Origin of the sequence: Dechloromonas sp. HYN0024, assembly GCF_003441615.1 — a bacterium.
Lineage (GTDB): Bacteria > Pseudomonadota > Gammaproteobacteria > Burkholderiales > Rhodocyclaceae > Azonexus.
The window spans coordinates 57672-113925 of the sequence record NZ_CP031842.1 but is presented as its reverse complement, the minus strand read 5'-3'; the positions used below and the strand labels follow the sequence as shown (position 1 = coordinate 113925).

Here is a 56254-nt window from a genome sequence, read left to right as displayed (position 1 = left end):
TCAATACTATGACAATTATTCCGCCCGAGTTTCATTTAACGGCGGCCCCGCTACCCGCCCCCAAAACTCGCCCTTTCCTTTCTTTCCCCCTCTTTTTCGGGCCTGCCGGCAACAAAAAAGGGAGGCCGCAGCCTCCCTTTCTGTTCTTCAGGCGAGATCGCCCTTAGGCTTTCTTCTGGGCATCCAGTCGGAACTTGACGTAGGCGCCTGGCGCATCTTCGATGACCTTGAGCGTACCGTCTTCCGGCTTGCGGGCCTTGACCTTGGCATCGCCACCGGGCAGGCTGGTTACCCACTCATTCCAGTGTGTCCACCACGAACCGGCGTTCTGCGTCGCGCCGGCCAGGAAGTCTTCCGGGCTTTCCGGCAGGTTGCCGTCGGTCGCGTCATTGGTCCAGAAGCCATACTTGTTGGCGACTGGCGGATTGACGATGCCGGCGATGTGACCGGAACCACCGAGGACGAACTTGGTATTGCCGGACGGCAGGCGGGCACCCATGTAGGTGCTCTTCCACGGGGCAATGTGGTCTTCGATGGTGGAGATGAAGTAGCACGGGGTCTTGACCTTGCTGATATCGATCTTGACGCCGCCCAGCGTGACGCCACCTGGTTCCTTGAGCAGGTTGGCCAGGTACATGTTGCGCAGGTAGAAGCTGTGCATCGCAGCCGGCATGCGGGTCGAGTCGGAGTTCCAGTAGAGCAGGTCGAAGGGGAACGGATCCTTGCCCATCAGGTAGTTGTTCACCACGAAGGACCAGATCAGGTCGTTGGCGCGCAGCATGTTGAAGGTGCCGGCCATTTCTGAACCTTCGAGGAAGCCCTTTTCGGCCATCCGCTTTTCGAGACCTTCGACAGCGCCTTCATCAAGGAAGATGCCGAGTTCGCCCGGATCGGAGAAGTCGAGCATGGTGGTGAAGAAGGTTGCCGAATTGGCGCGCTTGTCTTTCTTGGCGGCCATGTAGGCCAGCGTGGTCATGGTCAGCGTGCCGCCCAGGCAGTAGCCGGCCAGATTGACGCTGTTTTCGCCGGTGTGGGCACAGACCTGGTTGATGGCTTCGAGCGAGCCTTCGAGCAGGTAGTTTTCGAAGGACTTGGCGGCGAGCTTCTCGTCCGGATTGATCCACGACATGATGAAGGTGGTGTGACCCTGATCGGTGGCCCACTTGACCATCGAATTCTTCTCGCGTAGGTCGAGGATGTAGTACTTGTTAATCCACGGCGGGACGATCAGGAAAGGCTTCTTGTTCTGGGTCGGCGTCGACGGGTTGTACTGGATGAGCTGGAACAATTCGTTCTGGAAGACCACCTTACCCGGCGTCGTGGCAACGTTCTTGCCCATTTCGAAGGCCGAGGTGTCAGTCATGCGGATGCGCAGCTGGCCATCGCCGGATTCGACGTCATGCAGCAGGTTGTTGAGACCCTTGATGAGGTTCTGACCGTTGCTCTTGACGGTTTCGCGGAAGACTTCCGGGTTGGTCAGGGCAAAGTTCGACGGCGACAGCGCGTCAATGTACTGGCGGGTGAAGAAGTTGACCTTCTGCTGGGTCGCTTCGTCCAGACCTTCGGTGCCGGCGACGGTATCGTGCAGGTGGCGGGCGGTGATCAGGTAGGACTGCTTGACGAAGTCGAACATGAAATGCTCTTCCCACTCTTCGTCGCGGAAACGGTTGTCACCCTTCTTCGGCGAGGCGACCGGATTGGCAGTCGGCATGCCCATCATCTTCATGCTGGTGTTCTGCCACAGCGAGAAGTAATCCCACATCATGTTCATCTGGGTCTGGGCCATCTTGTACGGATTGGCCAGCAGACGGGACGACAGGTCCATAAAGGCCTTGGCCACGCCGAGTTCATCGGCCGGGGCATTGACGCCGTCCTTGGCCTTCTTTTCCATGAACTGGGTGATCAGACGCGAGGCGCGCTGGGCGACTTCGGCGTAGGTCTTGGCCATTTCGGCCGGGTTCGGCAGGTTCATTCCCTGATTTTCATTTTGCTGCGACATCTCGAAACTCCCTCTGTCAGTGCGTGGCGGGTCAATGCTGCAACCGCGAATAGCGAATCACTCCGTCGGCATCGATGCTGCATGACAACCGACCAGCTTGCTCAAGATAGTTCAGATGGGCAATCGCTTCGCCCATCGCGAACATGGTTTGGTGCGTATCGAGCGCCCGATTGAACAACACATCGAGCAACCCGGCTGCGCTCTGCGGCGCTTGTTCACAGCTGTCTTCCAAGGCCCGCAATCTTTCTTCATGGTGTGAATGCAGTGCCTGAACCCTCGCCTGAATGCCGGTAAAGGGCAAACCGTGCGAAGGCAATACCAATGTTTCCTCCGGAATTTCACGCGCCATCTCGTCGAGCGAATCGAGAAACCAGCGCAGCGCGTCAGCCCTGGGGGTTGCCGCAAATATGCTGATATTGGTCGAAATTCTCGGCAATAGCATGTCGCCCGAAATTAACACGCCGAGTTCCGCGCAGTAAAGCGCCATATGCTCGGGCGAGTGACCGTGGCCTATCAAAATCTGCCAATTTTTCCCGTCGACCACTGCGCTGTCCCCAGCCTTCAGACGATCGTAGTATTCCGGCAGTGCGGGAACAGCCTTGCGATAACCTGACCCCCGCTTCTCGAATTTGGCCAGATGCTCACTGTCCAGCCCATGCTGGCGGAACTGTTCGACCATGAAACGGGCCCCATGCCCACCCACTTCATGCCAGACCACATGCGCCGTCAGAAATTCGCCGGTAGTCATCGACAAGGGCGCACCGGTCTTTTCCATAAGCCAGGTCGCCAGGCCCAGATGGTCGGGGTGAAAATGGGTGACGATCAGGCGGTTGACCGGGCCATCGAGCTTTTCCAGTATCTGCGTCCACATCTGACGGACAGCATCGTCCGGAAAACCGGTGTCAACGATCGTCCACCCCTTGCCATCGCGCAACAGCCACAGGTTGATGTGATCAAGCTGAAAGGGCAGCGGCATGCGCAGCCAGAAAACGCCGGGTGCCACTTCGATCAGTTCGCCGGCAGCCGGCGGCTGGGCGTGGGGAAAATGCAGGGACATGGGACAACCTTGAAAACAAGGGATGCAACTTACCATACGGCAGCGGATTGAAAAAACCCCTCGCATCTGTTTAACTTCGCCGCACACCAAGGAGACTGATTTGAGCCAGCCGGCCACCACCTTTGCCATCTCCGACCTCGCCCGCGAGTTCGGCATCACGCCGCGCACCATCCGCTTCTGGGAAGACCAGGGCATCCTGGCGCCCGAGCGCGAAGGCAGCAAGCGCGTATTCACCCGCCGCGACCGGGCACGCCTCAAGATGGCGCTGCGTGGCAAGCGCCTCGGCCTGTCGCTGGCCGAAATCAAGGATCTGATCGGCATGTACGCGTCCACCGAGGATGAAACACCCCAACTACTCGAATGCCTGCGCATCATGAACAAGCGTCGGGCCGCGCTGGAACAGCAGCGTGAAGACATCGCGGCGATGCTGACGGAAATCGCGCAATTCGAGCACCTGTGCGAACAGGAGCTGGCCCGTCGCGATGCCCAATAAAAAATATTTAAACTTTAGTTGACGTTAACGTCAACGTAAATACAATCACGTCCCATGAGCAAAATATCCGACCCCCACTTTGCCGAACGCGTCGGCGCCAGCTTTGCCCGCCAGAGCGCCATGGAACTGATCCAGGCGACGCTGCCGGTCATTGAACATGGCCGGACCGAAATCCATCTGCCGCACTGGCCGGGCGTCGAACAGCAACACGGTTTCGTGCACGGCGGCGTCGTTGGCATGATTGCCGACTCTGCGGCCGGCTATGCCGCAATGACCATGGTGGCGCCGACCGCCTCGGTCCTCACCGTCGAATACAAGATGAACCTGGTTGCCCCGGCCGATGGTGAAAAGCTGATTGCCCGCGGCAAGGTAGTGCGCCCCGGCAAAACCCTGATCATCACGCAGGCCGACGTATTTGCTGTCAAGGCTGGCGTGGAAACCTTGTGCGCCCTGATGCAGCAAACCATCATGGTGATGCACGGCAAGACTGAAAAACAATCTTAAGAACGGAGACAACATGAACATTCCCAGCCTCGATTTCGGCCTCGGCGAAGACATCAACCTGCTTCGCGATGCGGTAAAGGCATTTGCCGATGCCGAAATCGCCCCGCGCGCCGCTGAAGTGGACCGCGTTAACGAATTCCCGGCCGATTTGTGGAAGAAATTCGGCGACATGGGTCTGCTCGGCATGACCGCCGGTGAAGAGTACGGCGGCACCAACATGGGCTACCTGGCCCACATCGTGGCGCTCGAGGAGATCTCCCGCGCTTCGGCCTCGATTGGCCTGTCCTATGGCGCCCACTCGAATCTCTGCGTGAACCAGATTCGCCGCAATGGCACCGAGGCCCAGCGCCAGAAATACCTGCCCAAGCTGATTTCCGGCGACCATGTCGGCGCGCTGGCGATGTCCGAGCCGAATGCCGGCTCCGACGTCGTCTCGATGCAGCTCAAGGCCGAGAAAAAGGGTGACCGCTACGTCCTCAACGGGGCCAAGATGTGGATCACCAACGGTGGCGATGCCGACACCCTGGTGGTGTACGCCAAGACCGACCCCACGGCCGGCGCCAAGGGCATGACCGCCTTTATCGTCGAGAAGGGTTTCGCCGGGTTCTCCCACGGCACCCACCTCGACAAGCTGGGCATGCGCGGCTCCAACACCTTCCCGCTCTTCTTCGACAACTGTGAAATACCGGAAGAAAACATTCTCGGTGGCGTCGGCAACGGCACCAAGGTGCTGATGTCCGGCCTCGACTATGAACGCGCCGTGCTCTGCGGCGGCCCGCTCGGCATCATGGCTGCCTGCATGGACGTCGTCGTGCCCTTCATCCACGAGCGCAAGCAGTTCGGCCAGGCAATCGGTGAATTCCAGCTGATGCAGGGCAAGGTCGCCGACATGTATTCGACCTGGATGGCCAACCGCGCCTATGTCTATGCGCTGGGCAAGGCCTGCGACAACACTGATCACGCACGCACCCTGCGCAAGGATGCCGCCGGAGCGATTCTCTATTCGGCCGAAAAGGCGACCTGGATGGCTGGCGAGGCGATTCAGACCCTGGGTGGCGTCGGCTATACCAACGAATTTCCGGTCGGCCGTTTGTGGCGTGATGCGAAGCTCTACGAGATCGGGGCAGGCACCTCGGAAATCCGTAGAATGCTGATTGGTCGCGAACTTTTCGCCGAAACCGCATAAACAGCTCCCGCCGGCACTCCCGAGCAGGGAGCGCCGCAACTGGAGCCCACAGCATGACTGTTACCCTACGCACCCTCACCGCCAACGACACCGAAGCCCTGGAGCAGGTTCGCCAGTACTTCCGCAATTACGCGGCCTGGCTTGGTGTCGATCTGTCCTATCAGAACTTCGATCAGGAAATGGCCTCCCTGCCTGGCACCTATGTGGCGCCACAGGGCCGGTTGTTCTTTGCCGAGGTTGATGGCCGCCCGGCCGGCTGCGTCGGCGTCCGGCCGCTCACAGACAGCGATGGCGTGTGCGAAATGAAACGCCTCTACGTCGCCCCCGAAGAGCGTGGCCACGGCGTCGGCGCTGCACTCGCCCTGGCGGCGATCAAGGCAGCCAAGGAGATCGGCTTCCGCAAGCTGATGATCGACACCCTGCCCAACATGCGCATGGCCGTAAAGCTCTACCGCGAGCTGGGCTTCACCGAAGCGCCGAATTACTACCAGACGCCGCTCGAAGGCACGATGTTCCTCGCCCTCGACCTCGAGAACTGGTCGGAAGAGGAAATCCGCAGCGAAAACCTGTCGCACCTGTTTGACTTCAACCGCGCCTGGGCCGGCCAGATGCGGGAAGTTGACCCGACCTATTTCGACAAGCTATCGCAATTGCAGACCCCGGAATTTCTCTGGATCGGCTGCTCCGATTCGCGCGTTCCGGCCAACCAGATCGTCGGCCTGCTGCCGGGCGAGGTATTCGTCCATCGCAACGTCGCCAATGTCGTGGTGCACACTGACCTAAACTGCCTGTCGGTCATCCAGTACGCCGTCGATGTGTTGAAAGTGAAGCACATCATGGTCGTCGGTCACTATGGCTGCGGCGGCGTCGGTGCGGCGCTGCGCCGCGACCGGGTCGGCGTTGTCGATCTCTGGCTGCGCCATGTCCATGACGTGCACAACAAGCATCTCGCCAATGTCGACAGCCTGCCCGAGTCCTTGCGCCATGACCGCCTGTGCGAACTGAACGTGCTCGAACAGGTGGTGAACGTCTGCCACAACCCGGTCGTTCAGGATGCCTGGGCACGCGGTCAGCAACTCACCGTGCACGGCTGGATCTACGGCCTCAAGGATGGCCTGATCCACGACCTCGGCATTACCGTCGACTGCCCGCAGGATTTACCCACCCGTTACGACGCCGCATTGAAAGCGTTGGACGCCTAATCAAGAAGTTCAGGAGAAATCAGCATGAATGACCCGATCGTTATCGTTTCCGCCGCCCGCACCGCCATGGGCGCATTTCAGGGTGGCTTTGCCGGACTGACCGCCGCCAACCTCGGTGCCGTCGCCATCAAGGCCGCAGTCGAGCGTGCCGGCATCGATGCCAACCTGATCGAGGAAGTGCTCATGGGCTGCGTCCTGCAAGCCGGCCAGGGCCAGGCCCCGGCTCGCCAGGCAGCCTTGCAGGCCGGCCTGCCGCTGTCGGCTGGCTGCGCCACCATCCACAAGGTCTGTGGTTCGGCCATGAAGGCAACCATGCTCGGTCACGACGGCATCCTCGCCGGCTCCTACGGCGCGGCGGTCGTCGGCGGCATGGAATCAATGACAAACGCCCCCTACCTGCTGCCCAAGGCACGCGGCGGCTATCGTCTGGGCCACGGCCAGATGATGGACCACATGTTCATGGACGGCCTCGAAGATGCCTACTCCAAGGAAACCCGTGGTCGCCTGATGGGTACTTTCGCCGAGGAATGCGCCAGCAGCTACGGTTTCACGCGTGAAGCACAGGACGAATTCGCCATCCGCTCGACTACCCGCGCCATCGAAGCCAGCAACAACGGCAGCTTCGCCTGGGAAATCGCCCCGACCACCGTCACCGGCCGCAAGGGCGATGTCGTGATCGACAAGGATGAAGGCCCGTTTGCCGTCAATGTCGACAAGATTCCGACCCTCAAGCCGGCCTTCAAGAAGGATGGCACGGTTACCCCGGCCAACTCGTCCTCGATTTCCGACGGCGCCGCCGCCATGGTCCTGATGCGCGCTTCACAAGCCGCCAAGCTCGGCCTCCAGCCGATTGCCCGCATCGTTGGCCACACCACCCATGCAGGCGTCCCCGCCCTGTTCCCCTCGGCCCCGGTCGGCGCCATGCAGAAGCTGTTCGCCAAAACCGGGTGGACGGCCGAATCGGTTGATCTCTACGAAATCAACGAAGCTTTCGCCGTCGTCACCATGGCCTCCCTGCACGACCTCAAGCTCGACCCGGCCAAGGTCAATATCCACGGCGGCGCCTGCGCCCTCGGTCACCCAATCGGCGCCTCCGGCGCCCGCATCATCGTCACCCTGCTCGGCGCCCTCAGAAAGTACGGTCTGAAGCGCGGCGTTGCCAGCCTGTGCATCGGCGGTGGCGAAGCAACGGCCCTGGCCGTGGAAATGCTGTAATTGCCGCAAGCGGCGACTTCACTCACCTATTTCAAGCTGATTGCAGCCATGTTCATGTGGGGCGGCACCTGGATCGCCGGACGCATCATCGCGCAGGAGGTGGCGGCACCGCTCGCCGTCGCCTCCCTGCGCTTTGTGCTGGCCGGGCTGGTCGTCGCCGCCTTTGCCGTAAGCAGCGGTCGTCGCCTGCCATTGCCGGCCGGCCGACAGGAATGGGGTGTGATGGCGGCGCTGGCCTTTACCGGCGTCTTTCTCTACGGCCTGTGCTTTTTCTATGGTCTGCAGCATCTCGCGGCCGGACGCGGCGCCCTGGTTGTCGCCCTTAACCCGGTAATGGTGGCGCTGCTCGCCTGGCTGTTCGGCCAGGAAAAAATGTCGGCCACCAAAGGGCTGGGCATTGCCATCGCCATGGCCGGCTGCCTGACCGTGATTGGCAACGGCGAACCGCTCGCCCTGCTGCAAGGCAGTGTCGGCCTCGGCGAATGGCTGATTCTCGGCTGCGCCCTGAGCTGGGCGTCCTACACCTTCATCGGGCGACGCGTTTCACAAACCCTGCCCGCCCTCGCCGTGACCCTCTATGCCAGCCTGCTCGGCGCCCTTTTCCTCAGCATCGCCGCCGTTTTCCAGGGCGATATTGCACCGGCCGAATGGTCGCTGAAGGTGTGGGCCAGCATGGGCTTTCTCGCCATTTTCGGTACCGCCATGGCCTATACCTGGTTCACCAGCGCAGTGCATCAAATCGGCGTCGCCCGAGCTTCGGTTTTCATCAATCTGGTACCGGTCTTCGCCGTCCTGCAGGCTGCTGTCCTGCTCGACGAGCGCCTCGGCCTGTCGGTTCTGGCGGGTGGCCTGCTGGTCATCGCCGGCGTCTGGTTAACTAGCTATCGCAAGGAAACAACATGATTCTCACGCAAGAACAGGAAATGATCCGCGACACCATGCGCGCCTTCGCGCAGGAACGTCTCGCCCCCTTCGCCGCTGATTGGGACCGCAACCACACCTTCCCGGGCGAAGCCCTCAAGGAATTGGGCGAACTCGGTGCCCTCGGCATGGTCGTTCCCGAAGAATGGGATGGAGCCGGCATGGATTACATGAGCCTCGTCCTCACCCTCGAGGAAATTGCGGCCGGCGATGGTGCCACATCAACCATCGTTTCCGTCCAGAACTCGCTGGCCTGCGGCATCACCATGAAATACGGCACGAACGCGCAAAAGGAAGAATGGCTCAAGCCTCTGGCCCGCGGCGAAAAGCTCGGTTGCTTCTGCCTGACCGAACCACATACCGGCTCCGATGCTGCGGCCATCACCACCCGCGCCGACCGCGATGGTGACCATTTCGTGCTGAATGGCGTCAAACAGTTCATCACCACGGGCAAGCACGCCCAGATGGCCATTGTTTTTGCCGTAACCGACAAGGCCGCCGGCAAGAAGGGGATTTCCTGCTTCCTGATCCCGACGGCGACGCCGGGCTTCATTGTCGGCCGCACCGAAGACAAGATGGGCCAGCATGCCTCCGACACCGTGCAGATCATTCTGGAAAACTGCCGCGTTCCTGCTTCCGCCTTGCTCGGCCAGGAAGGTGAAGGCTACCGGATCGCCCTCTCCAACCTCGAAGCCGGCCGCATCGGCATTGCCGCCCAGAGCATCGGCATGGCCCGCGCCGCGTTTGAAGCAGCCGTGCACTACGCCAAGGAACGCATCACTTTCGGCGTACCCATCATCGATCATCAGGCAGTCAATTTCCGCCTCGCCGACATGAATACCCTGCTCGACGCCGCCCGCCTCATGGTCTGGCGCGCCGCCACGCTCAAGGATGCCGGCAAGCCCTGCCTGAAAGAAGCCTCAATGGCCAAGATGTTCGCCTCCGAAGCGGCCGAGAAGATCGCCTCGGACGCCATCCAGATTCACGGCGGCGTTGGGTACACCAGTGACTTCCCGGTCGAGCGCATCTACCGCGATGTACGCATTTGCCAGATCTACGAAGGCGCCAATGACATCCAGCGGCTGGTGATTGGACGATCGATCGCCGCCGAGTAAAGAAAACCCAGCGGTCGACCAGAACAAAAACACAAATCCGGCGACCGCAACAACGAGGAGACAAAGATGACCGATACCGGCCAAGCCCCGATCGATTTCTGGTTCGATTTTTCCAGCCCCTACGGCTATCTGCTGAGCGAGAAGATCGACGCCCTCGCCGCCCAGTACGGGCGCCGGGTCAAATGGCACCCGATCCTGCTCGGCATCATCTTCCAGGCCACCGGCTCGCGGCCGCCGGCCGACGGGGTGAGCAGCAAGGGCACCTACATGTTCCACGACTTCCACCGCTCGGCCCGATTCATGGGGATTCCCTACAATCCGCCGAGCCGCTTCCCCCTGCCGACGCAGAATGCGGCTCGCGCCTACTACTGGCTGGACGGCCAGGACTGCGCCCTGGCCCGGCAATTTGCCCAGGCCACTTATCGCGCCTTCTTTGTCGACGACCGTGATATTTCCTCACCCGATACCGTCCTCGACATTGCCGGGGCCCTCGGGGTCGATCGGGCCGCCCTTGCCGCCGCCCTGCAAAGCCCGGACATCAAGGCTCGTCTCAAGAGCGAATGCGACCAGGCACTGGCCGCCGGCGTTTTCGGATCGCCGCACGTCATCATCGATGGCGAAGCCTTCTTCGGCGCCGACCGCTTGCCGCAGATCGACCACTGGCTGAAAGCCGGCGGTTTCTGAAACCATGAAAAGAATCTGTGTCTTCTGCGGCTCAAATGCCGGCCACCACCCGGCCTACCGTGCCGAAGCGGAGAAACTCGGCCGACTGCTCGCCGCCCGCCACATTGAACTGGTCTACGGGGCCGGCAACATCGGCCTCATGGGCGCGGTTGCCGATGCCTGCCTGGAAGCCGGCGGCACGGTCATTGGCGTCATCCCGGAGGCGCTGATGGGCAAGGAGGTAGCCGGTCGCGCCGTCGATCACCGGGCGCTGACCCGCATCGAGGTGGTCGATTCGATGCACACCCGCAAGGCGCGCATGGCGGAGTTGTCGGATGGCTTCATCGCCCTCCCCGGCGGCTTCGGCACTTTCGAGGAGTTCTGCGAAATCCTGACCTGGGGCCAGCTCGGCTTCCACGGGAAGCCGATGGGCCTACTCAACGTGCGTGGCTTCTACGACCCGCTGCTTGGCCTCTTCGACCACGCTGTCGGCGAAGGCTTTTTGCGGCCGCAGAACCGCGCCATGGTGCTGACTGATACCGACATAGACAGCCTGCTGGCGCGCATGGCGAACTACCAGCCTGAGCCAGTCAGCAAGTGGCTGAAAGAAGAAAAGCAATTGTGAGGATCGAGAACTGAGCAGCTAGCAAAGCCATCTGCTCCTCGGGAACCAATAACCAGGAAGAGACATGACCCAACTCAAAACCCAGCTCAACCCGCGCTCGGCCGATTTCCAGGCCAACCTGGCGGCCATGCAGACCGTGGTGGCCGATCTTCATGAAAAAGTCGAGAAGATCGCCCTTGGCGGCCCCGAAGCGGCGCGTCAGAAGCACCTCGCCCGCGGCAAGCTGCTGCCCCGCGAGCGCGTCAATGGCCTGCTCGATCCCGGCACCCCCTTCCTCGAGATCGGACAATTCGCGGCGTATGGGATGTATGGTGGCGACGTGCCAGCCGCTTCGGTGATTGCCGGCATTGGCCGGGTCAATGGCGTCGAATGCATGGTCGTTGCCAATGATGCCACCGTGAAGGGCGGCACCTACTACCCGCTGACCGTCAAAAAGCATCTGCGGGCCCAGGAAATCGCCCTCGAAAACCGCCTCCCCTGCGTCTATCTGGTCGACTCCGGCGGTGCCTTCCTGCCCATGCAGGACGAGGTCTTTCCCGACAAGGAACATTTCGGCCGCATCTTCTTCAACCAGGCCAACCTGTCGGCCCAGGGCATTCCGCAGATCGCCGCCGTCATGGGTTCGTGCACGGCCGGCGGCGCCTACGTGCCGGCCATGTGTGACGAGTCGATCATCGTCAAGAACCAGGGCACGATCTTTTTGGGCGGCCCGCCGCTGGTCAAGGCAGCGACCGGCGAAGTGGTCTCGGCTGAAGACCTCGGCGGGGCCGACGTCCATACGCGCATTTCCGGCGTCGTCGATCATCTTGCCGAAAATGACGCACACGCCCTCGCCATCGCCCGGCGCATCGTCAAGGATCTCAACTGGAAGAAGCAGCCGCCGGTCACCCTGACCGTCCCGACCGAGCCGCTTTATGGTGCCGAAGAGTTGTACGGCGTCATCCCGACCGACAGCAAAAAGCCCTTCGACGTGCGCGAAATCATCGCCCGCATTGTCGACGGTTCCGATTTTGACGAGTTCAAGGCTCGCTACGGCACGACCCTGGTCTGCGGCTTTGCGCGGATTTACGGCTACCCGGTCGGTATCGTCGCCAACAATGGCATCCTGTTCAGCGAATCCGCCCTGAAAGGCGCCCACTTCATCGAACTCTGCGCCCAGCGTGGCATTCCGCTCGTCTTTTTGCAGAACATCACCGGCTTCATGGTCGGCCGCAAATACGAAAACGGCGGCATCGCCCGCGATGGTGCCAAGATGGTCACCGCCGTCGCCACCGCCAAGGTGCCAAAATTCACCGTCGTCATCGGCGGCAGCTTCGGTGCCGGCAACTACGGCATGTGCGGTCGCGCCTACAGCCCCCGCTTCCTCTGGATGTGGCCGAATGCCCGAATTTCCGTCATGGGCGGCGAACAGGCTGCCGGCGTACTGGCCACCGTCAAGCGCGACGGCATCGAAGCAGGCGGCAAGACCTGGAGCGCCGAAGAAGAGGCCGCCTTCAAGGCCCCGATCCGCGACCAATACGAAACCCAGGGCCACCCCTACTACGCCAGCGCCCGACTGTGGGACGACGGCATCATCGACCCGGCCGACACCCGCCGCGTTCTTGGCCTCGGCCTGTCGGCCTCGATGAATGCACCTGCCGAAGAAACGAAATTCGGCATTTTCCGGATGTAAAACGATGTATCTGCCCAAACACTTTGCGGAAAACGATATCGGCGTCATGCACGCGCTGATGCGTGCCCATCCACTGGCCACGCTCGTCACACAGGGCCCGGATGGCCTCGATGCCAACCACATTCCCTTGCATCTGGATGCCGCCAGCGGCTCGAATGGCACCCTGCGCGGCCATGTGGCCCGATCCAACCCGCTGATGGCAGATGGCGCGACCAACGCTGCCCCCAGCGGCAACCAGGGTATTCTCGTCATCTTCCAAGGCCCGGAAAGCTACATCAGCCCCTCCGGCTACGCCACCAAGGCCGAGCATGGCAAAGTCGTACCGACCTGGAATTACACCGCCGTCCATGCCTATGGCGAGCTGCGCCTGATCGACGATGCCGATTGGCTTTTGGCACAGTTGCGTACCTTGACCGCCGAGCACGAATCCGGACTGCCCCACCCATGGGCTGTCGATGATGCGCCGGCCGACTACATCAGAAAAATGCTCGGTGCCGTGGTCGGCATCGAAATCCGCATCGAGCGCCTGATCGGCAAATGGAAAGTCAGCCAGAACCAGCCCGCCGTCAATCAGGCCAGCCTGATCGCAGCACTCGATGGCCAGCCCATGGCGGACCTGATCCGCCAACGACAACAGTAATCGGAGCGAGACATGTTTACCTCTCTGGAAATCGAACTCGCCGGCCCGGTCGCCACGATCTGGATGAATCGTCCCGATCTCCACAATGCCTTTGATGAAACCCTCATTACCGAACTGACCGCCGCCTGTTTCGCCCTCGACGATGATCAGGACGTCCGCGTTGCCGTCCTCGCCGGTCGTGGCAAGAGCTTCTCGGCCGGGGCTGATCTCAACTGGATGAAACGCGCCGCCAACAATGGTATTGATGACAACCTCAACGATGCCCGCGCCCTGGCCACCATGCTGCGCACCCTGGCCGAGATGAAAAAGCCGACCATCGCCCGTGTCCAGGGAGCGGCGCTGGGCGGCGGCATGGGACTGGCAGCCGCCTGCGACATTGCCGTGGCCTCGACCAAGGCCGTGTTCGCCACCTCGGAAGTCAAGTTCGGCATTATCCCCTCGGCCATTTCACCTTACGTTCTGCGCGCCATCGGGGCCCGCCAGGCCTACCGCTACTTCCAGTCAGCCGAGCGGATCAGCGCCGAACGCGCCCAAGACATCGGCCTCGTCCATGAAACGGTGGAACCGGAGCAACTCGATGCCAAGGTGCAGGAAATCGTCAGTGCACTCCTGCAGGGCGGCCCGCTTTCGCAGGCTGCCGCCAAGGATCTGATTCGCGCCGTCAGCAACCAGCCGATCAACGACAACCTGGTCGAAGACACCGCCCACCGCATCGCCCACCTGCGCGCCACACCGGAAGCCCGCGAAGGCATTTCTGCCTTCCTCGATAAACGTCAGCCCAACTGGATTGGGGAATAAGCCATGTTCAACAAAATCCTCATTGCAAACCGCGGAGAAATTGCCTGCCGCGTCATCAAGACCGCCCGCCGCATGGGCATCCGTACCGTCGCCGTCTATTCCGAAGCCGATGCCAATGCCCGCCATGTTCGGCTGGCCGATGAAGCCGTCCTGCTCGGCCCGGCCGCCGCCCGCGAGTCCTATTTGGTGGCCGACAAGATCATCGACGCCTGCAAGCGGACCGGCGCACAAGCCGTGCATCCGGGCTATGGTTTTCTTTCCGAGAATGCTGACTTTGCCGATGCCCTGGCGGCCAGCGGGATTGCCTTCATCGGGCCGCCGGCTTCGGCGATTCGGGCGATGGGCTCGAAGTCCGAAGCCAAGAAGCTGATGGGCAAGGCGGCCGTGCCGCTGACCCCCGGCTACCACGGCGATGACCAGACGCCCGCCCTGCTCCATCAGGAAGCGGATGCCATCGGCTACCCGGTCCTGATCAAGGCAGCCGCCGGCGGTGGGGGCAAAGGCATGCGTCTGGTCGAGAAGAGTGAAGACTTTCCCGATGCGCTGGCCTCGTGCAAGCGCGAAGCCGCTTCCAGCTTCGGCAACGAGCATGTGCTGATCGAGAAATACATCACCAAGCCGCGTCACATCGAGATTCAGGTTTTTGCCGACAGTCTCGGCAATTGCGTCTACCTCTTCGAGCGCGACTGTTCAGTCCAGCGCCGCCACCAGAAGGTGCTCGAAGAAGCCCCCGCCCCCGGCATGACCACCGAGCGCCGCCGCCAGATGGGCGAGGCCGCCGTCGCGGCAGCCAAGGCCGTCGGTTACGTTGGGGCCGGCACGGTCGAGTTCATCGCCAACCAGGACGGCTCGTTCTACTTCATGGAAATGAATACCCGCCTGCAGGTCGAGCACCCGGTTACCGAAATGATCACCGGTCAGGATCTGGTCGAATGGCAGTTGCGCGTCGCCGCCGGCCAGCCACTGCCCCTCGCCCAGGAGCAGTTGCAGATTCGCGGCCACGCACTCGAAGCCCGTATCTATGCTGAAGACGCCGACCGGGGCTTCCTGCCGTCGACCGGACGCCTGGTCCGCCTCGCCCCGCCGGCCGATAGCCTCAACGTCCGCGTTGATACCGGGGTCGAGGAAGGTGACGAAATCACCCCCTACTACGACCCGATGATCGCCAAACTGATCGTCTGGGATGAGCACCGCGACGCCGCACTCGCCCGCATGCGCAAAGCGCTGGCCGACTATCAGGTGGCCGGCGTCACGACCAATATCGACTTCCTGTCCCGGCTCGTCGCCTGCCCGGCGTTTGCTGGTGCCGACCTTGATACCGGCCTGATCGAACGGCAGAAGGATTTTCTCTTCCCGGCCAGCCAGGCTGTACCGCGCGACGCCCTGCTGGTGGCTACGGTCGGCGAACTGCTGTGGGAACAACACGCCGCCAAACAGGCCGCCAAGGCGGGTGGCGACCCCTGTTCGCCCTGGCATGCCCGCGATGGCTGGCGAATGAACCTGTCGTCGGCGCGCACCATCAGCTTCCGGGATGGCGAGGCGCTGGTCGATGTTCAAGTCCGTTACGGTGACCAACAATGGGCCATCACCATCGCCAGCGAAACGACGCTGGCGCGTGGCAAGAAGCTCGACGGTGACCGTTTTGCCGTCGAACTGAATGACCGGCGCCTGATGGCCAGCGTCGTCGCCGTGGCCGATAAAAGAAGCCTTTTTCTCAATGGAAGCACGTACTCACTCCTGCGCGATGACCCGTTGCACCGCGTTGATGCCGGCGATAGTCACGGCGGCGGCCTGACCGCCCCGATGCCCGGCAAGGTCGTCGCACTGCTCGCCCAACCCGGCCAGAAGGTCGACAAGGGCACACCGCTGCTCATCCTCGAGGCCATGAAAATGGAGCACACCATTACCGCCCCGGCTGCCGGCACGGTCAGAAATTTCTGTTACGCAGCCGGCGAGCAGGTGTCGGATGGGGCGGCCCTGGTCGAATTCGAGGGCGAAGCGTGATCAACCCATCGGCTCGATCCGGCTGGCTGGAAATTTATTCAGCCAAGGCGATACGTCACCGATCGCCGCCCACCGGGGAATGAATATTTTGATCAAGGTCGGCTATCTGGCCATTGCTCTCGGACTGTGCGCCCTGCTCCTGTTTCAGTGGCTTGGTTCTGCCATTGACGAGCACGGATATCTCAAAGAACCCTTTGCGTTAGTGCCAGTTGGCACCTCGTTGTTGATGGGCGGAATACTGGCCGTGGCGATTGGCTTATTCAAGCGACGGCTCCGGTATTCCTCTGCCGATTGATCCCCTCCATAGATCAGGAGTCCCTATGTCAAATCCTATCCTTCTCGGTAAGCGCGTACTGATCACCCACGCCGACATGTTCATGGGTCCGGTACTGTGCGAAGCATTTGCCCGACACGGTGCGACGGTGATCGCCAATAGCGATTCACTGATGGACCCCGAGGCGCCCGCCGCCATCGTCGCCCAGGCTGGACGAGTCGATGTGCTGGTCGCCAATCTGGCCATCCCGGCACCGACCACGACGGCCACCGAGGCCTCCGACGAGGAATGGCACGACACCTTCGCGGCGCTGGTTGATCCTTTGCCTCGCCTGTTTCGTGCCGTCCTGCCGGCCATGATCGAACGACAGGCCGGGAAGATCCTGGTCATGGGCAGCGCGTCCGCCCTGCGCGGCATCAAGCGCACCTCTACCTACAGCGCAGCACGGGGTGCGCAGCTGGCCTACGTCCAGTCGGTCGGCGTCGAGGTCGCCCCGTACAATGTGCAGATCAATGCCATTGCCCAGAACTTCGTCGACAATCCCACCTACTTCCCCGCCGAGGTTCAGGCCAACCCCCGCTTTCAGGAGCGTCTCAAGCGCGAGGTGCCGCTGGGCAGGCTGGTTGGTGCGAATGAAGATGCCGACTTCGCAGCGTATCTATGCAGCGAATCAGCCAACTGCTTTGTTGGCCAGGTCTTTCCTGTTTGCGGTGGCTGGGTGCCCCGCTGATCCGCCTTGCCCTCCTCTACAACCCTACTGTCGAGCCTTAAGCCATGCCCCTTCCTAGCCACGTAAAAATCGTTGAAGTCGGTCCGCGCGATGGCCTGCAGAACGAAGCCCAAGTCGTCCCGACAGTGATCAAGATCGAGCTCATTGAGCGGCTCGCCGACGCCGGCCTCCGCGTTGTCGAATCTACTTCGTTCGTGTCGCCCAAGTGGGTGCCGCAAATGGGCGACAACAGCGCCGTGCTGCGTGGTATCAAACGGCACCCGGCGACCGTTTACCCTGTTTTGACGCCAAATCTGCAGGGGTTTGACGCGGCGATTGAAGCCGGAGCGACCGAAGTAGCGATTTTTGGTGCCGCTTCCGAGAGTTTTTCCCGAAAAAACATCAATTGCACGATTTCTGAGAGCCTGAAGCGCTTCGAACCGGTCGTTTCCGCCGCTTCGGCACTTGAAATTCCGGTGCGCGGCTACGTTTCCTGCGTTGTCGGCTGTCCCTATGAAGGCGCAATTGATCCCAACAAAGCCGCCGAAGTCGCCAAAACCCTGTTCGACATGGGCTGCTACGAAGTCTCCCTCGGTGACACCATCGGCGTCGGCAACCCGGCCTCCGTGATGAAACTCATCGAGGCCTGTACCAGGCACCTGCCCATCGAAAAACTGGCCGGGCATTATCACGACACCTACGGCATGGCCATCGCCAACATCTATGCTTCGTTACAGATGGGCATGGCCATTTTCGACAGCTCGATTGCCGGCCTCGGCGGCTGTCCCTATGCCAAAGGCGCTTCCGGCAACGTGGCGACCGAGGATGTTGTGTATCTATTGCAAGGTCTGGGCATTGAAACCGGCATCGATCTGGCTAAACTGGCAGATGTCGGCGGCTGGATTTCCAGTGCCATCAACCGCCCGAACGGCGCCAAGGCCGGCCGGGCCATTTGCAGCAGGACGTAGTGAGCCTTTTTTCGACCGTCACCGATTTTCTCAAGCCCGCTCCACCCCTCGACCGAGCCCTGCGCCAGGCCCTCGACCAGGTGGCCGAGATGGTCGACCCGGTGCTCAGGGTTGCCCCCGGCTTCGAGAAACATCTGAGCGGACCAGTCGCCCATGCCCTGGGCTATTGCGAAGGACTGGTCGGCGCCCTACCCGGCCCGATCGACATCAACCGCCGGGCGTTTGCCAATGATCCGCTGGTCCATGCGCTGTTCGCCACAGCTGCCGACATTGACCAGATGCTCGGCCGCAGTCAGGCCGTACGCGACTTTCTGGCCGAGCCTTGCAGCTGGGATAACGAGTATTTCTACGCCATGTTTGCGGCACGCCGCCAGCAGAAAAGACAGCTCGGCATGGCACAACGGGGCGATGTGATCAGCAACGACGTCCCCCAGCTCGTCCTCTATTTTTCCGGCCAGACCCTGATCGAGCCGAGTTGCGCCCTCGACATCACCTTGCACGGCCTGCGCAGCAAGGCACTGGAAAGCCTGCTCCATACCTTTCGCAACCATCTCCGCGCCTTGCGTGACGAGCGGGAAGGGCTGCGCGCCGACGTGTCAGCCGAGCGCGCCCACGTTGCAGTCCTGCGCGGCACATCCGGCGGACATGAGCGCGAGGTCGGGACCCGCCGTCTGGCCGAGCTTGACGCAAAACTCCGGCAGGCCGCCGAATCGCTGATGCCGGAACATCTGGTCGAGGCGCTCGCCGATTACCTTAACGCCCCCGAAGCCGCCCTGCACCTGACGCCTGTCAGCATTACGGTTGACCGCCAGGGGATCGTCACCGACGTGGGCAGCGAGGACGTCAACAGCCATACCCTCAACTTTCCCGAACTCACCGCCCGCGACCGCCGTCTGCATCTCGCCATGCTGGCCCGCATCAGTCGCGACGAAGCCCGCGAAGCAGTAGCCATGGTGCGCGACCAGCAGCACCGTTTCATGTTGATCTGAATGACACCCTCACCCTGCACCAATATCTGCAAGATGGACGCAAGCCTGGGCTTGTGCCAGGGCTGCTTTCGTACCCTTGACGAAATCACTGCCTGGTCGCGTCTCGACGATCCAACCCGCCTCCACATCCTGGCCGAAATAGCCAGACGCCGCCTGACACATGCCCCGCAGATCGGGGATTCAGGCTCCACCGGCAAGCAAAATGACTGACCAGTACGAAACCATTTACCCCTGCGTCGGCATTTGCATGGCCGACCCCGACTCTGGCTACTGCCTGGGCTGCGGCCGGCCGCCGCTGGACGAACCGGGCATCGTCGCCGAACTCGCCGTGCCGACCACAGCGCCGCCGGCCAGACGGGACGGCACACCGGAACAACCCGAATGACCATCCGGCTGCCGGACAGCCTGCTTGTTCTCGAACGCGGCTGGCTATCGGCCAACAACATCCTCTGTATTGAAGGTGACCAAGCCACACTGGTCGATAGCGGCTATGTCACCCACGCCGAACAGACCGTCGGGCTGGTCCATCACGCCCTCGACGGCCGCCAGCTCAAACGGCTGATCAACACCCACGCGCATTCCGACCATATCGGTGGCAACGCCGCGCTGAAGGCCGCCTTCAATTGCGAAATCATTGTCCCGGCCGGCCTCAGCGCAACCATTGCCGAGTGGGACAAGGACGCGCTGCTACTCTCGCCCCTCGGTCAGCAAGGCGCCCGCTTTCAACACGACGGCCTGATCGACGCCGAAGCCCACTTTGAAATGGGCGGACTGAACTGGCAGGCACTGGCCGTTCCCGGCCACGACATGGATGCCCTGGCCTATTACAACCCGGAAAAGCGCATCCTCATTTCCGGTGATGCGCTGTGGGAAAACGGCTTCGGCGTCATCTTTCCCGAACTGCTCGGTCAGGCTGATGGACTGGCCAGTACGCGGGCCACCCTCGACATGCTTTCCCGCCTCTCCATCGACATCGTCATTCCCGGCCACGGCAAAGCGTTTTCTAACGTCGACACGGCCTTTGAGCGGGCCTTCCGGCGCCTCGCCAACTTCCAGAACAACATCGAACAACTGGCCTGGCATGCCATCAAGGTCATTACCACCTTCGCGATGATGGAAAGGCAGCAAATGCGTCACGCCGACTTTCCGGATTTCGTCCTCTCGCTGCCTTTCGCCATCGACGTCAACCGCCGATTTCTCAACCTTTCTCCCGAGCGCCTGGTCGCCGGTCTGGAACGCGAACTATTGCTGGTCAATGCGCTCAGGCTGGAGGACGACATGATCACCGCCGGATAATCTGACTGGCTGGCAAAATTGCCCAGCCGTATAATTGAACTCTAATTAAAAAGAGGGGTTTGGCAATGAGCTTCCGTAACCGCCTTCTGCTCGGCATGGCCTTGATCATGGCCGCCTTCATCACCGCCGTAGTCGTCGCCAATAGTGGCCTGCGCAGCACCTCGGCCCGCTTTGGCAGTTTCCTCGATGGCATCGGCGCCCTCCAGCACGGTTATCAGGACATGTATAGCCAGGGCCTGCAAATGGGTCAGGCACTGCGCAACTGTGTTCTCGACCCGACCAACCCCAAGGCCTACGAAAACCTGGAAAAGGCGCGCAAGGATTTCAGCGCGGCGCGCAACAGTGCAACCCAGGCCGCTTCCTCGGTCGACGGATTCACCAGTTCACTGGCCCGCCTTGGCCCGCTCGCCCAGGCGCAGGCCGACGCTCAGGGCGAGGTGCTGGCGGCACTCAAGGCGGGTCATCTCGACGAAGCCAAGGCACTGGTCAACAGTAAGGAAACACCCGCATGGCGAAGCTTGAAGAAGGCACTGCTCGACGATCTCGAGGTCATCGACAAAGCGACCAATACGCAGCGTCAGGAAGTGGCCAGCAAGGCCGAGCAGATCCAGAACATCGCCCTCGTGCTCTCGGCCCTGGCCATCATTGTCGGTATCGCCAGCGTCGTCACCATGCTGGCCTATGTCCGCCGCGAGTTGGGCGGGGAGCCGGGCTATGCCCGCCAGGTCGCCAATGCCGTGGCAACCGGCGACCTGACCCAGCCAATCACACTCGCCCATGGCGACCGGGACAGCCTGCTGGCCGGACTCGCCGCCATGCAGGCCCAGCTTCGTGAACTGGTTGGCTCCCTCGCCGGCCATGCCCGCGATGTCGCACAGACGGCCGTCCAGATGGCCACGGCCACGAGTCATGTGGCGAACGGCAACGATCAGCAGCTGGCCGTGGCGCGGAGCATGGTGAGCAATGGTCAAAGTATTTTTGCCAGCCTTCAGGAGGTCATGGGGGCCGTCAAGGAGGCTGAGACAATCGCCCACAATTCAAGTGAGATTTCAGGCAGCGGCGCAGCACTGGCGGGCAAGGCAGCCGAAGAAACGAAATCCATGGCCGCTTCGGTGCAGGTGACGGCCCAGCATATTCGCGAACTGAATACCCTTTCCACCCAGATCAATTCAATTCTCGGCGTCATTTCCGACATCGCCGGCCAGACCAATCTGCTGGCGCTCAATGCCGCCATTGAGGCCGCCCGGGCTGGCGAGCAGGGACGCGGCTTCGCTGTCGTCGCCGACGAGGTACGCAAACTTGCCGAGCGCACCTCGAAGTCCACGGCTGAAATTTCCGCCATGGTCGAAAGTATCCACGCCGGCACTTCACGTGCTGCACAGGCGATGGAAGCCGGCATCCACCAGGTTGATGAGAGTGTTCAGCTCTCCAATCAGGCGCGCGAAGCCTTCGACCGAATGAACGGCAGTTCGCTCGAAGTCAGGGAAGTCGTTGCCCGCATCACCGAGTCGATCAGTCTCGAGTACAAGAACGAGAGCGAGATGCAGACGCATATCGAACAGGCGCGCAAACTGATCGAGGATGGTGCCCGTGCCATGCAGGGCGTAGTCGCCTCGGCCGAGCGCCTGAAAACGATGTCCGACGCACTGTCCCAGCAAGTTTCGCGGTTTACGCTGTAGCCCGGCGGGGGCAAGAAGCCCCCGCGGATTTCCTGTTCAGGCCACTGGACTGACCGGCAGATAGCGCTGAACGAGGCGCACCCAGTAGCTGGCGCCGAGCGTCAGCAACTCGTCGTTGAAATCATAATGCGGGTTATGCAGGGTACAGCCGCCGGTACCCGGCCCATTGCCGAGCCAGACGTAGCAGCCCGGCTTTTCGTTGAGCATGTAGGCGAAATCCTCGGCCCCCATTGAGGGCAGGATGTCGGTCAGCACGCGCTCCGGCTTGAACACCTCGGCCGCCACCGTCTGACAGAATTTCGCCTCATTGACGCTGTTGACCGTCGGCGGATAGCGATGGTCAAACTTGACACCGATCTGCGCACCGTTGGCCGCGGCGATGCCGCTGCACAGACGCTCGACGGCGCGCTCGATGCCCTCCTGAACGGCCGGCTTGAAACTGCGGATGGTGCCGCGCAGCACGACCTCTTCGGGAATGATGTTCCAGGCCTCGCCGGCATGGAATTGCGTCACGCTGACCACGGCCGATTCACACGGATGCAGTGTTCGGCTGACCACCGTTTGCAAGGCCTGCACCAGTTGCGCTCCGGCGACGATGGAGTCCACCCCCTGATGCGGCATGGCAGCGTGGCAGCCGTGGCCACGCACGATGATCTCGAAGGCACAGGTACCGGCCATCACCGGCCCCGGCATGACCGCCATCTCCCCGACGGGAATGCCCGGCCAGTTATGCAGGCCGAACACTGCCTCGACCGGGAAACGCTCGAACAGCCCATCTTCGATCATCACCGCCGCGCCGCCCTCGGATTCCTCGGCTGGCTGGAAGATGAACACGGCGATACCGTCGAAATCCGGCTTCCCGGCCAGATAACGCGCCGCGCCAAGGAGCATGGCGGTGTGACCATCGTGGCCACAGGCATGCATCTTTCCCTGATGCCGTGAGTGATGCGGGAATTCGTTCATCTCGGCGAGCGGCAGGGCATCCATGTCGGCGCGCAAGCCGACCATTTTCTTCGATGTCCCGGCGCGCAAAATGCCAACGACACCGGTTTTGGCAATGCCGCGATGCACTTCCAGACCATAGGCTTCCAGTTCGCGGGCGACGATGTCGGCCGTGCGGTTCTCGTTGAAGGCCAGTTCGGGGTGGGCGTGGATATCGCGGCGCAGCGCCGTCAGTTCCGCCAGGAAAGGCAGGTCGAGCAAAGGAAGTGCCGTGGGCATGATCATCTCCATTTTTTTATATTATGCCGCGGGTTGATACGCTGCGCCGCCTTGATTATGCTCTGCCCCCATGGAACTCATACTGATCAGCGGACTTTCCGGGTCCGGCAAGTCCGTCGCCCTCAATCTGCTGGAGGACGCCGGCTACTATTGCGTGGACAATCTGCCGGTGGTCATGCTGACGGTGCTTGCCGGCATGCTCGAGGAAGAAAATGTCAGTAAGGTAGCGGTGGCCATCGATGCCCGCTCCGGAGATGGTATCGAACTGCTGCCGGCCAAGCTCGACAAGCTCAATGAAGGCGGCATCAAGGTTACCTTCCTGTTCCTCTTTTCCAACGAAGAAACCCTCCTCAAACGCTATTCCGAGTCGCGTCGCCGGCACCCACTGGCCACCACCGGACAGACCCTGGATGAAGCCATCCGGGCCGAACGCAAGCTGCTTGAGCCGATTTCCGATCTCGGCCACCGTATCGACACCAGCGGCCTCAAGGCCAATGCCCTGCGCGACTGGGTCCGCCAGTTCATCGAGGCAGAACCCGGTCAGGGCCTGACCCTGATGTTTGAATCCTTCGGTTTCAAGCACGGCATCCCGCTCGATGCCGATCTCGTTTTTGACGTCCGCTGCCTGCCCAACCCGCATTACGACCCCGGCCTGCGCGCCATGACGGGCCGCGACCAGCCGGTCATCACCTTTCTGGAGGCCGAGGACGAGGTCCGCCGCATGCGTGACGATATCTGCCGTTTCGTTGCCACCTGGCTGCCCAGTTATATCCGCGACAACCGCAACTATCTGACTGTCGCCATCGGCTGTACCGGAGGCCAGCACCGCTCGGTATATATCGCCGAATGGCTGGCCCGGGAGTTCGCCAGGCGCGCCCGCGTCCTCGTCCGCCACCGCACGCTGGCTGGTGGCTGATGCCCTGGCTGGCGCTGATCCGGCCCGGCGACTGGCTGGTCATCCTGCTCAGCGCTATGGCCGTCGGTAGCAGCATCCCGGTTTTCTGGCAGGGTGGGCTGGCCGACCGGGCGATCATCCGCCAGGAAGGCCGGGTATTTGCCGAAGTGGACCTCAAGGCCCGCAAGCAGTTTGAGGTTGCCGGCCCGCTTGGGACCACATTGATCGCCATCGAACCGGGCCGCGCCCGCGTCGTCGCCGACCCTGGCCCACGTCAGTACTGTGTCAAGCAGGGCTGGCTGATGCGTCCGGGCGAAATCGCCATCTGCGCCCCCAACCGCGTCAGCCTCCAGATCGCCGGCCGGACCAAGGTCTATGACTCGATCAGTTATTGACCCCGGGCCCCAGCCCGGGGTGACTCAACTTACGGTCACTGCCGAAGACCGCCGCGTCGCCTGGCTGGCCACTGCGGCAGTCGGGCTGTCGCTGGTCGATGCGGCGATTCCTTCGCCACTGCCCGGTGTCAAAGCAGGGCTGGCCAACATCGTGACGCTGGTAGTGCTGGCCCGTTACGGCTGGGGTACGGCGGTGTGGGTCAGCGCCCTGCGGGTGCTGGCCGGCAGCCTGCTTCTCGGCTATTTCCTCGCCCCCGGTTTCTTCCTGTCGCTGACCGGCACGACGCTCAGCCTGCTCACCCTCGGCCTGGCCCGCCATCTGCCAGCCCGCTGGTTCGGCCCGGTCAGCCTGTCCATCCTCGCCGCCTTCTCCCATATCGGCGGTCAGTTGCTGCTCGCCCGCCTGTGGCTGATTCCGCACGATGGCGTTTTCCTGCTCACCCCGGTATTCGCTGCCGCAGCGCTGGTTTTCGGCACCATCAACGGCCTGATCGCAGCTAAACTGCTGGCTGAACCTGCGCTTTCGGAATCCACCCATGCCTAAAACAATTTGCCTCGCGCTGACCGGTGCCTCGGGTATGCCCTACGGCCTGCGCCTGCTCGAATGCCTGCTCGCCGCTGACTGCACCGTCCAGCTGCTCTATTCGCAGGCGGCACAGGTGGTCAGCAAGCAGGAAATGGATTTTGAACTGCCGTCGCGCCCGAGCGAAGCCAAAGCCGCCCTGCTCGCCCGGTTTCCGGCCGCAAACCCGGAAAATCTGGCCGTCTACGGCCGCGAAGAATGGTTCGCCCCGGTCGCTTCAGGCACCAACCCGCCCGATGCCATGGTCGTCTGCCCCTGCTCGATGGGCACCCTGGCCGCCATCGCCCAGGGACTTTCCGACAATCTGATTGAACGGGCTGCCGACGTCGTCATCAAGGAAGGCCGCAAACTGGTACTGGTTCCCCGTGAAACGCCGTTCTCGACCATCCACCTTGAAAACATGCTGCGCCTGTCGCGGGCCGGCGTCGTCATCCTGCCGCCCAGCCCCGGCTTTTACCACCACCCGCAAAGCGTGCAGGACGTCGTCGATTTTATCGTCGCCCGCGTCATGGACCAGATTGGTGTTCCGCACACGCTGATGCAGCGCTGGGGCGCGTGATGGGCTGGTTCGATTTCGTCCGTTCGCCGGCCGGCAATGCCGTTCAGACCCTGCGCATCCCGCTCTTTCCGCTCAATACCGTGCTTTTCCCCGGCAGCGTCCTGCCATTGAAAATCTTCGAGCAACGCTATCTCGACATGGCCGCTGCCTGCATGAAGGAGAACACCCCCTTCGGCATCTGTCTCATCGAAAAAGGTAGCGAAGTTGGCGCAACGGCTGAACCGCACAAGGTCGGTACGCTGGCCACCATCGGCAGCTGGGAAATGGAACAGCTCGGCATCTTGATGATCACCGCCGTTGGCGGACGCCGGTTCCGTATTATCGAAACCAGCCTTGGCCCGGCCAATCAACTCGAAGCCAGCGTTGAACTATTGGCCGAACCGAGCCCGAAAGCCCTGCCGCCCGAACGCCAGCGACTCGTCCCCCTGCTCCGCCGCGTCGCCGCCGACCTCGGCCTCGAGCGCCTGCCCGAACCGCACCGCTACGACGACGCCGAATGGGTCGGCCACCGGATCACCGAAGTCCTGCCCATCCAGAATCTCGCCAAGCAAAAATTGCTCGAACTCGACGACCCGCTGGCCCGCCTCGAAATTCTCGAAAAATACCTCGACCAGCGCAAACTGCTCGGCTAAACGCCGGCAGTCGGCCTCGTAGTTCGTTCCGTCAATTTAATGTCATCGCACTGACGGAAGGAGCTACTAGTTTTGCGGATGATCCGCCGCGTGCAGGATTTCAACTTCCTCATGCTCCCACTGCTTGACCGTATCGGAGATCAAGCGGGCTTTTTCGTGGGCATCGGGCACATGGTGATAAGCCGCCTGATATCCCTCGATCGCATCGTGAATGGCTTCGGCCTTGGTATGAGTGTGAGGCATGACGTTTCCTTTTCCTGCAAATAATATGCTGCATTGCAACACCTCAACTTTAGGCTTTCAGGAACAGGCTTGCAACGCATGGGCAAACATATTAATGCGTTGCACAATCGATAATTCGGGCATCAGAACAGGCCATTTTCTTTGCATGGGCAACAAAAAAGCCAACCTGCGTCGGTTGGCTTTTTCTTTTTCAGATCAACGGCCTGCGTGAATTCGATGTGGAGCGGGCGATGGGAGACTACCCCAAACCCAAGCACCACATAACACATTGATTAAATAGGACTCAAAATCTACTACTCTTATCGTCGCAGGACGCTTTCGTAGTAGTTCAACGTTGCCGATTATGCCCTGCCAGGGCTGCTAACGGGTGAGACTCGATCCAAACCCGCGCATGAGGGTTCTATTGCGTGATCCCGGCCCCTACAATGCCTGCCTTTCTGCTTACCCCTGCTGCGATGACATCTGCTCCTTCCGATCCCATCTTCGATAGCTACAAGAAAAGCTGTGGCATAGATTTCGTCCGATTTTTCAGCCGCACGGCAAAGGCGCTTCCGCTTCCCGCCTCCAAGACGAAAACCACACCACTACGTGCTGGTAGCTCAGACGGCATGCTACTGACTATTCAGGAGCCAACTGTCAGTGAGATTAAAACCGTTGCTAAGGAGCTGCCAGAAGCACAGTTTGACAGCATCGAAGTTTTTTACGACTTCACGCCCAAAGGCTGCTCGTCGCTCGAACAGCGTAAGGCGATGATCGAGAACATTCGCCAGTGGCTGATCTCCCATCTTTACCCATGGCAAGGCCCGGGACTGCAAGTTGCCACGCGTGTTTCAAAAGGTCGGAAACATGCCGAGCCAGTCTTTACACACATTGTCGAGCGGCGAGCCAACGCCAACGAAACGTTGTATCTCGGCCATGCAGACCCGATCTATGCAGACCCGGATCTAGCCAATTATGCGTTCATGCGGCTCTACGCCAAGGTCATAGACAACAAAACAGCTCTGCTACCCAATAAATGGCGATGTCGATTAGAACTGAATCTGACCAGCACTGGCTGCAGATTTTTCGGCCTGACCAGTCCGAACAGTCTATTTGGTTTCGATTTCCGGCAGTTGGGGCCTTACTTTCGCTTAGCAAGGCCTGACATCAAGCCATGCTCCATGCCCAAGCTGAGATCGTGGAATCCACGCATGGCTGACTTGCTCGAAGCCACTAGAATGCGGCTGGCCTTAGACACCCTGAAAAATGTCGGAAGCCATGCGGCCAGTCACGAACCCCTGATTAACGTCGATGGCCATCATAGGCACAAAGTCGGCAACCGCATGATCCAGATTCGTTTGGATGATCTGACTCGCAAATTTAAAAAGTCGAGTCAATCGATGCCTTATGGCAACACTTGGGGAAGTTGGTAACACCGACTACAGTGGCTTTCCTTTGCATTGACACGTTCCGCGACCCGGAGGAGCATTCCACATGATGAATTCATGTTCGCTCCTTGGGGTTACTTTATGTCGCGAGAAGATCTTTTTAAGAAAATTTGTAATCTGGCAGGCCCTGCTATCACTGTCGCAAAAGCAGATGACGGGTGGCCTGGAACTGCTAACGTAAAACTTACAGATGGCTCCATTGTAAGAGTAGCAATTCACGCCTCATTAGTAGGAAGCCATGCCCGTAAGGCATATGAACTGCGCTTCCAAAATCCCGGTAGCCGGAAACCAGTTGAAGCACCGGCAGGTGCGTTACCGATACTACTCGGATACTGGGAAAAAGATAACCAAGCCATATTTGTGGCCACGCAAGGTGCAAGCCGTCTCGGTAGAGAAGCACGGTTTTCGATTCTATTCCGCGACTCTGTCGTGAAGGAAGCGTTAGCCAATGGCTGGGCAATTTATACCTCGTCCAACCAAGAACAGATCTTTGCCTTCCAACCATCATTGCTGCCGACTTACGTAGAACTCCTTTACCGAGGTATAGATTCAACCGTGATTAGTAGCACTTCGGGAGAAATTGCTACCGCCGCAATTGCTGCCGGACTTCTTGAAGATGAAACGGAAGGCGGAAAGGAACGCGCAAGACGGGCCGTTTCTCAAGTGATTCGAAATAGCGCCTTCGGCCAAGCAGTCGTGACCGCCTACCAAAAAAAGTGCGCGTTATGCGGATTGGGCGCCGGTATGGTTCAAGGCGCTCACATCTATCCAGCCTCCGCTCCTGGGTCCCTTGACAAGGTCTGGAACGGAATTGCCCTATGTTGTAATCACCACACGGCATTCGATGCCTTCAAAATCTGGATTGACCCAAATTCCTATGCCGTTAAGTTCCACCCCGACTTGGTTGCTCTCGCTAAATCAGACCCTATAGTGCAGCGGTTTCTGGATACGACCTTCAAGGCGATGACTATGCCAAGTGACGCTGCAGCCAAGCCTCGAGCTGCAATGCTTGAAGGGCGCTACAAATACTACGAAGAACGCTACGAATGGGTGTAGTCACGCAACCTAACACACGAATTTCTGTGGCGATCACAGTCAATCGTGTGATAATGACCATCTATCTGTGATGTTCAGTTGTAGGACAGCCCAATTGGCTATGACATACAAAGAATTCAGACGCTTACTAGGCAAGGCGGGGCTGACTGCGAAAGAATTCGCTCATTTGCTATCACTCAATCCGAACTCAATTACGAACTATTCAAGCCATGGTGAAGTTCCCCCTCATTTTGCAATCATTGTGAGTTTGATGGGAGCAATGGCAGATCAAGGGATTGATTTTAAAGAAGTAATTTCTGGAATAACAATTCCAAACAAGAGAACCGAAAACCTCAGAAGCGATTATCAGAAAACATCAATTTCAAGCGGTCAAATATAGAAATGCTTAACGAAAAAATTAAAACTCTGAGCTTGTTTTCAGGTGCCGGCGGTCTTGACATTGGCTTTCACGATGCAGGATTTGAAATTGTTGCATGCGTTGAACTCGAGTCTGCCTACTGCAAAACGCTTTTAGCAAATCGTTCAAATAACGTTGTCTATAAAAATGGCGCAGATATTCATTGTATTGATATTCGTGAGTTCGACCCTACCCCATATCAAAACATGGGTATTGAATGCATTATCGGAGGTCCCCCTTGCCAAACTTTTTCAGCAGCAGGCCGACGGTCTGGTGGGGTTTTAGGCACCGAGGATCAACGTGGGCGTCTTTTTGAATCCTACTGCCGCATTCTTGAATCATTAAAACCAAGGGTATTTGTTTTTGAGAACGTTTATGGCCTTCCCGGTGCCAACAATGGTGGGCCATGGCGAGAAATTTGCGCCTCCTTCTCAAAACTCGGATATCAGCTTGAAGCTCAAATTGTAGATTCAGCAGACTATGGTGTTCCGCAGCACCGCGAAAGGCTCATTATTGTCGGTGTAAAGAAAGGGGAGTCGTTATTCACATTCCCACTTCCTACACATGGCCCAGATTCAGATTCAGGAAATAAACTAGTCACTGTCTTTGATGCTATTAAAGATCTACAAAACGCTGATGAGCAAGAGCATGAATTAGGTGGTTTGTATGGACATCTTCTCCCCATGGTTCCCGAAGGACTTAATTATTCATTTTTTACCCGGGAAATGGGTTATCCAAAACCTTACTTTGCATGGCGTTCGAAGTTTTCAGACTTCCTTTACAAAGCCGATAGAAACGCTCCCTGCCGAACGCTCAAAGCGCAGCCAGGAAAATTTACCGGCCCCTTTCACTGGAAAAATCGCCACTTCACTATAAATGAACTTAAGCGCCTTCAGACATTCCCCGATAACTACTTAATTGAAGGAACCTTTGGCAAGGCAATGGAGCAGATTGGAAACTCCGTCCCCCAAGGTTAGCTTACGTTATTGCCACATCAGTAAGAGAGCAAGTGCTTCGCACACCAGAACATCTCACCTTTAAGTTAAGGCCATTGGGTTTCCAATCAACCTTCAAGCAACGGCAGCGTGATAGAACCAATAGCTACCGAAAGGTTGCCGCAAAGGAAATTGAAGCGCGATTCCCCAACGTATCTCTTTTCGATGCGGAACCTAGCAACACAAACGAGGAAAGAAATTACTTTGTTGGTTTTGAGGGGTTTTTTAACAAGAAAATACTAACAACAAAACCTTCTCTTGAGCTTGGCTGGAACTTCTTCAAGATAGATGAGTTTCGGAGTTCAAATAGACTTGAAATAGATATACGCAGCATTTCAGCGCCAAAGCGCGAACAAAAAGAACTAACCATAAATATCTCAGGCTTAACAAAGTATCTTATTGATCTTGAAACAGTTGTTTGCTCAGCTCACGTAACCACACCAGATGATGTGTTCAGAATATGGAGTATCTTGGAATCAGCAATAACCCGAGGCACACAGTTTTTTACCCTGATTGATATTTACGGACATTATGCGAACCGTGGAGACACGGTGATTGTTAAAACAGCGTTCTCTCGAGCAAGAAAAAATGCGTTCGAAAAATCTATAGAATACGTTGGCAACTCGGAGAATTGTGGTGATTTCGTTTCTTCTGAAAAAATGGCAGCAGATATTGGAACAACGCCGCATGAATTAAACGATTTAATAGCTGAACTTCGGAGTATTCGCTGGGACGTTCGGACTCAGACTACCCACCCCACTATCCGAAATCAGGCAACTCTATGCACTTATCCATTTCCTCTTTTGTCGGATAAGGCGCAATTGGAGCGCAGATTGAGCGGTCAATAGACTTTCGCGCTCCATGAGAGCAGCGTTAATGAAAAGACTAACGGCTGCTCTCACGAACACCAATGATGTTCGCCCGAGAAACCCCGTAGGCGCGCGCTAGAGCGCTTACGGATTCTCCGGCACCCAACCTACGTCGAATCTCTGATCGTTCGTCTGGCGTCGTTTTTGTGGGCCTGCCGAGCGTCTTTCCTTCAGCCTTCGCCCGAGCCAAACCGGCCTGCGTGCGCTCGACCAGAAGGTCGCGTTCCATCTCCGCCACTGCCGCCAGCATCGACAACAACAATTTACCTGCCGGTGCCGTAAGGTCGGTGTTGCCGAGTTGAAGGACGACGACCTTAATGCCACGATCTGCCAGTTGCCGAACCGTCTGCAGAACGTCGATTGCATCCCGCCCAAGCCTATCAAGTTTGGATACGACCAGTGTTTCCCCCTTGCGTATCTGACCAAGCATCGCCTTGAATGCCGGACGCTGAGATGCGGCGACCTTGCCACTGATCCCTTCATCGGCGAACCAGAAATCCGGTTCGATCTGGTAGCCGGCTTGTTCAAGTTCAAGCCGCTGGTTGTCCGTTGTCTGTTGTGTCGTTGAAACGCGACCGTATCCAAAATGTGCCATTACCCTCACCCCGTCTAAACTGTTAGAAACCGGTGTCAGAATAGAATGGCCTGTTAGGAAAGCCAAGGACTATATTTCCGACAGTCTGGCGATATAGGTGCCGACACTGCCGGAATACGGTCGATTTCCAACTGCACGAACACAATTTGCGAAAAGACTATTTAGCTGATTTTTTGCCTAGCTAAACTGATGCGTAACGAGTGTTTTACCTAGATCGAGCGACATAAGAAAGTTTCTAAAAGTTATCCCTAAGTTACCCCGAAAAAGCGATGTGTCTTATAGGATCGAAGTCCTACCCAGCCCCGAAAAGGTCGGAAGTAATCCCTTCATCAATCCGGTCCTGATGGCAAGAATCTTATAGAGGCGAAGGTATCCGCTGGATTGACGGAACATATCGACGGACTACGCTCGACCTGCCCACGCCCCGACAAGGCAAAAGCAGCAACCGGTGGCGAAAAGTCGGAAAATCCAGCCTGAGCGTGCAGAGCAAACCACCCTGCTCCCCTCGCCAGCCCTCGATTCCAGCACAAGGCCAAGATGCTCCCTATAACTAGGGCTGGTTAGCAGTTCTGCTTTCGCTACGGACTTGCTGTTTCCGACGGCGCTTCTTTCGATCCAAAGCACTCGCGACGGCCAACACACCGGCAGCAACGTCGAACGGTGCCAACGTCGGCAGCGGATACTCAACGCGATTGATATACGGCTGAAGTTTGCTGGCGACCTGATCTTTCCGGTAGCGCTTCGCAGACATCGTTTTGCCTCGCTCATGGCCCGCGACTTGGGCCACCGTCGCCTCCGGCACTTCGGCGTCGAACAACCCCGTAATGAACATGTGGCGCAGCGAATGAAAGGTCTTGGTGCCATCGCGGGGAATCTCCAGCCGTGTGCCAAGAAACCGCTCATTGAACCAAGATCCAGCGGCCTTGCCGTAGCCCTTGATCTGGTCAAACCGCAATTCCGGAAAAAATCGGACATGCCCCTCACGGCGCAATGCCTCGACATACTCAGGCAACCCAAGCTCAACCAATCGATCATGCAAAGCAACAACGCGCTGAGAATTGATCGTTTTCAGCGATTTGTCGCCACCCTCTGAGCGCTCTTCCTTGGGGTCGGCATCAATCTTGTCCGAGCCATTCAGGTTGAAGTCGAGATACCAGCAGCCGGCATCATCTTGCTGGACATCATCCAGATACAACTGGGCCAGCTCGTTCAGACGGCCACCCGTATAGAGACCCAACAACGGTAACCAATAGTAGTGTGGCTGGTAGCTGTGATAAGCGCCACGCGCGGAAGCCTTCCCTTTGCCTTCCTTGAACCACTCGACGCCGAAAATCTTGGCCAGATCGTCGGCATCGAAAACGCCGCGCTCGTCCTGCTCCCGCTTGTCACGCTTGCCACCGCCTCCGACCCCAGAAGCTGGATTCCGCGACAACAACTCTTCTGTCACTGCCCAATTCAGCATTTCCGACAATCTGCGGATGTAGTGGTTGGCAGACGACAGTTCCATTCTCGGATCGCCAGCCGATTCGACAGCAGCAACCAACTCCGCCAAGCTCGTCACACCATAGCGACGCCGGGCCTGATACAGATCATCAGGCAGCTCTTGGAGCCTGCGCCGATACTCGGCAATCATCGGACGATCCAAATCAGCCAGCATCGGGTCGTCCATCATTTCGACGAACACACCGCAGATGCCAGCCATGCGGCGATATTGATCGTCCTTCCAACTCGCCTTCTTATCAGCGAGGAATCGATCCAGCACCTCGGAAACGCGCATCGCTCCATACTTGTGACCAGCGACCACAGATGGATAGACATGAGCAAGAGCAGGAGCGGGCAAGGAGGGTTGCCGGAGCGCTTTGGCGGCGTCCAGCATGGACGGTGTGACTCCCATGCTCAGTGCCAGCCGGATACGCTCTGCATCGCGCTTGGATAGCATCAGCGCATCGATTCCGACTTTTTCACCCGGATCGAAAAAGACAGCACGCTTCCGCTTCGCGTCTCGGAAGAACACTTCACCCAGATACTCGCCGTCCTTCAGAAATCGGCTGACAGCCAGTCCTGTGTCGAACAAGACAAGCTGGCCCGTCAGCATGACAGGTTCGCCAATCTCTTCCACACTGTTCAAAATGAACTGACCGTCTGACTCGCGCTCGACCTCGGCAATATCGGCTACCTCTACACCCTGCCAGCCATCGGCGACGCACACGAGGACTACGCCATGATTGGCGACCTCCATAAGCAGAGCCTTGGACTCCATGCCGAGCGCCAGAGCAAAGTCGGCAAGACGAATCACGCCTTCACCAGCAAGCACTGGAGAGCCTTCTACAACCTTGAGAACGTCCATTCCATCCAGTTCCAAAACACGCTGCTGCCACTGCGACAGCAGACGAAACGCAGCAGCCTTAGCCGTTGCTGGATCGCGAACTCCGGTAGAGACATGAATCTCACCACGACCTATAACAGCCTGGAGGCGCTTGGGAACACAGATACGGACAACATAGATACCGCTTGAGCGGCGGTAAAGATAACCCGACCTCGCCATTCGCACTACCCTTTCGTAGTAGTGTTACGTAGCGGTGGGATTTGCTGACCGATTTCCTATACAGAACAGCTAGTTAGGAAATGGTTGGAGCGGGCGATGGGAATCGAACCCACGGCTCTAGCTTGGGAAGCTAGGGTATTACCATTATACGACGCCCGCTCTGGGCTGAAGGCCGCATTCTAAGCGCAGAAGGCGGCCGGTTCAATCATTCCTCTTCGGGTGCCAGCGCGGCGTAGCGGCCGGCGTGGAAAAGCAGCGGGGCGAGGTTGGCGGTTTCGTTGAAGCGCTCGACCCGGCCGACAAAGATGGTGTGGTCGCCGGCAGCATGCTCGCTGACGTTGGCCATTTCAAAAGTGGCGCAGCAACCGGGGAAGACCGGGGCGCCGCCAGCACCAGCCTGCCAGGGAAGGCCGGCGAAGCGGTCGGTGGGCCAGGTGGCGAAACGATTGGAGAGGTCTTGCTGGTCAGCGGCCAGAATGTTGATGGCGTGGTGGCTGGCCTGGCGGAAGGCGGCAAGGTTGTGCGAGTTGTTGTCAAGGCACCAGAGAACGAGCGCCGGCTCGAGCGATACGGCCGAGAAGGAATTGACGGTGAGGCCGATCGGATGGCCATCCGGGTCGATAGCCGTGACGATGGTGACGCCGGTGGCGAAGCGCCCCAGGGCGTTGCGCAGGGCGCGGCTGTCGTTTTGCGGTTGGGTCATCGGGGCTGACGGATAGGCCGGAAGAAAAAGAGGCCGTATTATCCGTTCTCCCGCAGCTTGCGTCGAGGCAGAATTTGGCCGCCCTAACCCGTTTTACCCAAGACCTGATCGCCTGGCAGAAAACTGCCGGCCGCCATGACCTGCCCTGGCAGAAGACGCAGGACCCTTACCGTATCTGGCTTTCGGAGATCATGCTGCAGCAGACCCAGGTCAGCACAGTGATCCCTTATTACGCCCGATTTCTCACCAGTTTTCCTGATGTTCTGGCGCTGGCTGCGGCCCCGATCGAGGCGGTAATCGAGCACTGGGCGGGACTCGGCTATTACGCCCGGGCGCGCAACCTGCATCGTTGCGCCCGGCAAATTGCCACGGCTTATGGCGGAATCTTCCCGAATTCCGCGGCGGAGCTTGAGGAACTACCGGGCATCGGCCGGTCGACGGCGGCGGCCATCGCCGCTTTTGCCTTTGGTCGCCGGGCAGCGATTCTCGACGGCAACGTCAAACGGGTGCTGTGCCGGCAATTCGGCATTGCCGGCTTTCCCGGCGCAACAGCTGTTCACCGCCAGCTCTGGGCCTTGGCCGAGGATTTACTGCCGGAAAACAATATCGAGGTCTATACACAGGGCCTGATGGATCTCGGCGCGACCCTATGCACGCGCAGCCGGCCACGCTGTGGCGACTGCCCGGTGGCAAGCGGCTGCGTGGCAAGGCGCGATGGCCGCCAGGGTGAATTACCGGAAGCGAAGGCACGCCCTGCCGTACCGGAACGCAGCTCAAGCTTTGTCCTGCTCACTGATGGGCAACGTCTGCTGCTCGAGCGGCGACCACCCTCCGGTTTATGGGGCGGACTGCTGGCACCACCGGAAGGGGAGCCAGCCGAGGTCGCCGCGCGCTACGGACTGGCGCTTGGCGAGACCACCAGGCTGCCGCCCTTGAAACATGCGTTCACCCACTTCCGCCTGACCCTGTTGCCCATGCTATGCCAGGTCGACGCGGCCCTTCAGGTGGCTGAGCCGGGGCTGGAATGGGTGGCGCTCAGCCGGGCGGCCGACGCCGGGGTGCCGGCACCGATCAAGAAACTGATCAGGCAGGTTGCCAGCGCAGGGGGCTGATCCCCCAGCGTTCGAAGGTTTCGGCCCGGACAATCTGGCCGTAGTGGTTGCCGATCTTGCGCGACAGGTCGACATCGACTGGCGTCGTCACGTATTGCTGCCGACCGGTGTGGTAGATGACGCGAACAACGGGGGCCAGCATGTTGTCCGGGTTAGCCTGGACGACCATGGCAAGATGCCCGCTGTCGAGCAGGACCAGCGTGCCAACCGGGTAGATGCCGACGGTCTTGACGAATGCGGCAACCAGCGCCGGATCGTATTGCGTCCCGCTTTCCTCATACAGCTGGCGCAGGGCGTGCGCCGGCGACATGGCGGCCCGGTATGGACGGTCGGAAGTCATCGCATCGTAGGTATCGACAATGGCGGCCATGCGGCCGGCCACCGAGATTTCGTCGCCAGCCATCCGGTAGGGATAGCCGCAGCCGTTGTAGCGTTCGTGATGTTCGAGGACAACGGCGATCGCGGTTTCAGGCAGGCGCGAGGTAGCATCGAGCACAGCCAGGCCTTCTTCAACGTGGCTCTGGACGATCGAAAACTCGGCGTGGGAGAGGCCTCCCGGCTTGGTCGTCAGGCGCGAATCGAGGGCCGAGTGGCCGATGTCCTTGACCATGGTACCGAGCGCCAGCTTTTCGATTTCCGGTTCAGCCATGCCCTGATGACGGCCAAAGGCAATGATCAGGGCGGCCGTCGCCACGGCGTGATCGTTGGCATAGGAATCCATGCCCTTGAGGCGGGCCAGCGGCACCAGCGCATCCGGGTTACGAATGACCGAGGCGATCATCTTGCTGACCACCGGCTCGAGGTAGGCTGCATCGACTTTCTGGCCGGCCCGCGCCGAGATCATCAGGCTGCTCACCGTGCCGCTCGCTTCCTGCATCAAGCGGCCGGCCCGGCGACGCTCTTCACCCAGCGAAACAGGATGTGGCGTGGTCGCCCGAATTTCCGCCAGTGATTTGAGCCGCTGGTCAATCTGGTTGATGCGCGCTATCGGCGACGGCGGCAGATCGATTCCCTTGTCGGTATCGATACTGACTTCGCTGATGCCATCTTCCTTGAGCTTCCAGACATGCGCCTCGTCGCGCACCTTGAATTTCGACTGCCAGAGCGAATGATCGAGCCAGCCCTTGTGCAGGTCCACGACATACATGTCGGGCAGCAACTGGTCGATGGCTATCTTGCGAATCATGCTGTGGCGATACCGGCTATTTTTTCTCGGCGGCCTGGGCGGCGCGTTGCTCTGCTTGCTGCATTTTTTTGGCCACCCGGGCATCGTGATCGGCCTGCTTTTTGCGCTGCTTTTCCGCCGCCGCCAGTTTGCGCTGCTCACCCTCGGCGGCCTTGGCGGCCTTGCTGGCCTGCGTTGCCGCCCGCTTCTCTTCGGCAGCCTGACGGGCAGCCGTCGATTCCGCCTGACGCAACGCCAGATCGGCCTCACGGCGCGGCAATTCTTCGACACGTTGTTTGTCGCGCTCGACCATTTGCTCCTTCTTGACGGCGCGCTCGAGCTTGCGGCCGTCGTTTTCCAGCCGGCGGGTCTCGCGTACGGTCTTCAGATGCTCACGCGCCGCCGCATTACGGCAATCGTTGATGAGGAATTTTTTGGCGCAGGCCGTATTTCTTTCCTCCAGCAACTGATCGGCTGCCGCCTGACGTGCCCTGCCCTCGGCCCGCATCGCTTCGGCCTTATCGAGCCGCTCCTGCCAGGCGGCTTCCTGATCATCACTGGCCGCACCATCCGCCGCCAGTCCGGCGCAGGGCATGGCCAGCAAGACGATCAGACCAGCCAAGGCGGTCAGGGATCGATTTTCCATTGAGCAAATTTTCGGCAAGCTGCGATGCATGCCTGGCTTGAGCGGGTCGGTGCGTGTCTGCTTGTACATCCGGTGATTCTAGCAGGCTGTCGCGAGACATAGCCAAATTGACTGAATGACATGGCAAGCCATTGTAAGGATGACGATTTCCGTCCATTTTCGCGCAGCCGCACGATTCGCATAACACGGTGAAAAACTCAGCCCCGGCGCAGGGGCCGCCCATCCAGGCCGCGCCTCGCTATAATCTGCCCCCTCATGATCGCCTTACGTCAAGTCACTTTCGCCCGCGCCGGCCACCCCCTGGTCATCGACGCTTCCGTCCAGCTTCACCCCGGCTGGAAAGTTGGCGTGGTGGGCGCCAACGGCTGTGGCAAATCCAGCCTGTTTGCCCTGCTTGCCGGTGAACTGCATGCCGAATCCGGCAACGTCGAGATTCCCGCTCGCTGGCATATCGCCCGCGTCGCCCAGGAGACCCCGGCCCTGCCCGACAGTGCCCTCGATTTCGTCCTCGACGGCGATGTCGAGTTACGCCGCATCGAGCGCGAACTGGTTGAGGCGGAAGCCAAGGGTGACGGTGTCGCTATCGGCCATCTGCATGCCCGCTACGGCGAAATCGGTGGCTATTCAGCCAAGGCCCGCGTCGCCGAAGTGCTGCACGGTCTGGGCTTTACCGACGCCGATTTCTCCCGTTCGGTGGCCGAATTCTCAGGTGGCTGGCGCGTTCGCCTCAACCTCGCCCGCGCCCTCTCCTGCCGCGCCGACCTGCTGCTGCTTGACGAACCAACCAACCACCTCGACCTGGATGCGGTTTTCTGGCTCGAAAACTGGCTGAAGAACACCCTGGCGACCCTGCTTCTCATCTCGCACGACCGTGACTTCCTTGATGCCGTGGTCGGCCAGATCATCGCCATCGACCTTCAACGACTGAGCCTGACCAGCGGCGGCTATTCCGACTACGAACGGGCCCGCGCCGCCCGCCTGGCCACCCAGCAATCGGCCTTCGAAGCACAGCAAAGGGAAATCGCCCACCTCTCAAGCTTCATCGAACGCTTCAAGGCCAAGGCGACCAAGGCACGACAGGCACAAAGCCGGATCAAAACCCTCGAACGCATGGAAATGGTCGCCGCAGCGCATGTCGATTCGCCTTTCCATTTCAGCTTCCGCGATCCAATTGCCCTGCCCGACCCGCTGCTCAGCATCGAAAAGGCCTCGGCTGGCTATGCCGATCACAAGATTATCGATAAGGTCACGCTCACCCTGCGCCCCGGCTGCCGCATTGGCCTGCTTGGCCGCAATGGCGCCGGCAAGTCAACACTGATCAAGCTGCTCGCCGGCACCATCGCCCAGCAAGGCGGCGAGCGCAAGGAGGCCAAGGCCCTCAACATCGGCTACTTCGCCCAGCACCAGCTCGAACAGCTGCGCCCGGATGAATCGCCGCTGCAGCATCTGGTGCGCCTCGACCCGAGCGCCACCGAGCAGGAACTGCGCGACTACATCGGCGGCTTCGATTTTCGCGGCGACATGGCGACCCGCGCCATCGAACCATTCTCCGGCGGCGAAAAGACCCGCCTCGCCCTCGCCCTGCTCATCCGCACGCGGCCCAACCTGCTGCTGCTCGACGAGCCGACCAACCATCTCGACCTCGAAATGCGCGAAGCCCTGACCTTCGCCCTGCAGGACTACGAAGGCGGCGTCGTCTTCGTGTCGCATGATCGCCACTTGCTGCGCACCTGCGCCGATGAACTACTCCTCGTCGCTGCTGGCAAAGTCACTGAATTCGACGGCGACCTCGACGACTACGCAGCCTGGCTGGCAGCCCAGCGCAGTGCCGAAAAAGCCCCAGAGCCCGATGCAGCGGCGGAAAAAAATGAACGTCTGGCGCAACGGGCCGATGCCAAAGCCAACCGGCAAGCGGTACTCGCCCAGCGCCGGCCGCTGGTCAAGGAAATCGAGCAACTTGAGCGCAAGCTGGCCAAGTGGAACGAGGAAAAAGCTGCGCTTGATGCCCAATTCGCCGATCCCGAGTTTTATACCGCTGTCGATCGGGTTAAAAGCGAGGAAATGCACAAACAGGCGGCACTCCTTGGCGAGCAGATTGATGAGGCAGAAATGCGCTGGCTGGAGGTGCATGAGGCGCTCGAGGGATTACCTGCCGTCGACTGATTGCCCCCCATCGCCAAAACCAGAGAAACCCCCACCCTCATCAGGTAAAATTGGCGTTTTACGAACATTCTCGCTGGAGCCCAACCGTGCAAATCGTCTGCCTAGACCTCGAAGGGGTCCTCGTCCCCGAAATCTGGATCGAATTCTCCAAACGCACGGGCATCCCCGAGCTGATGCGGACCACCCGCGACGAGCCGGATTACGACAAGCTCATGACCTACCGCCTGAATATCCTGCGCGAGCACAAGCTTGGCCTGCCGGACATCCAGAAGGTCATCGCGGAAATGGGGCCGATGCAGGGTGCCCGCGCCTTCCTCGACAAGCTGCGCGAGGATTACCAGGTCGTCATCCTGTCCGACACTTTCTACGAATTCGCCCATCCGCTGATGCGCCAGCTGGGCTGGCCGACGCTGTTCTGCCATTCGCTCGAAGCCGATGCCTCGGGCATGCTGGTCGCTTACCATCTGCGCATGCCGGACCAGAAGCGCGAAGCCGTGCAGCGTTTCAAGGAACTCAAGTTCACCATCGTCGCTGCCGGCGACTCGTACAACGATACCGCCATGCTCGGCGAAGCTCATGGTGGCATCCTCTTCCACCCGCCCGAGAATGTCATCCGCGAATTTCCGCAGTATCCGGTTGTCCTTAATTACGACGATCTGCGCACGGAAATCGACAAGGCGTTCGCCCGCGCAGCTGCCTGACGACAGCCCATCATGGTGGCGGGGAACGATTTCGACCCGGAATTGGTCCGTGGCCTCAAGGCCCTGGCCGAAACCACGTTCCCCAAGCGCTGCCGGTGCTGCAATCGCGTTTTCGCCGACGTCGCCGACTATGTAATGCAGACCGAAGCCATGCCGAATGGTCGGCGCTCACTCAAGCAGTCGTTCGACGATGACGGCACAGTGATTGTTGACCTCTATCGCAACTGCCCCTGCGGCTCGACGCTGATGGACTCCTTCAGCGACCGGCGCAATGCCACACCCCAAGGCGAGGCGCGGCGGGTACGTTTCGATGAGCTGATGGCCTATCTGGTCGGGCGCGGTCTGGCTGCCAATAACGCCCGTCTCGAATTGCTCAAGTTCCTGCGCGGCGAACCGAGCGAACTGCTCAGCACCATTCACCCGCCAGCCACCGGAAACCTGTAAAGAATGCATAACGACCGCTTCTACACGCTCTCAGCCTCCTGCCCCGACCAGGTTGGCATCATCGCCCGGGTTTCCGGCTTCATTGCCGGTAATGGCGGCTGGATTCTTGAATCGAGCTTCCATGCCGACGCCCTGACCGGGCGCTATTTCATGCGCATCGAGATCAAGGCCGATTCGCTGCCTTTCCTCCTCGCCGAGTTCCGCGAGCGTTTCCGCACTGAAGTCGGCGAGCCTCTGCAAATGACCTGGCAGATCAACGACAGCGCCATCAAGAAGCGCGTCGTCGTCATGGTTTCCAAGCAGGAACACTGTCTCTACGACCTGCTGGCCCGCTGGCAGGCCAAGGAACTGGACATCGAGATTCCCTGCGTCATTTCCAATCACGATACCTTCCGCGGCTTCGTCGAATGGCACGGCATTCCGTTCTATCACGTGCCCGTAACGCCAGATAACAAGGCCGCCGCCTACGCCGAGATCCAGCGCATTTTTGACGACGTACGCGGCGACTCGATGGTGCTTGCCCGCTACATGCAAGTCCTGTCACCCGCCCTTTGCGATGCGCTGGCCGGCCGGATCATCAACATCCACCACAGCTTCCTGCCCAGCTTTGCCGGCGCCAAGCCTTATCATCAGGCCTACACACGCGGCGTCAAGCTGATCGGGGCGACCTGTCACTACGTGACGAGCGAACTCGACGCGGGCCCAATCATCGAGCAGGACGTCATCCGCATCGACCATTCGGATTCGCCGGAAGACATGGTCCGCTACGGCAAGGACATCGAGAAGACCGTGCTTGCCCGCGGTCTGCGCTACCACCTGGAAGACCGGGTGCTGGTACACGGCAACAAAACCGTCGTTTTCCGCTGATCCGATCGCCCCGGCAGTTTTAACGCCGAAATGAAAAGCCGCCCGGCAGATTGCCCGGCGGCTTTTTGATGCCCAAAAAAAACGGGCACCCGAAGGTGCCCGAAGGGAGAGAGACTACAAACCTGATTAGTGGTGGTAGGCGGTTTCGCCGTGCGAGGTGAGGTCAAGACCTTCACGCTCTTCATCTTCCGGCACACGCAGACCAATCACGATATCGACCAGCTTGAAGGCGACGATGGAGACCACGGCCGACCACACTACGACGGTACCGACGCCCCACAGCTGGCTGATCACCTGGGCGGTCATGTCGAAGTCACCAACCTTGTTGGCCACGTAGTCATAGACGCCCGTGCCGCCGAGGGCCGGATCAACGAAGACACCGGTCAGGATGGCGCCGGTGATGCCGCCGACGCCATGGACGCCGAAGACGTCGAGGGAGTCATCTGCACCGAGCAGCTTCTTCAGGCCATTGACACCCCACAGGCAGATCACGCCGGCGATCAGGCCGATGATGATGGCGCCCATGACGCCGACGAAGCCGGCAGCCGGGGTGATGGCAACGAGACCAGCAACCGCACCGGAAGCAGCACCCAGCATGGAGGGCTTACCCTTGAGAATCCATTCAGCAAACATCCAGGACAGTGCAGCGCAAGCCGTTGCAACCCAGGTATTGACCATGGCCAGGGCAGCAGCACCCGAGGCTTCGAGGGCCGAACCAGCGTTGAAACCGAACCAGCCGAACCACAGCAGGGAAGCACCGATCATGGTGAAGGTCAGGGAGTGCGGGGCCATGGCGACGTTACCGAGACCGGTACGCTTGCCAACCATGTAGGCACCAACCAGACCAGCGATAGCGGCGTTGATATGCACGACGGTACCACCGGCGAAGTCAAGCGCGCCCTTCTGGAACAGGAAGCCAGCCGTCTTGCCGGCGGCTTCGCCAGCGGCAGCGTCGATGTAGGCATCAGGACCAGCCCAGTACCAGACCATGTGTGCCATCGGGATGTAGGACAGCGTGAACCAGATGACCATGAAGACCAGGATTGCGGAGAACTTGGCACGTTCGGCAAAGGAACCGACGATCAGGCCGCAGGTGATGGCGGCGAAGGCGCCCTGGAAGATGACGTAGGCCAGTTCGGAGATATTGACACCCTTGGAGAAGGTGGCGGCCACGGAATCAACCGTGACACCCTTCAGGAAGAGCTTGTCGAGTACGCCGAAGAACTGGTTGCCCTCGGTGAACGCTGCGGAGTAGCCATAAATGACCCACAACACAGAGATCAGCGAGAAGGTCACGAAGACCTGCATGAGCACCGACAGCATGTTCTTGGTGCGGACCAGACCACCGTAGAACAGGGCCAGGCCGGGGATGGACATGAGGATGACCAGAGCGGCACTGACCATGACCCAGGCGTTGTCGCCCTTGTTCGGCGGAATCGGTGCAGCAGCCGGGGCAGCGGCTTCGGCAGCGGCCGGCGCAGCAGCGGCCGGCGCAGCAGCGGCCGGCGCAGCGGCAGCCGAGACAGCAGCGACCGGCGCAGCCGGGGCAGCCTTTTCTTCAGCCCAGGACGGCGCGCTGAATGCGACAGCACCGACCAGAGCCAGCAATGCAAAGATACGTTTCATGATTTTGGGCTCCTTAGAGGGCATCGGTACCGGTTTCACCGGTGCGAATACGAATGACCTGCTCGACGTCGAAGACGAAGATCTTGCCGTCACCGATCTTGCCGGTGCTGGCTGCCTTTTCGATAGCCTCGATGACCTGATCCAGCTGCTCGTCCTTGACGGCGGCTTCGATCTTTACCTTGGGCAGGAAATCGACGACATATTCGGCGCCCCGATACAGCTCGGTGTGCCCCTTCTGCCGGCCGAAACCCTTCACTTCAGTGACGGTGATGCCCTGTACGCCAATGGCGGACAACGCTTCACGCACTTCGTCAAGCTTGAACGGCTTGATGATGGCGGTTACGAATTTCATGATGAGTAGTTCCCCATTTAGGTTGAAATCTGTTCTCCCCCACCTGCGCCGGCCGGTGCACTGGCGGGGGAGTTTTTAAGCTTGATTAGAAAGTCTTGGAGACAGAGAGGACGGCGGTGTTCTTGCCGGCGTAGAAGTTCTGGCTACCCTTGGCAACGTTGACCCAGTTATAGGCAGTCTTGTCGGCATCGGTGCCGATGTAGGACAGGCCGAAAACATAGCCACCGACATCCTTCGTTACGCCCAGCTTCCAGTCGGCGTAGTCACCAGTGGTGCTGTGAGCCAGATCGAGGTAGCCGACATGGCCGTTCACGCCCCAGCCGTCACCCAGATCATAGGCAGCACCCAGATCGATGTAGTAGGTGCCCTTGGTGTTGGCAGCGTTGAAATAGTCCGTGACAGCGTAGGAAGCCTTCAGGGTCAGGAACTTCCAGCTCGTGCCAACGTAAACTTCACCGTTATGAACAACACCGCTCTTGAAACCGCCAGCAGCACCATCGGTACCCGGGTAGTAGTAGTACAGGCCGCCGACATCCAGGCCGAAGTCACCGAAGGCCATCTTGTAGCCGCCGTAGAAGTCCATTTCCAGGTTGCCACCCGGATAGCCAGCGTAGGAGCTGACATTGGAGTTCCAGTTACCGACATACAGACCGCTCGAGTGGGCGTAGTCGAAGCCGCCTTGCAGGGCCGGCTTGCCCATGGTCTGGTCGATACCGCGGAAACGGTAGCTGGAGAACAGGCCGACGTTGCCGGTCAGGGCCGGAGCTTCAGCCGCCGGAGCAGCTTCTTCAGCAAAAGCCGGAACGGCAAAGGCGCTAACCAGGGCCAGGGCGATAAGTGATTTCTTCATGTGATCTCTCCTACAGATTGATTAAAGTGAAAAAGATATTTGTGCAGTACAGCAATAGCAGAAGCCGTGCCAGGTCATTTTTTTGATAAAAATCAAAGGATTGCCGGTACACCCCTAATCCACGCACCATTTTGTCGCACCAAAGCGGTGCGGTTACAGAGCGTTACGCACCACAGGTAAGCGGATGGCCAAAAGCGGAAAAATCCCGTTGTGTTAAACTTGAAAATCAACGGAGGACATCATGCTCGACCCCAAGACACTTGAAGAATTCGGCGCCAAGATCAGCGCCCTGCTGGCCAATTCGCCGGCCAAAGACATCGAAAAAAACGCAAAAATGGTCATGAGCGGCTTTTTCTCGAAGCTCGATCTGGTCACCCGCGAGGAATTCGACGTCCAGGCTGAAGTGCTGGCCCGCACCCGCGAAAAGCTCAAGGCCCTCGAAGCCCGCGTCGACGCTCTGGAAAAGTCCCGCTCGGGTCAGTAAGCCGAGCACTTCATGGCGCTGGCCATCGCTCACAGTCGTGGACTGGATGGCCTCAACGCCCCGCCGGTGACGGTCGAGGCCCATCTGGCGAGCGGCCTGCCCAGCTTTTTGATGGTCGGTCCCCCCGGTTCAGGCAAATCCATGCTGGCCGCCCGCTTGCCCGGCCTCATGCCAACCCTGCACGGCGAAGCCGCCAAGGCCTCAGCTGCCGTGCTGTCCCTGGTCGGCCAGTTCCGCCCGGAAGCTTTTGGCGTTAGACCTTACCGCCAGCCGCACCATACCGCCTCGGCCGTCGCCCTGGTCGGCGGTGGCAACCCGCCGCGCCCCGGCGAAATCAGTCTGGCCCATCAGGGCATTTTGTTCCTCGACGAATTGTCGGAATTCGACCGCAAAGTGCTGGAAACCCTGCGTGAGCCGCTTGAGTCAGGTGTCGTCCATATCGCCCGGGCGGCCCGACAAGCGGAATTTCCCGCCGAGTTTCAGCTCATTGCGGCTATGAATCCCTGTCCCTGTGGCTACCATGGCGCACCGAACGGCAAATGCCGATGCACGGTGGATCAGGTTGCCCGTTATCGCGGCAAGCTTTCCGGCCCGTTTCTTGACCGCATCGACCTGATCATCGAGGTTCCCGCCCTGCTCGTCGAAAGTCTCGCCGGCAAGGCGGATGGTGAATCCTCGGCCAGTGTTCGTGGCCGCGTCGAACAGGCGCAGAACCGGCAGCAGGCACGACAGCAGAAACCAAACGCCCGCTTGAGCACCAAGGAAGTTGACGCCACCTGCCAACCCGACGCAACGGGCAACAAGCTGCTGCAACAGGCCACCGCCCAGCTCGACCTGTCGGCCCGCGCCTGGCACCGCATCCTCAAAGTTGCCCGGACCATCGCCGACCTGGCCGCCAGCGACGATATCCGCGCTGCTCATATTGCCGAAGCCATCCAGTATCGGCGTTTCGCCCGTGGGTGAACACCAGACCCGGCGCGAGACACGCGGCATTGCCATTCTGCTGGCCTCGCTGTCGGCCCTCGGTCCGTTTTCCATCGACACGTATTTGCCGTCGTTTCACGAAATCGCTGAAAAGCTCAACGCCACACCGCTCGAAGTTCAGCAGACGCTATCCATCTACCTGCTCTCCTTCGCCCTGATGACCCTGTGGCATGGCGCCATTGCCGACCGTTTCGGCCGGCGCAAGGTGATCCTTGTCGCCATCGGGCTGTTTGCTGTCGCCTCCGCCGGCTGCACCCTGGCCACGCGCATCGAGCACCTGTGGTTCTGGCGGGCCATGCAGGGCATGACGGCGGGGGCCGGCATCGTCATCAGCCGCGCCATCGTCCGCGACCTGTTCGACGGGCCGCCAGCCCAGCGCCTGATGTCGCAGATCACCATGATGTTCGCACTGGCTCCGGCCATCGCCCCGGTCATTGGCGGCTGGCTGCAGACCTTCTTTGGCTGGCGCTCGGTCTTTGCCTTCCTCGTGGTGGCCACCGCCGCGCTGTGGCTGGCCTGCTGGAAACTGCTGCCGGAAACCCTGCCACCGGAAAAGCGGCAATCGCTGCGCCCGGGCTATCTTGGCCGAACTTACTGGAAAGTCCTGTCGTCGCCGCCCTTCCTCCTCGCCTGCGCGGCGCTGTCGCTTAATTTCTCCGGTTTTTTCATCTATGTCCTGTCGGCGCCGGTGTTTCTGATGACCCATCTCGGCGTCCCGGAAACCGGCTTTCTCTGGCTCTTCGGCCCGGCCATGGGCGGGCTGATCGCTGGCTCGTGGCTATCGGGCCGGCTGGCCGGGAAAGTGTCGCCAAGCCGGACCATCGTCCTTGGCTACCTGATCATGGGCGGTGCGGCAACAATTAATCTGGCTGTCAATCTGGCCCTGCCACCGGGATTGCCCTGGAGCGTCATGCCGCTTTTCATTTATACGACAGGCATGTCGCTGGCCATGCCCAATCTGACCCTATTTGCCCTTGATCCCTTCCCGGCTCAACGCGGACTTGCCGCATCCTGTCAGACCTTTTTCCAGTCCGGCTTCAACAGCTTGGTCGCCGCGCTGATTGCCCCGGCGCTGTGGGGCTCCACACTGAACATGTCGCTCGGCATGGCTGGCTTGTTGCTGACCGGCGCTCTGGCCGCACTGCTTCATCAGCGCCTACGACTGATACCACGGTAGCCCGCGGCAGCGCCACCCCCCCAGAGTGCCGCGATGATAGTCGTCATCAAGCGGCCCTTCGAAGCCTTCGAGAACATTGATCACCTGGGTGAAACCGGCCGCTTCCAGCGCTTCGCCAGCCAGGATGGAACGATGACCGCTGCGGCAAATAAGTAGCACCGGCCGGCTCAGGTCATTGCGCACCAGCCATTTAACCTTGTCGGCAAACTCCGGATCGATCTCCCAGTCGGGTGCCTCCTGCCAGGCGACGTGCTCGGCACCAACCGGATGGCCGACATACATGTGCTCGATTTCCGTCCGACAATCGATAAGCATCGCCTCAGGTTTTTCCTGTAGCAGTGCATGGGCGGCCAGGGGATCAAGATGCAGCATTGGCATATCCGAAAATTAGAGGAGTCCGATATTATGGAAGCAAGCTGAGTAAAGCGTAAACTTGCTCAAAACGTCATATTTGGAGTCCGCATGAAAGTTCCCGCCTGGATCAGTGCCGCCGCCTCGGCCATCATCGCCGTATTGCCGGCCTGCGACTACGTCAACATGCAGGAAATGAAGCCGGGCATCACGACGCAGGCGGAAGTACGGGCCCGCATGGGAGAGCCCGGCTTCGTGCACTGGAACGACGACGGCACGGCGACCTGGGAGTACGCCCGGCAACCGAATGGCAGCAATTGCTACATGATCACCTTCAGCAGCAATCAGGTCATCAGCAAGATCGAACAGGTCCTAAACGATGCCAACTATGGCAAGGTTCGCCCCGGCATGAGCAAGGACGACATCCGCCGCCTGTTCGGCGCGCCGGGGACGAAACAGGTCTTCAACAACCTGCGCGAAGAAATCTGGGAGTGGCGTATCGAAGGCATGCCACCGATGGAGGAAACCTACTTCATGGTGCACTTCGACACCGAGAATGGCGGCGTCAAGAAAACATCAAAACGCGTTCAGCCGAAGGGGTAAGCCCGGCTCAGTAAGTCAGCGTTCGCCACTCGGGATCGAGGGCGCGGACGACAAAAGCCGTCGCCCCGGCATGACGGCTACCCGCTAACAGATCTTCCCCTGCGTCGACCCACTGCGCCGCTGCCATGCCGCAGGCGTAGAGCGTCACACCCTCCTGCTGAGCTTCGCGCAGAAAGTATCCGACCGATTTGTCTTTCTCCGCGCTGGCATATCGCTGATCGGCAAATCCTTCGACCAGCCAGCGTACGGCCGGGCCGGCGAAATGGATTTCGACCTCGGCATCAAGCGCCCGCCCGGCCAGCGCGTGGACCAGAGGGGTAACGACCAGTTCGGGACGATCGGGCGTTGCGGCCCAGATCAACAAAGCCAGTTTGTCAGCCAAAGGTAGCCTCCGGTTCGATTGTCAGAATGTGCCGTCGATAAGCCGCAGCATCGACCAGACCCAACTTCTCGTCGGCCCATGCCGTCGGCCTCGCCCGCGCCATCCAGCCGGCCGCATAGGGTTCCGCATTGACCAGCTTCGGGCGCTCTTCTGCCGCATCGTTGCCTTCAAGCAGAACAAAGGAAATCGGCGCATGCACAGCAAGCACCGTCTTGCGACACTCCACCGTGCCCATCCCCCGGCCAATCTCTACCGTCGCCCCTTTCGGCTTGGCGGTGAAGGCTATGATCTCGCCGGCCAGGAAAATGCCGAAACTGGTCGCCCCGAGCAGCACCTCGCCCGCCGCCGTTTCCTGCACCCACATATCGTAGCGCGGACAGTAGAGGCGATCGTCGGGGATAGTGCCGGAGAATGGGGTATGGGCCATCAGGAAAGTCTATTGAGTGGGATAGATTTGCATTGTATGCAGGACGCGTAGTCGAGCCGATGTCGACAAAGTCATGGATACAACGCGAACGGTAGCTGGCGGAAGAGAGCAGGAGTCGAACCTACCCAAACCTGTTTGACAGGTCCTGCCGGTTTTGAAGACCGGCCGCCCCACCGGGGAACGATCTCTTCCGTTGTTCATGCCCCAAACTGCTCGGGGGTTCCACGCAAAACGTGGGTATCACGCACGCGGCGAGTGTAGCCGATGCGGTCAAAGAATTCGAGGATGTGGATGGCAACTTTGCGACCACCACCGATTTCGTCACGCAACGTGGCGGCCCGGGCGCAGCTGTCTCGTTCGTTGAGGCCAGCCACCCGCCGCGCCAGGTCGGCGACGGCTACGGCCGTAAAGTAATGGTCGTGTGCCACCGGCCAGGCTTCACCGTGACGGGCCATGCGCTTGAACAACCCACGGACGGCATCTTCGCCAATACCCGCAGCCTTGGCGACATCGCGCACACGCGGCGGCGCATAGGGTTCACTATCAAGCAGCGGCTTCAGCACTTGCCACAACTCGCGGTCAGCAGCCGCCAGCTCGACCCGGTGTTCCGGCAGATGCAGCCAGGCATTGCTCTGAGTGATACGGCCATCGGCCAGCGGCTTGGCCAGCAATGCGTCGAATGCCGGGCGGGAAAGCGTCGGCAGGGTCAGACGACGTAGGCGGTCGCGCTCGACCCCGGTGAGGTCGGGTGCCCGCTGGTGTTCTGCTGCCAGTGCCGTGAGCAGCCGGGCTTCAAGGTCTTGCCAGCGGGACGGGGAAAAAGCAGTTTGCCCGACCTGCCTGAGATTCAATTGCTGGCACAAAGCGGCCAGCGTCGTCGCGTCCAGGTTCCGGTTCAATGCGTACATCGTCAGATCGATGCCGGCCGCTTGCTGGTCGCTGGCCAGTTGCAGTGCCGTAGCCGGGTTGTCATCAGCCAGTGCAGCCAGCATGGCCAGCCGCTCCGGGCTGCTCTTTCGGCGACTGGGCGGGAAGATATCGAGGACGATGCCGCCGCCAATGGTGTGACGGGCCGAGGCATCGCGCAGGATGAAGCGGTCGCCGGCCAGCGTGCCGATGTCGCGCTCAAGGGCAATCTGGGCCCACTGCTCGCTCCCCGGCGCAAGCTCGTTGGCACCAAGCAGGGCGATACGAGCCGGCACATCTTCCGCCCCGAGGTGAAGGTGTACCTGGGTCCAGTGCTTGAGGACGGGCTGACCGGCGAGGACGCGAACCCTGGCGTCAACGCGGCGGACCGGAGCATGCAAGGGCGACGCGACAATCCACTGACCACGTTCAACCTCGGCCTTTTCGATCCCGTTCAGGGCCAGGGCGATACGCTGCCCTGCCTGACCGGATTCAGCCGGAGCATCCTGAACGCGCAGGCTGCGCACCCGGACAGATTTATTGGGCGGCGAGAGCAACAACTGATCGCCAGCTTTGACCGTGCCGGCAAAGGCCGTGCCGGTTACCACCGTGCCTGCACCGGAAAGCGTGAAGCAACGATCAATGGCGAGACGAAAGCCACCGGCGGACTGGCGTTGGCCTTGTTCTGCAGCCGCCGCTTCAAGATGGGCACGCAACTCAGCGATCCCTTCGCCACTCACGGCGGCGACCGGAAAGACCGGCGCTGCAGCCAATGCGGTGCCGACCAGCAAGGTGGCAATTTCGGCGCCGGCCTGCTTGGCCCGGTCGGCGCCGGCCAGGTCGATCTTGGTCAGCGCCACGGCGCCTCGCCTGATCCCGAGCAGTTCGATAATTTCCAGATGCTCACGGGTCTGTGGCATCGGACCGTCGTCAACAGCAATCACGAGCAGGGCAAAATCGATGCCGGTGGCCCCGGCCAGCATGTTGTGAATGAGCTTTTCATGGCCTGGTACGTCGATGAAACCCAAGGTCGGCGTATAGGCATAACCGAGGTCGACGGTGATACCGCGTGTCTTTTCTTCCTTCAGACGATCGCAGTCAACGCCGGTTAGCGCCTTGACCAGCGTCGTTTTGCCATGGTCGATATGGCCGGCTGTACCGATGATCATCGGGCTTGCTTCGGGCGGCCGGGCATGGCCGGTCCGGACGTCTCAGACAAAACAATCATCGCGGCTTAGTTCCCGGCTTCGGACGGTGGCGGTTCGGCTGGACCACACCTCGCCACAAATGTGGAAATAACAAGAAACGGTGCACTGCCAATCTTCAAAGAGTCCGGATTAAACTCATATTACGCCCATTTTGTAGCCTGGCAGTTAGCGTCAAATACGTTAACGGCAACCGTTCCGGCCAATATCGCCACTCCCCTCGTTTCACGTGAAACCGGTTTCGCCGCCCCCGTTGGCGCGGCGAAACCTCAAAAATCAGCCGAACATGTCTTCGTACATGCGCCCAGCCCAGGCAAAGTCCTCGGTCACCAAATCATCCCGGCGCAGGTTGTCATCATCCTGATCCTGAATAATGATGCCCTTGTCGTTGACGTAGTACTTGAAGCGCACAGCGACATCCTCACGCGGCCGGGTGTTGACCATCATGAAGCAGAGGTTGTCGGGCAGCGCATACTTTGGCTCGCGTCCCTTGACGCGTTCGCTGATGTACTTGGCGACGATCTTGGCGTGGGCATTGGCGACGTGACCCGCTTTCGGATAAAAATTGAACTGCGGTGAAACAACGCCCACTGCATCGCCAATCACGTAAACATCCGGATCGTCCTTCATATTCAGGAAGAAGGGATCGACGCCAGCCCATCCGGTCGGCTTGCCCTCGGCGTTCTTGCCGATCAAACCGGCTTTCCAGGCCATGTCACCGGCCTGATGAGGCGCCATCAGGATGCTGTGATCAAACGTAAAATCGCCAACGGCCGTCTTGATCTTTTTGTTGAACGGATCGACTTCCTTGATCACCGCCTTCGGCACATAGGTAATCTGGTCTTTGTAGAGATTCTCGAAGGCTTCCTGAAAGCCACCGGTGATCGGGCGCGGGCTATCCTTGGGGTCGAGAATGATTACCCGACCCTTGATCTTGCGTTCCTTGATCAGGCCGGCGATCAGGCAGGCCCGCTCATAGGGCGACGGCGGACAACGATGCGGCGGCGGCGGCAGGGTCATGACCAGATCGCCGCCCTTGAAATTCTGGATGCTCTGCTTGAGGCGGAAATGTTCGGCGTTCGGAATGTAGGCCGCCGGGTACATGGCGCGGGTGTATTCGGCCGCCTTACGGTCATTGCCGAACCACGTTTCGTAGTTGTAGCGAATGCCGGCACCAACGATCAGGTAGTCGTAATCGAGCCAGCCCTGGGCGGTGATGACGCGCTTGTTCTCCCGCTCGAAAGCGGTGACTTCGGTCTGAATGAATTTGTAGTCGTACTTCTGGGCGACTTCGAGATAGCTGAAAGTCAGGAACTGGACATCAACGACATCAACCAGCCACTTGTTGCTCATCGGGCAGGAGAAGAAAACCGGATTACGCTCAAGGACGACGACTTCAAGGGTCGGATTCAATAACTTGAGATGTTTGGCTGCAGTGATCCCACCCCAGCCACCACCGCAGATAACCACTCGCTTGCCCGTCGCTTTCGGCAGCAGCGGGTCAGACTGCATGTTGATCAGGAAAGGCAGCGGGCTGGTTGGCTGGGCGATGGCGGCAGAGGCACCCAGTACTGCACCCGCCGCAAGGAATTGCCGGCGATTGAACGTCATGACTTCTTCTCCATTCGAGAAACCACCCGGACACGGAGATGCCCGGATTTACAGATTTGCCCTTTCAGGCATGGAAGAAAACAGCAGGCGGTACACCGACCGCCCATCAAGGCTGCTTTCAATAAACCAAACAGTTTTTCAAAGCTTTAGTTGCGGCAGCTGGGCGGTAAACCGTGTTTCGTCCTTGCCCTCCAGACAGCGCAAATCGAGATGATACGCATCATCGCGGATATAGCCGATAACCGGCGTCGGCAAACCGCGGAAGGCGGCCTCGATCGACAGCAGCATTTTCCCCGCCCTTTTTGCATTCACCCGAAAAACCAGCGCAGCTGACGGCAGGCGTTCGACCGGTAACGCACCACTACCAATCTGGCTGCAGCACGGCTCGACACTGACCGTGGCCAGTTCACCAAACGTCGCTTGCACCAATGGCAGCAGCCGTTCGGCCAGGGCATTGATCTCGGCCAGCGGCCGGGTCAGCAGGCGCAAGGTGGGCAGGCGTTCGGCCAGACGATCGGGGTCGCGATACAGACGCAGGGTTGCCTCTAGCGCCGCGAGGGTTGTCTTGCCGACACGCAGGGCCCGCTTGAGGGGGTTTTTCTTGATTTTGGCAATGAGGTCCTTCCGCCCGACGATAAGCCCGGCCTGAGGGCCACCCAGCAGTTTGTCACCGGAAAAGGTAACGATATCAGCACCAGCTGCCAGCGCCTGCTGCGGGGTCGGTTCGGCCGGTAGGCCGTAGGCGGCGAAATCACAGAGGGTGCCACTGCCAAGATCGATGACAAAGGGCAGACCGGCGGCATGGGCAATGTCGGCGATGGCTTTTTCATCCACGGTCGCCGTAAAACCGGTGACGGCGTAATTGCTGGTGTGGATTTTCATCAGCAAGGCCGTCTTCGGATTGATCGCCTCCTGAAAATCCTTGGCGTGTGTGCGATTGGTCGTGCCGATTTCGTGCAGCTTGACCTGCGCCCGGCGCATCACATCGGGAATTCGGAAAGCGCCACCGATCTCAACCAGTTCGCCACGCGACACCACCGCCTCCTTGCCCTGCGCGAGCGCGTTGAGGGTCAGCAGCACGGCAGCCGCATTGTTGTTGACGATGGTCGCGGCGATATTGGGCGAACCCCCGGCAATCAGTTCGGCGAGCAGCCCGGACACCAGATCGTCACGATCCCCTCGCCCACCGGAAGCGAGGTCATACTCCAGCGGACAGGGCGAACGGGCGGCCTCGACCATGGCAGCAATGGCCTCCTCGGCCAGTTGCGCCCGGCCGAGATTGGTATGCAGCACCGTGCCGGTCAGATTGAAGACTGAACGGAGTCGGGCCTGACCGGCTGCCTCGGCCCGGCGGCGTATGGCCGCGAGCAGGCTGGCGTCATCGGGGAGCGGCAGGCCGAATTTCAGTCCCTCGCGGGCGGCTGCCAATTCGGCCCGGACGCAGGCGGTAACCGGCTGGCGACCATGTACGTCGATCAGATCGGGAATTTGCTGGAGGACGCGGTCAACCGCGGGAAGACGTTTGTGTTCGTTCATGGCTTTCACCCGAACCGGGCAGAAAGGTTAATCAAATGGCTTTAGCCACTATAGGCGCCGATCAGAAGCAGATTCGGGCCGGAACGCGCATAGCCCGCTTCATCAACCAGCAGGTCGAGAGCCAGCGTGGCCAGATCATCAGCCACCGGGTCAACCCGCGGGTCTTTTTCCTGATAGACGATTTTCAGATAGCTCTTGCAGGTGTCGCAGGTTTCGGCGCGAACCGCCCCCTTCGCCCCATCGATCTCGTGCAAGCCAACCGCCTTGTCGGTATCACAGGCGGTACAGGTAGCGCGCGGCACGTTCCATTCGGTGTTGCACAGGCTGCAGTGCAGATAACGCAAATTGTTGATGGCCGCCCCGAGACGTACCACGCTGGCGACAGCCGGACTACCGCAGCATGGGCAGATGCCGTGCGCGTCCAGTTTCTGCAGTTGGGTAGCGTCGAACTGGCTGGCCAGTCGGGTGAAGACAACCTGCAGGGCAGCCGCCACGAAAGGCAGTTCGGCTGCGTCACCGGCCTCCATTTCGCCACTGAGCAGCGTGTCAGCGAGCTTTTCGAGCCAGGCATTGTCAGCTGCCAGCAGCGCATCCAGCGCCTTGCCAGCCGCCTCAGGCGCATCCTTGCGCAGTTCGCCGGCGATCTGGCGCAGCACCTCGCGCCAGGCAGCGGGACGCAGGGCGAGATTGAGCGGCGGCATGCCGTGGGCACGCGCCTGTTCGAGCGTCGCGGCATCCGGTAGCGGCAAGGCCGGCACGTTCTTCAGGGCTTGGTGTTGGGCGCGGCTGAGTTGGCCGAGAAAGGCGAGCCAGTCAGCCAAACTGTGGCCGACGGCGAGCCCGTCAAAGCGGTCGGCGCGGTCAGCAAAAAGCGTGGTGGTCACCGGCAACAGGATTGCTGCTGCCTCTTCAGCCGGAGGGTGAAACTCAATGGGTTGTGTGGGCATGGAAACTCAAAAAAAGGGGGTTGCGGAAATCTTCTCCGCAGAGCCCCCTGAACGCAAGGTAAACCTAAATCAGTGGCGCAAATAACCCGGCGCAGCAGGATCAAGTTGCGCCCGCACGACCGTACGGCCTGCGCGGGCAACCCAACCCTGCAGGCCCGATTACTTACCCGTCACCTGACGATACCAGCCGCGATGATGCTGTTTGGCCCAGCCTCGGGTTACCGTGCCGTACCACATGGCGCGGATGGTGCCCTTAACCCAGATGGCGGCATAAACGTGCACAAAGATCAGGCCGATCATTACGGCGCCAGCAGCGGCGTGCACCACGGCGCCCATACGGACGAGCGTAATGTCGAAGCCGAACCAGGCGCGCCAGATGAGCACTCCGGAAACAGCCATCAGCAGCATGCAGATGGCCATCGCCCAGAACATGACTTTCTGGCCGCCGTTGTACTTGCCCTGCTCCGGCATGTTGTGGTCGTCGCCGTCCACCATCTGCCTGACCTTGCCGAGCCATTCCTTGTCCGCAGGCGTCATCTTGTTCAGATGCTTGAAGCGGAAGTAGAGGCCGAGGAAGGAGACCGCCATCAG

At 60.0% G+C, this 56254-nt stretch carries 59 protein-coding genes, 2 tRNA genes and 1 pseudogene (1 of these 62 running past the window's edge); 40 read left to right on the top strand and 22 right to left on the bottom strand.

Features of this window, described 5'->3' with window-relative positions:
• Positions 1–163: 163 nt before the first annotated feature.
• Together HYN24_RS00545 and HYN24_RS00540 are read right to left on the bottom strand one after the other, a co-directional pair.
• Positions 164–1999: an alpha/beta hydrolase gene (locus HYN24_RS00545; protein ID WP_117607467.1), complete on the bottom strand. Its 1836-nt coding sequence runs from the start codon at positions 1997–1999 to the stop codon at positions 164–166.
• Between the two features lie 31 nt (positions 2000–2030).
• Complete coding sequence (locus HYN24_RS00540; protein WP_117607466.1) at positions 2031–3056, bottom strand: MBL fold metallo-hydrolase; 1026 nt, start codon at positions 3054–3056, stop codon at positions 2031–2033.
• A 100-nt stretch (positions 3057–3156) separates the two neighbouring features.
• Here HYN24_RS00540 and HYN24_RS00535 point away from each other — a divergent pair, with 100 nt between their 5' ends.
• From HYN24_RS00535 to HYN24_RS00435, 21 genes are all read left to right on the top strand, one after another.
• Positions 3157–3549 carry a MerR family DNA-binding transcriptional regulator gene (locus HYN24_RS00535; RefSeq protein ID WP_205421414.1) on the top strand — a complete coding sequence of 131 codons (393 nt, stop codon included), beginning with the start codon at positions 3157–3159 and terminating at the stop codon, positions 3547–3549.
• 54 nt (positions 3550–3603) lie between these two features.
• Entirely contained in the window at positions 3604–4053 is a 450-nt protein-coding gene (locus HYN24_RS00530; protein ID WP_117607464.1) for a PaaI family thioesterase, read from the top strand.
• A gap of 13 nt (positions 4054–4066) precedes the next feature.
• Complete coding sequence (locus HYN24_RS00525; protein ID WP_117607463.1) at positions 4067–5239, top strand: isovaleryl-CoA dehydrogenase; 1173 nt, start codon at positions 4067–4069, stop codon at positions 5237–5239.
• Between the two features lie 53 nt (positions 5240–5292).
• Positions 5293–6441: a carbonate dehydratase gene (gene can, locus HYN24_RS00520; RefSeq protein ID WP_117607462.1), complete on the top strand. Its 1149-nt coding sequence runs from the start codon at positions 5293–5295 to the stop codon at positions 6439–6441.
• A gap of 24 nt (positions 6442–6465) precedes the next feature.
• Positions 6466–7656 carry an acetyl-CoA C-acyltransferase gene (locus HYN24_RS00515; protein WP_117607461.1) on the top strand — a complete coding sequence of 397 codons (1191 nt, stop codon included), beginning with the start codon at positions 6466–6468 and terminating at the stop codon, positions 7654–7656.
• Positions 7657–8559: a DMT family transporter gene (locus tag HYN24_RS00510; protein ID WP_117607460.1), complete on the top strand. Its 903-nt coding sequence runs from the start codon at positions 7657–7659 to the stop codon at positions 8557–8559. It begins immediately after the preceding gene.
• Positions 8556–9692, top strand: coding sequence for an acyl-CoA dehydrogenase family protein (locus HYN24_RS00505; protein ID WP_117607459.1), 1137 nt, complete (start codon positions 8556–8558; stop codon positions 9690–9692). The genes HYN24_RS00510 and HYN24_RS00505 overlap by 4 nt, the downstream gene beginning before the upstream one ends.
• 66 nt (positions 9693–9758) lie before the next feature.
• Positions 9759–10376: a 2-hydroxychromene-2-carboxylate isomerase gene (locus HYN24_RS00500; protein ID WP_117607458.1), complete on the top strand. Its 618-nt coding sequence runs from the start codon at positions 9759–9761 to the stop codon at positions 10374–10376.
• A gap of 4 nt (positions 10377–10380) precedes the next feature.
• On the top strand, positions 10381–10980 hold the full coding sequence (locus HYN24_RS00495; protein ID WP_117607457.1) for a TIGR00730 family Rossman fold protein: 600 nt from the start codon (positions 10381–10383) through the stop codon (positions 10978–10980).
• A 64-nt stretch (positions 10981–11044) separates the two neighbouring features.
• Positions 11045–12652, top strand: coding sequence for a carboxyl transferase domain-containing protein (locus HYN24_RS00490; protein ID WP_117607456.1), 1608 nt, complete (start codon positions 11045–11047; stop codon positions 12650–12652).
• Between the two features lie 4 nt (positions 12653–12656).
• Positions 12657–13292, top strand: coding sequence for an FMN-binding negative transcriptional regulator (locus tag HYN24_RS00485; RefSeq protein WP_117607455.1), 636 nt, complete (start codon positions 12657–12659; stop codon positions 13290–13292).
• Positions 13293–13304: 12 nt separating this feature from the next.
• Complete coding sequence (locus tag HYN24_RS00480; protein WP_117607454.1) at positions 13305–14090, top strand: enoyl-CoA hydratase/isomerase family protein; 786 nt, start codon at positions 13305–13307, stop codon at positions 14088–14090.
• A gap of 3 nt (positions 14091–14093) precedes the next feature.
• Complete coding sequence (locus HYN24_RS00475) at positions 14094–16094, top strand: acetyl/propionyl/methylcrotonyl-CoA carboxylase subunit alpha (RefSeq protein ID WP_117607453.1); 2001 nt, start codon at positions 14094–14096, stop codon at positions 16092–16094.
• Positions 16057–16389: a DUF3955 domain-containing protein gene (locus HYN24_RS00470; RefSeq protein ID WP_117607452.1), complete on the top strand. Its 333-nt coding sequence runs from the start codon at positions 16057–16059 to the stop codon at positions 16387–16389. The genes HYN24_RS00475 and HYN24_RS00470 overlap by 38 nt, the downstream gene beginning before the upstream one ends.
• Positions 16390–16414: 25 nt before the next feature.
• Positions 16415–17098, top strand: coding sequence for an SDR family oxidoreductase (locus HYN24_RS00465; RefSeq protein ID WP_117607451.1), 684 nt, complete (start codon positions 16415–16417; stop codon positions 17096–17098).
• A gap of 44 nt (positions 17099–17142) precedes the next feature.
• Positions 17143–18045 carry a hydroxymethylglutaryl-CoA lyase gene (locus tag HYN24_RS00460; protein ID WP_117607450.1) on the top strand — a complete coding sequence of 301 codons (903 nt, stop codon included), beginning with the start codon at positions 17143–17145 and terminating at the stop codon, positions 18043–18045.
• Positions 18045–19034: a hypothetical protein gene (locus HYN24_RS00455; protein ID WP_117607449.1), complete on the top strand. Its 990-nt coding sequence runs from the start codon at positions 18045–18047 to the stop codon at positions 19032–19034. Before HYN24_RS00460 ends, HYN24_RS00455 begins: the two co-directional genes overlap by 1 nt.
• Complete coding sequence (locus tag HYN24_RS00450; RefSeq protein ID WP_117607448.1) at positions 19035–19244, top strand: DUF1289 domain-containing protein; 210 nt, start codon at positions 19035–19037, stop codon at positions 19242–19244.
• On the top strand, positions 19237–19419 hold the full coding sequence (locus tag HYN24_RS00445) for a DUF1289 domain-containing protein (protein WP_162888555.1): 183 nt from the start codon (positions 19237–19239) through the stop codon (positions 19417–19419). The genes HYN24_RS00450 and HYN24_RS00445 overlap by 8 nt, the downstream gene beginning before the upstream one ends.
• A complete protein-coding gene (locus HYN24_RS00440) occupies positions 19416–20330 on the top strand; it encodes an MBL fold metallo-hydrolase (RefSeq protein ID WP_117607446.1) in 915 nt (304 codons plus the stop codon). The genes HYN24_RS00445 and HYN24_RS00440 overlap by 4 nt, the downstream gene beginning before the upstream one ends.
• Before the next feature lie 65 nt (positions 20331–20395).
• Complete coding sequence (locus tag HYN24_RS00435) at positions 20396–22009, top strand: methyl-accepting chemotaxis protein (RefSeq protein ID WP_117607445.1); 1614 nt, start codon at positions 20396–20398, stop codon at positions 22007–22009.
• A 36-nt stretch (positions 22010–22045) separates the two neighbouring features.
• On the opposite strand, the gene HYN24_RS00430 is transcribed toward HYN24_RS00435, so the two are convergent.
• On the bottom strand, positions 22046–23230 hold the full coding sequence (locus tag HYN24_RS00430; RefSeq protein WP_117610145.1) for a M20 aminoacylase family protein: 1185 nt from the start codon (positions 23228–23230) through the stop codon (positions 22046–22048).
• Between the two features lie 70 nt (positions 23231–23300).
• On the opposite strand from HYN24_RS00430, the gene rapZ reads away from it, so the two are divergent.
• The 5 genes from rapZ to HYN24_RS00405 are packed head-to-tail and all read left to right on the top strand — an operon-like array spanning position 23301 to position 26294.
• On the top strand, positions 23301–24146 hold the full coding sequence (gene rapZ, locus HYN24_RS00425) for an RNase adapter RapZ (RefSeq protein ID WP_117607444.1): 846 nt from the start codon (positions 23301–23303) through the stop codon (positions 24144–24146).
• Positions 24146–24520, top strand: a complete 375-nt coding sequence (locus tag HYN24_RS00420; protein WP_117607443.1) for a NusG domain II-containing protein — start codon at positions 24146–24148, stop codon at positions 24518–24520. The genes rapZ and HYN24_RS00420 overlap by 1 nt, the downstream gene beginning before the upstream one ends.
• Positions 24501–25064 (top strand): Gx transporter family protein, encoded by a 564-nt coding sequence (locus HYN24_RS00415; protein WP_117607442.1) that lies wholly within the window; start codon positions 24501–24503, stop codon positions 25062–25064. Before HYN24_RS00420 ends, HYN24_RS00415 begins: the two co-directional genes overlap by 20 nt.
• Positions 25057–25662, top strand: a complete 606-nt coding sequence (locus HYN24_RS00410) for a flavin prenyltransferase UbiX (RefSeq protein ID WP_117607441.1) — start codon at positions 25057–25059, stop codon at positions 25660–25662. The genes HYN24_RS00415 and HYN24_RS00410 overlap by 8 nt, the downstream gene beginning before the upstream one ends.
• Positions 25662–26294 carry an LON peptidase substrate-binding domain-containing protein gene (locus HYN24_RS00405; protein WP_117610144.1) on the top strand — a complete coding sequence of 211 codons (633 nt, stop codon included), beginning with the start codon at positions 25662–25664 and terminating at the stop codon, positions 26292–26294. Before HYN24_RS00410 ends, HYN24_RS00405 begins: the two co-directional genes overlap by 1 nt.
• 66 nt (positions 26295–26360) lie before the next feature.
• On the opposite strand, the gene HYN24_RS15730 is transcribed toward HYN24_RS00405, so the two are convergent.
• A complete protein-coding gene (locus HYN24_RS15730) occupies positions 26361–26537 on the bottom strand; it encodes a hypothetical protein (RefSeq protein ID WP_162888554.1) in 177 nt (58 codons plus the stop codon).
• A gap of 425 nt (positions 26538–26962) precedes the next feature.
• Here HYN24_RS15730 and HYN24_RS00400 point away from each other — a divergent pair, with 425 nt between their 5' ends.
• From HYN24_RS00400 to HYN24_RS15725, 5 genes are all read left to right on the top strand, one after another.
• The gene (locus HYN24_RS00400; RefSeq protein ID WP_117607440.1) at positions 26963–27949 is read left to right on the top strand and encodes a hypothetical protein; all 987 of its coding nucleotides are present in this window, start codon (positions 26963–26965) and stop codon (positions 27947–27949) included.
• A 96-nt stretch (positions 27950–28045) separates the two neighbouring features.
• Positions 28046–29020 carry an HNH endonuclease gene (locus HYN24_RS00395; RefSeq protein WP_162888553.1) on the top strand — a complete coding sequence of 325 codons (975 nt, stop codon included), beginning with the start codon at positions 28046–28048 and terminating at the stop codon, positions 29018–29020.
• 100 nt (positions 29021–29120) lie between these two features.
• Positions 29121–29399, top strand: coding sequence for an XRE family transcriptional regulator (locus HYN24_RS00390; protein WP_240327700.1), 279 nt, complete (start codon positions 29121–29123; stop codon positions 29397–29399).
• A 2-nt stretch (positions 29400–29401) separates the two neighbouring features.
• Positions 29402–30394, top strand: coding sequence for a DNA cytosine methyltransferase (locus HYN24_RS00385; RefSeq protein ID WP_117607438.1), 993 nt, complete (start codon positions 29402–29404; stop codon positions 30392–30394).
• Between the two features lie 32 nt (positions 30395–30426).
• Entirely contained in the window at positions 30427–31260 is an 834-nt protein-coding gene (locus HYN24_RS15725) for a hypothetical protein (protein WP_162888552.1), read from the top strand.
• Positions 31261–31297: 37 nt separating this feature from the next.
• Here the strand turns inward: HYN24_RS15725 and HYN24_RS00380 are convergent, their stop codons facing one another.
• The 4 genes from HYN24_RS00380 to HYN24_RS00365 all read right to left on the bottom strand — a co-directional run bounded on the left by HYN24_RS00380 (position 31298) and on the right by HYN24_RS00365 (position 35124).
• Complete coding sequence (locus HYN24_RS00380) at positions 31298–31876, bottom strand: recombinase family protein (protein ID WP_117607437.1); 579 nt, start codon at positions 31874–31876, stop codon at positions 31298–31300.
• Positions 31877–32426: 550 nt separating this feature from the next.
• Positions 32427–34421: a site-specific integrase gene (locus tag HYN24_RS00375; RefSeq protein ID WP_117607436.1), complete on the bottom strand. Its 1995-nt coding sequence runs from the start codon at positions 34419–34421 to the stop codon at positions 32427–32429.
• Positions 34422–34506: 85 nt separating this feature from the next.
• Positions 34507–34580 (bottom strand) — tRNA-Gly (locus HYN24_RS00370).
• Positions 34581–34626: 46 nt separating this feature from the next.
• Entirely contained in the window at positions 34627–35124 is a 498-nt protein-coding gene (locus HYN24_RS00365; protein ID WP_117607435.1) for a flavin reductase family protein, read from the bottom strand.
• Between the two features lie 74 nt (positions 35125–35198).
• On the opposite strand from HYN24_RS00365, the gene mutY reads away from it, so the two are divergent.
• Positions 35199–36236: an A/G-specific adenine glycosylase gene (gene mutY, locus HYN24_RS00360; protein ID WP_117607434.1), complete on the top strand. Its 1038-nt coding sequence runs from the start codon at positions 35199–35201 to the stop codon at positions 36234–36236.
• On the opposite strand, the gene HYN24_RS00355 is transcribed toward mutY, so the two are convergent.
• Together HYN24_RS00355 and HYN24_RS00350 are read right to left on the bottom strand one after the other, a co-directional pair.
• Positions 36208–37422: an HD-GYP domain-containing protein gene (locus HYN24_RS00355; RefSeq protein ID WP_162888551.1), complete on the bottom strand. Its 1215-nt coding sequence runs from the start codon at positions 37420–37422 to the stop codon at positions 36208–36210. The two genes, mutY and HYN24_RS00355, sit on opposite strands and share 29 nt — an antisense overlap.
• Positions 37423–37438: 16 nt before the next feature.
• Positions 37439–38116, bottom strand: coding sequence for a hypothetical protein (locus HYN24_RS00350; RefSeq protein ID WP_117607432.1), 678 nt, complete (start codon positions 38114–38116; stop codon positions 37439–37441).
• Positions 38117–38302: 186 nt separating this feature from the next.
• On the opposite strand from HYN24_RS00350, the gene HYN24_RS00345 reads away from it, so the two are divergent.
• From HYN24_RS00345 to purU, 4 genes are all read left to right on the top strand, one after another.
• Positions 38303–40210 (top strand): ATP-binding cassette domain-containing protein, encoded by a 1908-nt coding sequence (locus tag HYN24_RS00345; protein WP_117607431.1) that lies wholly within the window; start codon positions 38303–38305, stop codon positions 40208–40210.
• Positions 40211–40296: 86 nt separating this feature from the next.
• Positions 40297–40911, top strand: a complete 615-nt coding sequence (gene thrH, locus HYN24_RS00340; RefSeq protein WP_240327699.1) for a bifunctional phosphoserine phosphatase/homoserine phosphotransferase ThrH — start codon at positions 40297–40299, stop codon at positions 40909–40911.
• Between the two features lie 12 nt (positions 40912–40923).
• Positions 40924–41355 (top strand): oxidoreductase, encoded by a 432-nt coding sequence (locus HYN24_RS00335; RefSeq protein WP_117607429.1) that lies wholly within the window; start codon positions 40924–40926, stop codon positions 41353–41355.
• A gap of 3 nt (positions 41356–41358) precedes the next feature.
• On the top strand, positions 41359–42222 hold the full coding sequence (gene purU / locus HYN24_RS00330; protein WP_117607428.1) for a formyltetrahydrofolate deformylase: 864 nt from the start codon (positions 41359–41361) through the stop codon (positions 42220–42222).
• Positions 42223–42348: 126 nt separating this feature from the next.
• Here the strand turns inward: purU and HYN24_RS00325 are convergent, their stop codons facing one another.
• The 3 genes from HYN24_RS00325 to HYN24_RS00315 form a co-directional block, all read right to left on the bottom strand.
• Positions 42349–43848 (bottom strand): ammonium transporter, encoded by a 1500-nt coding sequence (locus HYN24_RS00325; RefSeq protein WP_117607427.1) that lies wholly within the window; start codon positions 43846–43848, stop codon positions 42349–42351.
• A gap of 13 nt (positions 43849–43861) precedes the next feature.
• The gene (glnK, locus tag HYN24_RS00320; RefSeq protein WP_117607426.1) at positions 43862–44200 is read right to left on the bottom strand and encodes a P-II family nitrogen regulator; all 339 of its coding nucleotides are present in this window, start codon (positions 44198–44200) and stop codon (positions 43862–43864) included.
• A gap of 85 nt (positions 44201–44285) precedes the next feature.
• Positions 44286–45050 (bottom strand): TorF family putative porin, encoded by a 765-nt coding sequence (locus tag HYN24_RS00315; protein WP_117607425.1) that lies wholly within the window; start codon positions 45048–45050, stop codon positions 44286–44288.
• A gap of 241 nt (positions 45051–45291) precedes the next feature.
• On the opposite strand from HYN24_RS00315, the gene HYN24_RS00310 reads away from it, so the two are divergent.
• From HYN24_RS00310 to HYN24_RS00300, 3 genes and pseudogenes are all read left to right on the top strand, one after another.
• A complete protein-coding gene (locus tag HYN24_RS00310; protein ID WP_117607424.1) occupies positions 45292–45534 on the top strand; it encodes an accessory factor UbiK family protein in 243 nt (80 codons plus the stop codon).
• 87 nt (positions 45535–45621) lie between these two features.
• Positions 45622–46497 (top strand): annotated as a pseudogene (locus HYN24_RS00305) (YifB family Mg chelatase-like AAA ATPase); the annotation flags it as partial.
• The gene (locus HYN24_RS00300; protein ID WP_117607423.1) at positions 46490–47695 is read left to right on the top strand and encodes a multidrug effflux MFS transporter; all 1206 of its coding nucleotides are present in this window, start codon (positions 46490–46492) and stop codon (positions 47693–47695) included. The pseudogene HYN24_RS00305 and the gene HYN24_RS00300, both read left to right, overlap by 8 nt.
• Here the strand turns inward: HYN24_RS00300 and HYN24_RS00295 are convergent.
• Complete coding sequence (locus tag HYN24_RS00295) at positions 47675–48067, bottom strand: rhodanese-like domain-containing protein (RefSeq protein WP_117607422.1); 393 nt, start codon at positions 48065–48067, stop codon at positions 47675–47677. The two genes, HYN24_RS00300 and HYN24_RS00295, sit on opposite strands and share 21 nt — an antisense overlap.
• 90 nt (positions 48068–48157) lie before the next feature.
• Here HYN24_RS00295 and bamE point away from each other — a divergent pair, with 90 nt between their 5' ends.
• On the top strand, positions 48158–48649 hold the full coding sequence (gene bamE / locus HYN24_RS00290) for an outer membrane protein assembly factor BamE (protein WP_117607421.1): 492 nt from the start codon (positions 48158–48160) through the stop codon (positions 48647–48649).
• A gap of 7 nt (positions 48650–48656) precedes the next feature.
• Here the strand turns inward: bamE and HYN24_RS00285 are convergent, their stop codons facing one another.
• The 8 genes from HYN24_RS00285 to HYN24_RS00250 form a co-directional block, all read right to left on the bottom strand.
• Positions 48657–49031: a DsrE family protein gene (locus HYN24_RS00285; protein ID WP_117607420.1), complete on the bottom strand. Its 375-nt coding sequence runs from the start codon at positions 49029–49031 to the stop codon at positions 48657–48659.
• Positions 49024–49458: a glycine cleavage system protein H gene (locus HYN24_RS00280; RefSeq protein ID WP_117607419.1), complete on the bottom strand. Its 435-nt coding sequence runs from the start codon at positions 49456–49458 to the stop codon at positions 49024–49026. The genes HYN24_RS00285 and HYN24_RS00280 overlap by 8 nt, the downstream gene beginning before the upstream one ends.
• Positions 49459–49554: 96 nt before the next feature.
• Positions 49555–49650, bottom strand: a tRNA-Sec gene (locus tag HYN24_RS00275).
• A gap of 5 nt (positions 49651–49655) precedes the next feature.
• Complete coding sequence (gene selB / locus HYN24_RS00270; protein WP_117607418.1) at positions 49656–51533, bottom strand: selenocysteine-specific translation elongation factor; 1878 nt, start codon at positions 51531–51533, stop codon at positions 49656–49658.
• Between the two features lie 312 nt (positions 51534–51845).
• Entirely contained in the window at positions 51846–53180 is a 1335-nt protein-coding gene (locus tag HYN24_RS00265) for an FAD-dependent oxidoreductase (RefSeq protein WP_117607417.1), read from the bottom strand.
• 138 nt (positions 53181–53318) lie between these two features.
• Positions 53319–54716 carry an L-seryl-tRNA(Sec) selenium transferase gene (selA, locus tag HYN24_RS00260; protein ID WP_117607416.1) on the bottom strand — a complete coding sequence of 466 codons (1398 nt, stop codon included), beginning with the start codon at positions 54714–54716 and terminating at the stop codon, positions 53319–53321.
• Between the two features lie 41 nt (positions 54717–54757).
• Positions 54758–55663 (bottom strand): formate dehydrogenase accessory protein FdhE, encoded by a 906-nt coding sequence (gene fdhE / locus HYN24_RS00255; RefSeq protein WP_117607415.1) that lies wholly within the window; start codon positions 55661–55663, stop codon positions 54758–54760.
• 159 nt (positions 55664–55822) lie between these two features.
• On the bottom strand, positions 55823–56254 hold the 3' portion of the coding sequence (locus HYN24_RS00250; protein WP_117607414.1) for a formate dehydrogenase subunit gamma. 189 nt of this gene lie beyond the right edge of the window; 432 of the gene's 621 nt are visible here — the last part of the coding sequence; its start codon lies beyond the right edge, outside the window; it ends in the stop codon at positions 55823–55825.

Coding starts and splice junctions, on each gene's coding strand:
- HYN24_RS00420 (WP_117607443.1), top strand. CDS start 24,146: ATGCCCTGGCTGGCGCTGATCCGGCCCGGCGACTGGCTGGTCATCCTG.
- HYN24_RS00505 (WP_117607459.1), top strand. CDS start 8,556: ATGATTCTCACGCAAGAACAGGAAATGATCCGCGACACCATGCGCGCC.
- HYN24_RS00445 (WP_162888555.1), top strand. CDS start 19,237: ATGACTGACCAGTACGAAACCATTTACCCCTGCGTCGGCATTTGCATG.
- HYN24_RS00410 (WP_117607441.1), top strand. CDS start 25,057: ATGCCTAAAACAATTTGCCTCGCGCTGACCGGTGCCTCGGGTATGCCC.
- HYN24_RS00365 (WP_117607435.1), bottom strand. CDS start 35,124: ATGACCCAACCGCAAAACGACAGCCGCGCCCTGCGCAACGCCCTGGGG.
- bamE (WP_117607421.1), top strand. CDS start 48,158: ATGAAAGTTCCCGCCTGGATCAGTGCCGCCGCCTCGGCCATCATCGCC.
- HYN24_RS00375 (WP_117607436.1), bottom strand. CDS start 34,421: ATGGCGAGGTCGGGTTATCTTTACCGCCGCTCAAGCGGTATCTATGTT.
- HYN24_RS00315 (WP_117607425.1), bottom strand. CDS start 45,050: ATGAAGAAATCACTTATCGCCCTGGCCCTGGTTAGCGCCTTTGCCGTT.
- HYN24_RS00265 (WP_117607417.1), bottom strand. CDS start 53,180: ATGACGTTCAATCGCCGGCAATTCCTTGCGGCGGGTGCAGTACTGGGT.
- HYN24_RS00430 (WP_117610145.1), bottom strand. CDS start 23,230: ATGCCCACGGCACTTCCTTTGCTCGACCTGCCTTTCCTGGCGGAACTG.
- HYN24_RS00530 (WP_117607464.1), top strand. CDS start 3,604: ATGAGCAAAATATCCGACCCCCACTTTGCCGAACGCGTCGGCGCCAGC.
- HYN24_RS00495 (WP_117607457.1), top strand. CDS start 10,381: ATGAAAAGAATCTGTGTCTTCTGCGGCTCAAATGCCGGCCACCACCCG.
- HYN24_RS00465 (WP_117607451.1), top strand. CDS start 16,415: ATGTCAAATCCTATCCTTCTCGGTAAGCGCGTACTGATCACCCACGCC.
- HYN24_RS00280 (WP_117607419.1), bottom strand. CDS start 49,458: ATGGCCCATACCCCATTCTCCGGCACTATCCCCGACGATCGCCTCTAC.
- HYN24_RS00405 (WP_117610144.1), top strand. CDS start 25,662: ATGGGCTGGTTCGATTTCGTCCGTTCGCCGGCCGGCAATGCCGTTCAG.
- HYN24_RS00515 (WP_117607461.1), top strand. CDS start 6,466: ATGAATGACCCGATCGTTATCGTTTCCGCCGCCCGCACCGCCATGGGC.
- HYN24_RS00390 (WP_240327700.1), top strand. CDS start 29,121: ATGACATACAAAGAATTCAGACGCTTACTAGGCAAGGCGGGGCTGACT.
- fdhE (WP_117607415.1), bottom strand. CDS start 55,663: ATGCCCACACAACCCATTGAGTTTCACCCTCCGGCTGAAGAGGCAGCA.
- HYN24_RS00350 (WP_117607432.1), bottom strand. CDS start 38,116: ATGTACAAGCAGACACGCACCGACCCGCTCAAGCCAGGCATGCATCGC.
- HYN24_RS00440 (WP_117607446.1), top strand. CDS start 19,416: ATGACCATCCGGCTGCCGGACAGCCTGCTTGTTCTCGAACGCGGCTGG.
- HYN24_RS00490 (WP_117607456.1), top strand. CDS start 11,045: ATGACCCAACTCAAAACCCAGCTCAACCCGCGCTCGGCCGATTTCCAG.
- HYN24_RS00295 (WP_117607422.1), bottom strand. CDS start 48,067: ATGCTGCATCTTGATCCCCTGGCCGCCCATGCACTGCTACAGGAAAAA.
- HYN24_RS00335 (WP_117607429.1), top strand. CDS start 40,924: ATGGTGGCGGGGAACGATTTCGACCCGGAATTGGTCCGTGGCCTCAAG.
- HYN24_RS00395 (WP_162888553.1), top strand. CDS start 28,046: ATGTCGCGAGAAGATCTTTTTAAGAAAATTTGTAATCTGGCAGGCCCT.
- HYN24_RS00545 (WP_117607467.1), bottom strand. CDS start 1,999: ATGTCGCAGCAAAATGAAAATCAGGGAATGAACCTGCCGAACCCGGCC.
- HYN24_RS00435 (WP_117607445.1), top strand. CDS start 20,396: ATGAGCTTCCGTAACCGCCTTCTGCTCGGCATGGCCTTGATCATGGCC.
- HYN24_RS00475 (WP_117607453.1), top strand. CDS start 14,094: ATGTTCAACAAAATCCTCATTGCAAACCGCGGAGAAATTGCCTGCCGC.
- purU (WP_117607428.1), top strand. CDS start 41,359: ATGCATAACGACCGCTTCTACACGCTCTCAGCCTCCTGCCCCGACCAG.
- HYN24_RS00500 (WP_117607458.1), top strand. CDS start 9,759: ATGACCGATACCGGCCAAGCCCCGATCGATTTCTGGTTCGATTTTTCC.
- HYN24_RS00380 (WP_117607437.1), bottom strand. CDS start 31,876: ATGGCACATTTTGGATACGGTCGCGTTTCAACGACACAACAGACAACG.
- glnK (WP_117607426.1), bottom strand. CDS start 44,200: ATGAAATTCGTAACCGCCATCATCAAGCCGTTCAAGCTTGACGAAGTG.
- HYN24_RS00540 (WP_117607466.1), bottom strand. CDS start 3,056: ATGTCCCTGCATTTTCCCCACGCCCAGCCGCCGGCTGCCGGCGAACTG.
- HYN24_RS00470 (WP_117607452.1), top strand. CDS start 16,057: ATGGGGCGGCCCTGGTCGAATTCGAGGGCGAAGCGTGATCAACCCATC.
- HYN24_RS00415 (WP_117607442.1), top strand. CDS start 24,501: ATGACTCGATCAGTTATTGACCCCGGGCCCCAGCCCGGGGTGACTCAA.
- HYN24_RS00485 (WP_117607455.1), top strand. CDS start 12,657: ATGTATCTGCCCAAACACTTTGCGGAAAACGATATCGGCGTCATGCAC.
- HYN24_RS00385 (WP_117607438.1), top strand. CDS start 29,402: ATGCTTAACGAAAAAATTAAAACTCTGAGCTTGTTTTCAGGTGCCGGC.
- HYN24_RS00460 (WP_117607450.1), top strand. CDS start 17,143: ATGCCCCTTCCTAGCCACGTAAAAATCGTTGAAGTCGGTCCGCGCGAT.
- HYN24_RS15730 (WP_162888554.1), bottom strand. CDS start 26,537: ATGCCTCACACTCATACCAAGGCCGAAGCCATTCACGATGCGATCGAG.
- HYN24_RS00355 (WP_162888551.1), bottom strand. CDS start 37,422: ATGATTCGCAAGATAGCCATCGACCAGTTGCTGCCCGACATGTATGTC.
- HYN24_RS00345 (WP_117607431.1), top strand. CDS start 38,303: ATGATCGCCTTACGTCAAGTCACTTTCGCCCGCGCCGGCCACCCCCTG.
- HYN24_RS00480 (WP_117607454.1), top strand. CDS start 13,305: ATGTTTACCTCTCTGGAAATCGAACTCGCCGGCCCGGTCGCCACGATC.
- selB (WP_117607418.1), bottom strand. CDS start 51,533: ATGATCATCGGTACAGCCGGCCATATCGACCATGGCAAAACGACGCTG.
- HYN24_RS00325 (WP_117607427.1), bottom strand. CDS start 43,848: ATGAAACGTATCTTTGCATTGCTGGCTCTGGTCGGTGCTGTCGCATTC.
- selA (WP_117607416.1), bottom strand. CDS start 54,716: ATGAACGAACACAAACGTCTTCCCGCGGTTGACCGCGTCCTCCAGCAA.
- rapZ (WP_117607444.1), top strand. CDS start 23,301: ATGGAACTCATACTGATCAGCGGACTTTCCGGGTCCGGCAAGTCCGTC.
- can (WP_117607462.1), top strand. CDS start 5,293: ATGACTGTTACCCTACGCACCCTCACCGCCAACGACACCGAAGCCCTG.
- HYN24_RS00400 (WP_117607440.1), top strand. CDS start 26,963: ATGCCTGCCTTTCTGCTTACCCCTGCTGCGATGACATCTGCTCCTTCC.
- HYN24_RS00310 (WP_117607424.1), top strand. CDS start 45,292: ATGCTCGACCCCAAGACACTTGAAGAATTCGGCGCCAAGATCAGCGCC.
- HYN24_RS00525 (WP_117607463.1), top strand. CDS start 4,067: ATGAACATTCCCAGCCTCGATTTCGGCCTCGGCGAAGACATCAACCTG.
- HYN24_RS00450 (WP_117607448.1), top strand. CDS start 19,035: ATGACACCCTCACCCTGCACCAATATCTGCAAGATGGACGCAAGCCTG.